This is a genomic window from Flagellimonas beolgyonensis, from assembly GCF_003992615.1.
In the GTDB taxonomy this organism is placed as follows: Bacteria; Bacteroidota; Bacteroidia; order Flavobacteriales; family Flavobacteriaceae; genus Flagellimonas; species Flagellimonas beolgyonensis.
In genome coordinates, this window is sequence record NZ_RZMY01000013.1 from 159909 (window position 1) to 217579 (window position 57671).

Here is a 57671-nt window from a genome sequence, read left to right on the forward strand (position 1 = left end):
GTTACAAAATTTAACACGTAAAAAATTACGGATTTCCGTAACCCTACAAAAAAAGCCCTAAAGGGCTTTCTTCTACTATCCAATACCTCCAAAAAGTAACCGCCAACTACAACGCCACAATCCCCTGCACCCTTTCCAACAATTCTTCTGCCATGGCAGGGTCCAGCCCATAACCCTGTAGGCTGCCCACGGGGTTTTTAAAGCTCAGTTGGGTGGTATGGGCATCCACCTCTTGCAGTACCAGTTTTAAGGGAATGTCGTTGATCGCCATAGGGTCGCCCGCCATGATCTGGGCAATGTATTTGGGCTCAAAAAAGAGCAATTGCCGCAAGGGCGGTATGGTAATCCCATGCTTGGCCACAATGGCCTGGGTATCGATCTCGTGCAGTAGCAGAAAACCGTGGTCGGTGATCCGTTGTTTCAGGGTGTTGTACGCCTGCCCAAAGGGCAGCGGTAGCAGTTGGTGTTCCACATGGGCTTTCATAAGCGGTATGTTTAGGCGGTGGCGCGGGCAAAGCCCACGGTTTCGCGGTAGGTTGTGGGCGAGATCTCGGCGTTGTTCTTAAAAAAGCGGCTAAAGTAGTGCTCATCGTCGTACCCGAGGTCGTAGGCGATCTCCTTTACACTTTTGTTGGTGAGGTACAGCTCTCGCTTGGCCTCTATAATGATCCGCTCGCTGATCAGGTTGGTCATGGTCTTGTTAAAATGGTTCTTGGTGATCTTGGCCAGCGCCTTGGGGCTTATGTTCAGCAGGTCGGCATACTCCCCGGCGGAGTGCTTGGTGCGGTAGTGGGTCTCGATCAGGTTTTTCAGCTTTTGGAGGATAAAGGGCTCCTTTTCGTCGGATAGCCCTTCCAGCACTTCGGGCTGTTGCTTGGCCTTGGCGCGGGAGGTGGTGATCAAAAAGATCTTGAGGTAGGAGACCAACAGCTCGTACTGGGCCATTTCAGCCTTCTGCACCTCTAGGCGCATTTGTTGCAGTACCATGTCCAGCTCGTTGCGGATGTCGTCCGTAACGCAGAGCATGGGCGGGTTGTAAATATTGTTGAAGAGCACCCCGTTGCAGGCCACCTGTTCGTGGTGATGGTGGATGCAGAAAAAATCGGGATGGAAATGCAACACCACGCCTTCCAACGGTTCGTCCTCGGTAAGGGTAAAGGGTTGGTAGGGCGTCATGGCGAACAGGGTGTTTGGCGTAAAGGCGTGTTCCTGAAAATCCACCTGGGCGGTACCCCTCCCCTTTTTGATCCAAATCAGGGAGTAGTAGTTGTGGCGGTTGGTATCGCAGAACTGGCAGCTGTCCTCAAAATGGGAAAGCTTAAAGGCCAAGTTGCCCGTTTGTTCGTCAATTAGCGTGTTGGTGTTGTAGAGGTCCATTTTTTTAGTGGTTAGACTTTAGTGGTTAGTTGTTAGTAATTAGTACTCAGTCATAACGCAATGTCACTTCGAGCGCAGTCGAGAAGTCAACAAGGTCAGTAGCTTAAATGCGGTCTCGACTGCGCTCGACCTGACACTTATTATTGCTTTGATTGATCACGGACAATCCGAGATCACAATCGACGTTCGTTGGCCGCAATGGGCAGGTCGTTGATGCTGGCATATCGCTTTTGCATCAACCCGTACTGGTTGAACTCCCAGTTCTCGTTCCCGTACGCACGGAACCATTGCCCTTGGGCATTTTGGTACTCATATTCAAAACGCACTGCAATACGGTTGTCGGAAAAGGCCCAGAGTTCCTTACGTAGTTTATAGTTTTTTTCCTTTTGCCACTTGTCCGTCAAAAAGGCAACGACCTCCTCACGCCCGTTCACAAACTGGGAGCGGTTGCGCCATTCGGTGTCCACGGTGTAGGCCATGCTTACCTTATTGGGGTCTTGGCTGTTCCAGGCATCTTCTGCCAATTGTACTTTTTCTTTGGCCGTTGCTTCGGTAAAGGGGGGCAACGGATATTTTTTTTCAATGATCATGCTGTGTCTTTTTTAAAATAAAAAAGGGCAGGACCTATGGCAAGCCCTACCCTTTGGAATTAAAACTATTTGCTGTTTTTCACCTTGGCCCATTTGGCGTGTGCCGCCTTTTTAAGCTCTGTGGTGCGTTGGCCCCAATCCAAGGAAGTGTCCAAAGTCTTCCCGTCAAACGGACCATTGTAGAATAGGTACAGTTTACCATCCACTATATCGAAAGTTTCCGGATTGATGGGAAACTTGGTGTCCTTTGCAGCCACACCCCAAGCGCAATAGCCATCGAATTGAGGCAAGTAGTTGCTGGGTGCCTTGGTGAAAGCGTCACGGTTGGCCTTGCTGGCAAAGTAATAGGTTGCCCCATTGTGCTTGGCCATGTAGGATTTGCTTCCTTTTTGGGCCGCTCCGGAGAAATAGGCCACAACATCGTACCCGCCAATGGCAAGTCCGTTCTTGTCAATAGGGTCTATCTGCGCCTGTGCACCGATCATGGCAAACAAGGCTACCCCTAAAAGAAAAATGGATTTAATTGATTTCATCTGTTATTGATTTTATAATTAGAAAAAATGAACACTATACAGTTTCAGCTTCCACTACCGGAAAATCGATATCCGTGTTGGCAGTGTTGTTAAAGTAGTTGGTGAAAACGTTCAAGGCCACGTGTGCCACGATCTCGCCTACGGCACCATCGGTAAAACCGGCATTTTTAACGGTTTCCACGTCGTCTGCGGATACCCTACCTCTTTTTTCCACCAAAGTTTTGGCGAATGTAAGGGCAGCAGCGATCTTGGGATCTTTGTTACGGCCTTCGCGGGCCATGTGCAAGGTGTCGGTATCAATGCTCACCAATTTTTCCCCGATAAAGGAATGGGCGGACAAACAATAGTTGCAAGAGTTGGACTCGGCCACGGCCAAAGCGATCAATTCGCCCAAACGACCACCCAAGGTTCCTTTGCCCAAGGCATCGCTCAAGTTCAAATAGCCTTCCAATACGGCAGATGAGTTGCCCATGGTACGCATCATGTTCGGCACCATGCCCAATTTGCCTTGGATGCCATCAAAAAGTTCTTTGGATCTTCCGGTTGCGTCTTTGGGATCCAATGCTTGTAAACGTGTCATAGTTTTTGTTTTTTAATTCTTTGTCATTATTGACGATACAAAGGTGCAATGGCAATGGCTGGGATAAAATGGACAGATGTCACTTGTTCTTGGACATTTTTCCCTTGATGGATAAAAATGCCCGAAAACCAAGTAACTGGTTACCGTCAACCTGAATTCGCCTGCCTGCCGACTAGGCAGGGTTCAGGTTCTCATCAACAAGATGGGATTCTGAACTGAACCTGTCTGCCGACAGGCAGGTTCAGAATGACGCATCTTACTATTTTGAGAAATCCGTTTTTGAACATTTATATAGCCCCAAAACAAAAAGGGGCCCGACCAAAAGCCGGACCCCTTCACAACCACATCATCACTCACTAAAAATGACGCTCCTCTACTTTTTGTACATTTTGAACTCCTCAACCAATTCTTTGGTGGTGAACACCCTGCTGGAAATCATTTTATAATTGGTCTGTGCAGCTTGGTCGCCATCCAGTCCGGGCAATTTGGCAGAAGCGGTGGCATCGCCGACCACGGCCACCTCAAAACCGTTTTCCACCAATTCCCTCATGTGCGATTCGGCACATAGGTTACCGGACATCCCGGCCAAGATCACCTTGTCGATACCTTGTTTGCGCAACTGAAGGGCCAAGTCGTTGGATTCGGAACCGAACACCTTGTGGGGGCTGGTTACCACTACCCTATCCTTGTTGATGTATTTTTTGTAACGGGGCAACCAGTCGGCACCGGAGCCTTCAAATCCCTCTACGTTCAATTGGTCGCCACGATCGAACATGTTGATGTTGTGCATCAATTTTTCGAGGGTTCCCTCAAACTTCCACACGTGATCGTGCTGGTAATAGTAGTGGGGAGAAATGAACACGGGCATATCGTACTTTTCGCCCAACTTGAAAATGGTTTCCAAGTTCTCGATGGTGTTGTTCTCCTGAACGCTCTGCCCTACGGCACCCCAGGCCACACCATCGGGGCTTAGGAAATCGTTCTGTGGATCGGTGATCACGATGGCGGTACGCTCATCGATGATAAAACCGGGTTCTGGCAATTGGGCAAAAATGCCCGTGATTGTTAACATGAACACTGAAATGGTTCGCATCAAATTTTTCATGATATTTTGTTTATAGGGTTAAACTTTAATTTTGATGGTACAAAGTTGCGGCGGTTTGGAATGGCAAAAAATGGACGTAGTTCGCCAGTCGATGGACGATTTTCGAACCAACGAAAAATCACGTAAGAAAGATTGGACATTCGTCAATTGAAACCCTATATCCGTCAATTCAAAAGGGGTATTTGTCAATTGTATGCGTAAAGATGTTGCATAGCGCGTAGTTTGTAGGAAAATTCGATAATATGAGTACACTGGAAACCATAAATACTTTACAGATCATTGCGCTGGTTCTTTTGGGCTGTATCATTTATATGGCCGGATGGCTGCATGGCGCCCATTGGGGAAAAAGAAATCGGGTGTAACACAATACGCTTTTTTTTGTACCGTTTCTAGTATCCAAGCCAACTTAAACCTACTTAGCCATCTACTGGAGCGACCCTACCATTGAACGAATCCTTTTGTTTTGCGGCAACGGAACATACATTGTCCGCATTGATCTGTTAAAAAACCTGTCCATCCGTTACCTATGCTGGCACACAAACAAGGGGCTGTTGTCCGCACCCTGCTTGGTGCTCGACAATGGACGTATGATCCGCAGTGGGACCAATGATGAAAAAACGGAGTTTTTCTTTGAGCACGAGGATTGGACCTTTTCGGTGGAACGGATCGTTCCGAAAGACCATCCCGTGGTGAGCCACATTTTTTTGGAAGTCTGCGATCAGGACCATAAAAAAAGTACCTGGAAAATGGAACCTTTGTCCCTTCCCAAGTACTTTGATACGTTTAATTGAAGAACTTACCCCTGATAGGTAACGCGATAGATGGCGTCCCCCACATCGTCGGAGATCAACAGCGAACCATCCTGTAAGAACAACAGGTCCACCGGACGACCGAAGGCCTCTTGGCTTTCCTCATCCAACCAACCATCAATAAAAGGTTCGTAGCTGGTAGCATTGCCATTGGCATCCAATTTCACCAACATGATGCGATACCCTATTTTTTTGGAACGGTTCCAAGAGCCGTGTTCGGCAATAAAGGCATGCCCCTTATAACTTTCGGGGAACATGGAGCCTGTATCGAACTTTACGGCCAACGGTGCTACGTGGGGGCCCAGGTTTTGAACGGGTGGCACAAAATCGGAACAGGGACGTTGGTCGCCAAACTCTGGATCGGCAATGGTGCCTCCGTGGCAGAACGGATAGCCAAAGTGTTGACCCATCTCGGTCACTCTGTTCAATTCGCAGGGCGGAACGTCGTCGCCCATCATGTCCCTTCCGTTATCGGTAAAATAGAGTTCTTTGGACTCCGGATGCCATGTAAAGCCTACGGTATTGCGCACTCCACGGGCCACAATCTCACGGTCGGTACCGTCGGCATTCATGCGGGTAATGGTGGCATAGCGTTCGTCCACCATGGTACTGTCACAAATGTTGCAGGGCGCACCTACTGGTACATACAATTTATCATCCGGCCCAAAGGCGATGTATTTCCAGCCATGGTGCAGGGCCTCCGGATAATCGTCGTAGATCAATTCGGGCTCGCTGGGGCCATCCAGTTCGTTTTCGATGTTGTTGTATTTGAGCAAGCGGCTCACATCGGCCAAATACAGACTGCCATCCTTGAAGGCCACGCCATTCGGCAAGGTCATTCCCGAAGCTATGGTCCACATTTTATCGGCCTTATAATCGCCATCGGTATCCTTTACGGCATACACATTGCCTTCCCTACGCGTTCCGACAAAAAGGGTGCCATCGTCACCCATGGCCATGGAACGGGCACCGTCCAAACCTTTGGCATATATTTCTATTTTAAATCCTTCCGGGAGGTTCAATCGGTTCAAGGGGAGCAAGGAATCCTGTTCCACCACGGTTTCTTCGTTGGCTTCTTCGGTCTGCTGTTCCTTTTTTCCGTTACAGGAAAAAATAAGGAGGGAAAAAGCCAGCATCGTTAATGACCTAAAGGTCATAGTATTCATTTTCATGTTGGTTTTCTTTTTGGTTTCAACCCCTAAAGCTAAGACAAAATTGGGGAACAATGGAATTCTCCTAAGGACACTTTTACCGAGATCCGTCCTTTTTTTCATAGAGGTACAGATTGCCTTGGTACCAAATATTGGTACGGTGCGAACTGGCTATGGTGAGCAGGGCATTTTGGTTGGGATACAACTGCGCCATTACCTGAAAGACTTCCGTGCCGTTATTAATATTGAATTTTAGGGTATAACCATCCGATTTTGTCATGGGTTCCGAGATAAATTCCTCGGGCACCCCCTTGAATTTGATGCCAACATCCCTTGTGTTGTACCCACCGCCCATACGTCGTTCCCCATAATAGGGCAAATCGGCCATGACGCTATCGCCCACCATTCGCAAATAGCCCCGGGAACTGGACACATCGATCCTGCTGGCCGTACTGCCCGGCGGTAGCAGGCCGGCATTGGCGATACTGTTCAACCCTTGACTAGCCATAGGTTGGGCCCACAGGACACGAACTTCCATTTGCTTTTCATTGACCATTTTATCGAGTGCCGCCTTTTCTTCAGGGGTTGCCTTGGAACCGGCAGCGCAGGCCGTCATTAAAATTACAGATAGGAACAAGCCCATCTTGATCATTGTTTTCATCGCCTCTTTTTTTAGTATCTACAATTTACGAAAACATCCAACCAATTACTATTTATGCCCTATATTTAAACACCAACTAGACTGACTTTTATGAAGACCACTTTAGGCCAACTGCTGTTTGCTACACTGTGCTGTTGTTGCATTACCGTACATGCCCAATTGAACAACTCCTCCACAGCCAAACCCACCTATCAGGCCACCATGCTGGAACAGGATGTGCAGGTGGATGGCCATGTGATAAACGACCCGATTTGGCAAAACGTCCCTGCCATAACCGACCTGCTTCAGATTCGTCCCAATTATGGGGCCCCTGTTTCAGAAAAAACCGAAGTGCGAATTGCCTACACCGCCACAACCTTTTATGTTTCGGTAGTATGCTACGATACCGATGCGGCCAACATTGTGGTATCGGATTCCAGGCGTGATGCCGATTTGAACGACGAGGACAGTTTTCTGTTCATCATCGATACCTATCACGACCGACAGAACGGGTTTTTGTTCGGGACCAATGCCCAAGGCATGGAATATGATGCCCAAATTGACAACGAGGGCAAGGGCAACAACAACGCCAATCGCCAACAGGGTGGAGTGATCGGGGGAACCAACATCAATTGGGATGCCACTTGGAAAGTAAAATCGCAAATGGGCGATTATGGCTGGAGTGCCGAATTTGCCATTCCCTTTCGGTCTTTGCGCTTTGCCCCTGGTGATGGCAAAACCTGGGGGTTGAATTTTCAACGGAACATCAGCAAAAATACCGAAACGGCCTATTGGACTTCCCTCCCACTGGGTTTTGACATGAAACGGTTGTCCCTGGCAGGCAATTTGGAAGGATTGAACCTTAAAAACCCCGGAAACCTGAAGGTGATTCCCTATGTATTGGGCAGATATGTGAACGACAAATCGGTAGAGCCGAACGAGACCGATACCGAATTTGATGCCGGTATGGATGTAAAATTTAGTGTGACACCAAGCTTGACCTTAGATCTTACCTATAATACGGATTTCGCCCAAGTTGAAGTGGACGACCAACAGGTGAACTTGGATCGCTTCAACTTATTTTTCCCGGAGAAACGTGCTTTTTTCTTGGAAAATGCAGGGCAGTTCAGTGTGGGAAGTCCGGGTGAGGTGGACCTGTTTTTCAGCAGGCGGATCGGGATCAGTGAGGATGGCAGTTTGGTGCCCATTATCGGCGGTGCCCGATTATCCGGTAAAGTGGGGCAAACCAATGTGGGCTTTTTGAGTATGTTCACGGATGATGTAAGCGATACGGGCATTGAAAAAAACAACTTCACTGTGACGCGTGTCAACCATAATGTTTCCGGTACACGATCTTCCGTAGGGGGGATTTTCATCAACCGGGCAGGTTTAGGGGAATTGGAAGATGACTACAACCGTGTTTTTGCCGTGGATGGCAAATGGGGCCTTGGCAACAAAGCCGAAATCATAGGTTTTGTGGCAAAAAGTGTTACCCCGGGAATTGAAGCAAACGACCATGCCTTCAAAATTTTGGGAAATTACGATTGGGATGGCTGGCGATTGACTGCCGGCTATACCGAAGTTGGCGAAGGATTCAATCCCGAAGTGGGTTTCTTGCAGCGCACCGCCTTTAGAAAGCCAGAGTTTTTGGTTTTTAAAACACACCGGTTCAAGAATGCTGGACAATTGTTGGAGATTCGCCCACACGTGTCATACCGCGGCTATTGGAATTTTGACGATCAATTGGTCACTAGTTTTTTACACGTGGACAACCATTGGGTATTCAAGAGCGGGTTGGAAATCCATACAGGGATAAATTTTACCGCAGAGCAGGTTTTTCAAGATTTCACCATCTCCGATGTAACGGTACCCGTGGGTTATTACAACAACGAAGAATTGCAATTGGTGATCACCACCAATCCCAACAATGCCCTGTTCTTTGATACACGAACGATCATCGGGGGCTATTTTAACGGACACCAAATCACCAACAGCGGCACTGTAAAATACAGGGTCGGAGATCGGTTCAACTCCTCCCTTGCATTCAGTCACAGTGACATTCAATTGGATACCGGAAATCTCACCGCGCTTGTGGGCGGGCTTCGATTGTCGTATTCGTTTACGCCGCGCATTTTTGTGCAAAGTTTGATCCAACGCAACAATGTCTCGAACATCACTTCGGTCAATGCTCGGTTCGGATGGCTTCAAAATGCCAATACAGGACTTTTTGTGGTTTTCAATGTGGTGAAGGACGATGATTTGATCGATGCTTTGGACAATCAAACGCTGACCATCAAATACACCCATCGTTTTGACCTCATGCGATAAAAGTTATTTTATCGTTTGAAGCGCTCGAAAATGGCCAAGGTTTTTTTGGTATTGATAAAATAGACACCGGTAAGCAAAATAGTGGCAGCCACAATGGATTGTAGCGTAATGGTCTCGTCCAAAAAGTACCATCCCAGCAGCAAGGCCACGATAGGATTGACATAAGTAGATGTGGCCACCTTTTCGGGAGATACGGCTTTGAGCAAGTAATTGAAGGAAGTAAAGGCGACAATGCTGCCAAACAACACCAACAGAATCATGGACCATTGTACCTTACCGCTCCACTCCAAAGGTGAGGACCATTCCTCGCCAAACGCCAAGCTCATCAATGCCAAAGTGAGTCCCGCAGTGAACATTTGGTAGCCGGTATTCACAAAATAATTGTTCGGCAGGTCGGCACGGGCCACAAACAAACTGCCATACGCCCAACTGAGCATACAAAAGAAAATCATGACCATTCCAACAATGGATTCTTCTTGGGCAATGATCTGTTTCTGGCTCACCAGTAAATAGATACCAATAATTCCCAAGATTACCCCAATCACCGACATGGGCTGTATTTTTTTGCCCTGCAACACCCGCATCAACAATAAAATGATGAGCGGCTGGGCGGAAATTTCCAAAGCGGCAAACCCACTGTCCACATAACGAAGTGCCCACACCACTACCCCGTTGCCAAAACTGAGAAAAAGGATACCCGCAATTATGGCATTCCACAATTGCTTTTTGGTGATGGTCAACGGAATTTTCATGATTTTGGCCAATATGAAGATCAAAAGTCCGGCCGTCGTAAAGCGACAGGAGGCCAACATAAAAGGCTCCAGTTCGAGCACTGCGATCTTATTTAACAGGTAGGTGGATCCCCAAATCACGTAGATGGCAAAAAATGCCAATAGTACCAATGCAGCGTTCGGAGATTTTCCCATATCAAGGCCAATTGTTTGCCCTGCAATATTACGGATGTTTGAAAGAGTAGAAAACTGTTGGTGTTTTTCATTTGCAACAATTAATTTCCAAATGTTGCAAGCCAGTGGTCTATGAAGTGAAATTCAGATCCAAAAGATATTGCGCAATGGCACTTTCCAATTCCTTGTAACGCCTTAAATGTAACCGTATGTCGGCCGCAAGTTGGCTGGAAACCCCTTCGTTTGCCATTTGAATTTGGTCCGTAAGTTGTTTTTGGTGTTTCGCAAAGGTGCGAAAGTCGCGCTTTAGTTTGTTGCATTGCTCGAACCCCGAAAAGCAATGGGGTTCGCTCGTATAGGAGTTTAATTTTTGGGACAATCGTTGGAACATTTTATTGCTTCGTTCAAAACGAATCAACAGTTCAGATTTGGGCAATGCGGCTTTTTTTACAATTGGTTCCATAATCTTGTTCAACTTTTGCATGAAAAAATAATTCCACCTTTAAGATAAGCAATATCCTACAGAATTGTTTGCCAATTAACTTTCATTTAATGGTTTAATGATGCTGCAGCAATAAAAAGCCCGATGCGAAACGCATCGGGCTTGGTATCAAAAATAGTAGGTACCTACTAGTTATCGGTCTTCTCGTAGGCTTCTTGTTTCAATTCTTCACTGGCAACAATGGCCAACTCCACCCTTCTGTTCTGGGCTTTGCCCTCTGCGGTTTCGTTGCTGGCCTTTGGCTGCTCTTCACCATACCATTTGGTAGTGAACCTACCGCTGGAGATGCCCTTGCTCACCAAATAATTGGTCACGGCCTGTGCCCTACGCTGGGACAATCCCATATTGTATTCGGCAGCACCATCGCTATCGGTATGGCCTTCCACCAAAATATTGGTTTTAGGGTATTCCTTAAAGATTCCGGCCAACTTGTCCAACGTATTGGCAGAAGCCCCTTTAATGTCGGATTTGTTGGTCTCAAAATAGACACCGTTCTCTCCACTGAAGGTCACATTGATCCCTTCACCCACACGCTGAACTTCGGCCCCTGGAATCTCTTCCTCGATTCGTTCGGCCTGGCGATCCATTCGGTTACCGATGTAACCACCGGCGGCACCCCCGACCACGGCACCAATAATGGCGCCCAGGGCCGTATTGCCCTTACCTACGTTGTTTCCGATCACTCCACCGATCACAGCGCCACTTCCTGCGCCGATTACGGCTCCTTTTTGTGTGTTGTTGGCATTCTTTACGGCATCACAACTCAATATTAGCGTCAAGGCCAAAAAGGCTGTGGTTCCTTTCAATAGTATTTTTTTCATGTTATAGGCTTTTTGAGAATTGGTAAACTAGGGTCACGGGTTGTCCATCAACCGTAACGTTGGATTTTAAGGTCATGGCTTGGGCCGTTAGGCTCACAATGTTCAAACGATAGCCGAAACCTCCGGAAACGTCCTTACGGTTTTCATCGATAAACTTGAACTGCAATTGGCTGCTGTAGTTTTGCTGGGGCTCCACCACGGACCAACGAAAGAATCGATCACCACCTTGACACAAAGAACTTTGTTTGATGGTGTAGCGTCCTGTACTGTTGTTGTCGCGGAAGAACCATTGGCTGTCTTCGAAGCAGATATCCTCTGCATCGTTAAAAATGACCGATTTAAAGTTACCGGTGTTGTTTTCGTAGTACACGTTGTCCAGATTCCAGGTGCCACTGAGTAGGTTTCTTTGGTCCCTTGCACTTTTGGACACCGAACATGATGAGATCAAAATACCCACCACGACAAATAAAAAGAATGATTTCTTTACCATAAGATTTAAGTTAATGTTCAATAAAATATACGAAAATAGGGGCTGCTTTAGTTGTTTTTTACTTTAAATAATACCTAACTAACTCGTTTTCAATAGGCATGCAATTCCAATAAAACCGTTTCAAAACGCTTTTTGGGCAGATAGTTCTCCTCCAAGGCTTTGGCAAAAGGCACGGGTGTCTCCAAACTTCCCACCCTTTTGATCGGGGCATCCAAATATTCAAAACAATGCTCGGTGACCATGGCCGAAATATCGCTGGCTATACCACCAAACAAGGTGTCTTCCTGCAAAACCAAGAGTTTTCCTGTTTTTTTGACCGATTCATATATAGACTCCGTATCCAAAGGCTGCAACGTGCGCAAATCAATAAGATCGACTTCAATTTCCGGATGTTTATCCAAAATTTCCATGGCCCAATGTACCCCGGCCCCATAGGTGACCACTGTTATGTGATTCCCCTTCCGCATCAGGTTGGCCTTACCAAAAGGCAAGGTGTAGTATTCGGTGGGCACATCGCCATACACACTTCGGTACAGTCCTTTATGTTCAAAAAACAAGACAGGGTTGGGGTCATTGATGGCCGTGTTCAACAATCCTTTGGCATCATACGGTGACGATGGGTACACCACTTTTAGTCCAGGTGTTTTGGTGAACCACGCCTCGTTGGTCTGCGAATGGAAAGGACCGGCCCCCACTCCACCACCACAGGGCATACGAACCACAACATCCGCTTTTTCATTCCAACGGTAATGCACCTTGGCCAAGTAATTGACAATAGGGTTAAAGCCCGAACTCACAAAATCGGCAAACTGCATTTCCACCACCACCTTCATCCCGTTGATGGACAATCCCATGGCTGCGGAAACAATGGCCGATTCACATATCGGGGTATTGCGCACCCTGCTCCTGCCAAACTTAGCAACAAAGCCTTCGGTAATTTTGAACACCCCACCATAATCGGCTATGTCCTGCCCCATGATGATCAGTTCGTTGTGGCGGTACATGGATTGTTCCAATCCTTCCGAAATGGCATCCACAAAACGGATATTCTTTGACTCTGAATTTGGATTTATATCTTGATAATCAAACTTCTGATAAACATCACTTAATTCTTTACTTTCATCAAAAGAAACAGGGGACTCCTCAAAGGCCAAATCCAGATTTTGGTTTATTTCCTCCGAAATGGCAGCCTTCAATTCTTCTATTTTCGCCTCGGTCAAGATGCCTTTTTCCAACAAAAAGTTTTCGTAGTTCGCAATGGGGTCTTTCTTCGCCCATTCCTTCATCAATTTTTCCGGCACGTATTTGGTGCCACTGGCCTCTTCATGGCCCCTCATCCGAAAAGTCTTGAACTCCACCAAAATGGGCCTGGGCCGTCTTCGAATAGCTTTACAAAGTTCGTCCACTTTACAAAAGACCTCCAGGATATTGTTCCCATCAATGATTCGGGATTCGATACCATAGCCTTTGGCCCGATCGGCAAGATCCTCACAATTGTACTGTTCATTTGTCGGTGTGGACAATCCATACCCGTTGTTTTCGATACAAAAGAGCACCGGAAGGTTCCAAACCGAAGCCACATTCAACGCCTCGTGAAAATCACCCTCACTTGTAGCGCCCTCCCCCGTAAAAACTGCCGTGACCCGCTTTTTTCTACGAAGCATATCCGCCAGGGCAATACCATCGGCCACTCCCAATTGTGGACCCAAATGGGAAATCATCCCCACAATTTTATACTCTTGGGTGCCAAAGTGAAAACTTCGGTCCCTGCCTTGGGTAAAACCACTTTGCTTGCCCTGCCATTGGGCAAATAATCGATTCAAGGGAATGTTGCGCGACGTAAAAACACCAAGGTTTCGGTGCATGGGCAATATGTATTCCGATTCCTTTAGGGCCGTGGTGACACCGACTGAAATGGCCTCTTGACCAATGCCACTGAACCACTTGGAAACTTTTCCCTGTCGCAAGAGGATCAACATTTTTTCCTCTATCATTCTGGGCTTTAGCATCCCAGTATACAAATCGAGCAACCTTTCGTTGTCCAGGTCGCCAATATGATACATCATATGGTAAAATTCTACCGGTTAAAAGTAGTAAAAAAGCCATCCATTACGGTCAAATTCATTAAAACCTTCGGCAATATTCCTTACTTTTGACAGGATTACAAATTTGATGATATGAGTGCCATACCCAGTGTAAACCTCGAGGACTTTGTTTCGGGGGATCCAGCCAGAAAAGAAAAGTTTGTTAAGGAAATCGGTTCCGCATTTGAGGATATCGGCTTCGTGGCCCTGAGCGGTCATTTTCTATCTGATAAATTGGTGGACAGCCTATATGAAGAAATCAAAAAATTCTTCCAATTGCCCCAAGAGGTAAAGGAAAAATATGAAATTGAAGGTATTGGTGGCCAACGGGGGTATACTTCCTTTGGAAAGGAACATGCCAAAGGGAAAAAAGAAGGTGACCTGAAGGAGTTTTGGCATTTTGGGCAATACGTGGAGAACAACCCCAAGCTTGAAGCGGAATATCCTGCCAATGTTACCGTGGAAGAGCTTCCGAAATTCAATGAGGTGGGCAAAGAGACCTATAAGATGCTCGAAAAAACAGCCCAATATGTGTTGCGCGCCCTTGCCTTGCACCTTGGTTTGGAAGAAACCTATTTTGACGATTACATCAAGAACGGAAATTCCATTCTGCGCCCCATCCACTACCCTCCGATCACAGAAGAGCCTAAAAATGCGGTTCGGGCAGCGGCCCATGGCGATATCAATTTGATTACTCTTTTGATGGGCGCCCATGGAAAAGGGTTACAGGTCAAGAACCACGAAGGCGAATGGGTAGATGCCATAGCACGACCTGACCAGTTGATGATCAATGTTGGGGATATGCTCTCACGCCTTTCCAACAACAAATTGAAATCGACCATTCACCAAGTGGTAAATCCACCAAGGGAGCTTTGGGGTACCTCACGTTATTCCATTCCGTTTTTTATGCACCCCATAAGCGATATGCCTTTGAACTGTTTGGAAAATTGCATCGACGCCGATCACCCCAAAGGATTTGAGGACATTACGGCAGGCGAATATCTCCACGAGCGTTTAATCGAACTTGGATTGGTTAAAAAATAACCATGGATTTACAGGATCAACTTAAAAATCTTTTTCCTGACCACGAACCGGAGGAATCGACCGACGAAATCGACGCCAAACCCTCGTATTGGCTACAGGACGACCCCATCATCTGCAAATACGAAAAAAGGAAAGGCAAGCCCATAACCATCTTGGAAGGGTACAATGGTGCCGACAGTGACTTGAAAAAATTGGCCAAGGACCTAAAGACCTTTTTAGGGGTCGGTGGCAGTGTTAAAAACGAAACCATCATCATTCAAGGGGATTTCCGAGACAAGATCATGGCCTTTTTAAAAGACAATGGATTTACCGTAAAGCGTGTGGGCGGTTGATTTCCACTGATTGCGTATGGTGTTTTGCTTCATTAAGCGGAATTTAACCATTGTTAAAACTGAGTGGTTGACAATCAATGTTTTGTGAAAAAATTTTTAAGTTCTTGGTATAAATCTTACATTTATTGTTCCTAACCAACGAAAACAAAGCTGAAAATGAAATCACTGTTGCACATTACCAACGGGGACAGTTTCACGTCTAGACTTGAATCTTTACAGCTAAAAGGAGATATTATTACCTGGAGGGAGATGCTTTGCGAAGGCAAAACCCTCTGCACCGTAGGTAGTGAATCCTTTTGGAAGACACGTTTTGAATTTCTGAACAAGAACTACAAGATCACCAAGTCCTGGTTTGTTGAAAAAACCCTAAAGGAGTATCGTTCGCTGTGCAACCATAAACAACAAGATCAGATTGTTTTATGGTTCGAATACGATTTGTTTTGCCAGATCAATATGTTGGCTGTTTTAAGCTGGCTCAAAACCCATAGGCGACATGCCGAAATTTCTTTGGTCTGCAGCGGAAATGAAGATGAAAGTGATAAATTATACGGACTCAACGAGCTTTCCAACGAAAAGTTGATGGAGCTCTACCAAAAAAGGACCGTACTTTCCCAAGATGATATTGAATACGCCGACTATATTTGGCAGCTCTATTGTAGCGACAATCCCATTCGCCTCGAAAACCAGATAGCGAACAACGATTTTCAATTTGAATACCTTTCAGACGCCCTTAAAACCCATCTCAAACGATTCCCGACCATTAAAAACGGTTTGAACGAACTGGAAAACCATGTTCTGGAAATTGCAGTGGAGAAAAAACCCAAGTCCAAAGCAGCACTGATGGGCGAATTGGTCACTAACCAAGGTTTCTATGGATTTGGTGACACGCAATACGAAAGGATTGTCACCACCCTAAAACCCTTGTTCAACTCCTTCAACCCGGTAAAATTGTCCAAAAAGGGTATGGAAGTGTTGCATAGCGAAACAAATTATTATTCGCAAATTCGTGACAATCAAATGTATTTGGGTGGTTCTTTAAAGTACAACTTCTTGTACAATACGGAAACCGACCGTATCCTTAAACTGTAATCCATGCCCACTTTAGGCAGTTCGGAGCTCATTCTTAACCCGGATGGGAGCATCTATCATCTCAATCTGTTGCCAGAGGATATTGCCACTACCATTATCACGGTTGGCGATCAAAATCGGGTAACCGAGGTCTCCAAGTATTTCGATAGCATCGAAATCAAGAAAAGTAAACGTGAATTTGTGACCCACACCGGGTATTACAAAGGAAATCGGATTACGGTCATTTCCACAGGGATTGGAACCGACAATATCGACATCACTTTTAATGAATTGGATGCCTTGGCCAACATTGATTTCCGGACACGCCAGATAAAAGCTGAGAAGAAACGACTCAATTTTATACGGGTTGGTACATCGGGAAGCATCCAACCCGATATACCCATCGATTCCTTTTTAATGAGCACCCATGGCATTGGCTTTGATGGCCTTATGCACTTTTATGCGTCTGGACAAGTCAGAAATTTGGAACTCGAGGAACAGTTGCAGACTTATTTGGGCTGGGGCCAATACAACATACATCCTTATGCAGTGGAAGCCGATAGCGATTTGGTAGAGATTTTTAGCTCAAATCGTATACGATATGGTGCAACCGGAACAAATTCAGGTTTTTATGGACCTCAAGGAAGGTCGCTTCGCCTCCAAACCCAAATAACCGATTTCAATGAGAAACTTGCTGCATTCCGGTTCCAAAATCAACGCATCACCAACCTCGAAATGGAGACGGCCGCTATGTACGGCTTATCCAAAATGCTTGGACATCGTGCCATTTCACTGAATGTGATCTTGGCGAATCGGGCTACCCTCGAGTTTTCCAAAACAGGGCATCAGTCCATAGACTCATTGATTCAATATACTTTGGAAAAAATTCACGAAATGCAATTGGTATAATTTTTCTGAATTGACCTTTAACAATTATACCGAGTGGAAAGCTTATTTTGACCCATTAAATAAACGTTAGTGATGAAGACCGTCAAAATTGTAGGTGTACCCGAACATTTTAACCTCCCTTGGCACTTGGCCATCGAGGATGGTGCCTTTGAAGATCGTGGTATTCGATTGGATTGGACCGATGTTCCTGAAGGGACCGGAAAGATGGCACAAATGCTTCAAGATGGTGAAACGGATTTGGCCATCATCCTAACCGAGGGCATCGTAAAAAGCATTTCCCAAGGAAACCCCAGTAAAATTGTTCAAGTTTTTGTTGCTTCCCCCCTTCTTTGGGGCATTCATATAGCTGCAAACAGTACGCGGAATTCAATTGAGGATCTGAAAGAGGACAAAGTAGCCATCAGCCGAATGGGCAGTGGAAGCCACCTTATGGCCTACATAAATGCACAAAACCAAGGCTGGGATACCGGTAGCCTACAATTTGAAATCATCAACAATTTGGACGGGGCTGTTGAAAGTTTAACTTCTGGTTCCAATGCCTATTTTATGTGGGAACATTTCACTACCAAACCTTTGGTGGACAATGGCACCTTTAAACGTGTGGGCGATTGCCCTACCCCATGGCCCTGTTTTGTGATTGCGGCATCCAACAAATTCCTAGAAACAAAATCTGGATTAGTACCACATATTTTGGAAGTCATCAATACCTACACTTCCGAATTCAAGCAAATTCCTAGTATCGACAGAACGTTGGCCAATCGATACGAACAACAATTGGAGGACATCCAAGAATGGCTGTCCAATACAGACTGGGGACAAGATCAACTACAAATAGAAACCCTCATTGCGGTACAACAACGCTTGTTTGATCTTGATTTGGTTGAAGCCATAAAACCTCCGGAAACTTTTCTTTGGACATAGTTTACCAATTTATCGCAGTTCGTCCCATTTGTCCCAATAAGGCATTGGTCTTGCTAAAATGATTATTGCCAAACCATAAGCCCCGATTGGCACTTAATGGGGAGGGATGCCCGGAGGTGAGAATGTGGTGTTTGGTCTTATCGATCAAAGCGGCCTTCTTTTTGGCAAAACCACCCCAAAGCAAGAATACAACACCTTCCAATTGGACCGAAATGGTTTTTATCACCGCATCCGTAAATTGCTCCCACCCTTTGTTTTGGTGGCTACCAGCTTGGTGCGCGCGTACCGTTAGCGTAGCGTTCAACAAAAGTACCCCTTGATCGGCCCATCGTTCCAAGTTGCCACTTTCAGGATAAGGTCGTTGCATATCGGTCTTGATTTCCTTAAAAATATTGACCAGCGAAGGGGGGTGCGGAATGCCATCTTTTACCGAAAAACACAATCCGTTGGCCTGATCGGGACCATGATAAGGGTCTTGCCCAATAATGACCACCTTGGTTTCCTGAAATGGGCAATGGTCGAAAGCGGCGAAAATATCCTTACCCTTTGGGTAACAGGTATGGTTTTGGTACTCCTGCCTTACAAACTGGGCCAGTGATTTAAAATAGGGTTGCTCAAATTCTTGGTGTAGATGCTGTTTCCAACTGGGCTCAATGTTTACCTCCATGCAATCGGTTCATTTCTTTTTGGTCAATTTGTAGATCAGATAAGCAATGCCCGCAACAAAGTGAAGTAAAATGATACCGGCTATAACATAAATCAGGGTATTATCGTTTCTCATTTTTGGGACTTTTGATTTTGGGCCATCCAATCCATTTCAAATTTACGAATTGCCCATGGTTTTATGGGAAGGTGCCTCACACAAAACACATCAAAATCCTATCTTTGCGCTGCTATTGAACAAAGATGCACAAGATTCAACCCAAAACATTACAAGATCTAGAGTTCCCTACAGTGCTGCAGCAAGTTGCTGCCCGCTGCAATACCGAATTGGGTAAAGAATCCGCATTGACCATCTCTCCTATTCAAAATCTGGAGGAATTAAAAGTGGTTTTGGGGCAAACCTCGGAATACTTGGCTTCCTTCACCAACGACAATCGGATACCCAACCATGGTTTTGACCAAATCAACCCCGAATTGGGACTGCTCAAAATCGAAAACAGCACGCTGGAGGTGGCAGGCTTCCGTAAAATTGGCAGTATCTGCAAAACAGTGGTCATCCATCAAAAGTTTTTAAAGAAATTCAAAGATTACTATCCCTTATTGCATGCAAAAGCGGATAGCCTGGAAACCAACACCAGCATCACCGAAGCCATTGATGACGTAATCGATAAGTTTGGCGAAATCAAGGATTCGGCCTCGGTGGACCTTCGACAAATACGCACACGGATCAACGAGGTTCGTGGCAAAATCAACCAAAGTTTTGGAGCTGCCTTGGGTCGCTACCAATCATTGGACTTTTTGGATGAAATTCGGGAATCGGTCGTGGAAAACCGAAGGGTGCTCGCCGTGAAGGCAATGCACCGCAAAAAGGTAAAGGGCACTGTAATGGGCACCTCCAAAACAGGAAGCATCGTTTATATTGTACCAGAGGCCACCTTAACCTACGCCCGGGAACTGAACAACCTCGAATTTGAGGAAAAAGAAGAAATCCAACGAATCTTACGGGAACTCACCAATCATATTCGTCCTTTTGTCGAACTCCTTCGGGACTACCAATCCTATTTGACGGATGTAGACATCACAGCGGCCAAGGCCAAGTATGCCAAGGATATGAATGCCTTGTTGCCCGAAATCAATACCAAAAGGGAATTGTTCCTTCGGGATGCCTACCATCCCCTCCTCTATTTGTCCAACAAACGGAAAAACGAGAAGACTTGGCCACAGACCATCAAACTGCATCCCGAGAATCGTATCATCGTGATATCCGGACCCAATGCGGGTGGTAAAAGTATCACCTTAAAGACCATTGGATTGTTACAGATAATGCTGCAGAGTGGCCTATTGATTCCGGTGCACGAGCGCAGTTCCGTTTGCCTGTTCGATAAGATTTTGACCGATATTGGAGACAATCAATCCATTGAAAATCATCTAAGTACCTATAGTTACCGTTTAAAGAACATGAACCAATTCTTAAAGCGGTGCAATGATAAGACCTTATTCCTGATTGATGAATTTGGTACCGGTAGTGACCCCGAACTCGGTGGCGCTTTGGCCGAAGCCTTCCTCGAAGTTTTTTATGAACGGGAAGCGTATGGTGTGATTACCACCCATTATGCCAATTTGAAAGCATTGGCCGATGAGTTGCCCCATGCCACCAATGCCAACATGTTGTTCAATTCGGCAACGTTGGAACCCACATTCCAATTGGTACTGGGTGAAGCAGGGAGTTCCTTTACGTTTGAAGTGGCCCAAAAGAACGGGATTCCCTATTCGTTGATCAACAAGGCGAAAAAGAAAATAGAGCGCGGCAAAGTCCGTTTTGATGCCACCATCGCCAAATTGCAAAAAGAGCGGAGCAAGATGGTGCAAACGGGCACCCGTCTGCAAGAGGAAGAAACCAAGGCCCGGGAAGAAGCGGACCGATTGGAACAGCTCAACAGTAAGATTAAATCCAAACTCGAGAGCTACCAAGAAATGTACGACCACAACCAGCGCATGATCCAATTGGGCAATAAGGTGAACACGGTGGCCGAACGTTATTTTATCGATAACAAAAAACGACCGTTGATCTCGGAGTTATTGCGCATTGTGGAAACCGAAAACAGCAAGCGCAAAAAGACCACTGCCAAAAAGACAAAGGAAAAACAGCAGGAACAACAACAGGTGGCCCAGGAATTGGAGCAACAGATCAAGAAGGTAAGGGTCGAGAAAAAGATCAAAAAGAAAAAAGAGATCCAAGCCGAAAAGAACAAACCTAGACCTGTTTTCAAAGTGGGCGATCGTGTCCGTATGATGGACGGAAAGGCCGTGGGCAGCATCGACACGCTGGAAAAAGGTAAAGCCGTGGTCAATTATGGCATGTTCACCACCAATGTGAGCGTGGACCAATTGGAATTGGTGGAAGCCAAGAAATAATTCCCCTTTGCAAAATCTTTTCAATGGGGTACACCTAATTTTTCCAATGCCTTGTTTGCATAGAAGCATTTAAAGATTTTCACTGTTTATTGCAATCGTATTTTTTCTATCTTGTTGGTAAATAAACAACAGCCAACCCCTCCTGATAATGAAAAAAGCAACCTCCACCAGTAGAAGAAACTTTGTAAAGAACACCGCATTGGCCTCCAGCATTTTTATTGTGCCCAGACACGTTTTGGGAGGTCCCGGATTTATCGCACCCAGTGATCGTCTGCATATTGCTGCCATAGGTGCGGGGGGCAAAGGCGCCAGTGATATTGCCAATGCCTCCGTTAACGAAAGGGAACGGGTGGTAGCCCTTTGCGATGTTGATTTTTCAGGTACGGCCAAGCAATCCGTAGAGCGCTTTCCGAAAGCCAAGTTGTTCAGCGATTACCGAAGAATGCTCGATAAAATGAAGGGCATCGATGCGGTTACCATCAGTACGCCCGACCACCTACATGGCCCTGCCGCGGCCTATGCCATGGAACGCGGCAAACACGTCTACGTACAAAAACCCCTTACCCACAACATTCGCGAAGCCCGTATTTTGACCCAAATGGCACGCGATAAACAAGTAGTGACCCAAATGGGCAATCAAGGGGCCTCCAACCCATTGTTGGGCATGGTACAGGATTGGGTGGATTCCGGAAAATTGGGCAAAATAACCAAAGTGGAAGTATGGACCAATCGGCCTGTTTGGCCACAAGGTTATGCCATGCCAGAGCCCGACCCTGCCAGCAAACCAGCAGACTTGGATTGGGACCTTTGGTTGGGCCCTGCCCCCATGCGTCCGTATACACCCAACTTACACCCATTTAACTGGCGTGGTTGGTGGGATTACGGCACAGGTGCCTTGGGCGATGTGGGTTGCCATTTGGTCGATATTCCCTACCGTACCTTGAATTTGGGATATCCCACTTCTGCAGAATGCAGTGTGGGGACGGTATTTTCCCAAATGTGGACACCCGATTACCATCCCGAAGGCTGTCCTGCCTCCTCCTTTATTACATTGACCTACGAAGCCACTGAGAAAACGGGAGCTCCATTGATCATGACCTGGAGTGATGGTGGTATTCGCCCTTCACATCCTGAAATTATCCCAGCAGATAGCGATATTGGTGGGCCGGGAAGTTATAATGGAGTGCTGATCCATGGGGAGAATGGCATCATTTCCACGAACATCAACGACAGTTCCCCATTGACTCCCAAACTATACTTGAATGATGGCACCACGGAGTTCGGTCCGGAAGTGGAAGAAATGCCTGAACCGGAATATGGTCACCAACGCAAATGGGTGGATGCTTGCAAGGCCGGTTTTGGCAGTGCGGAACACTTGGCACTCACCTCTTCCTTCGATTATGCCGGTCCTATGACGGAAACCGTATTGATGGGCAACCTGGCCATCCGAAGTTATATGCTGCGCCGTGCCAATGAAGAAGGTAATATGGAATTCTACGGTCGCAAAAAACTCCTTTGGGATGGGAAAAACATGCAGATAACCAATTTCGAGGATGCCAACCAGTTTGTAACCCGGGCCTATCGGGAGGGCTGGGAAATGTAAACCATCAATCCAGAAAAGTTAAATTGGGCCGCTTAATGCGGTCCTTTTTCATGTGTAAACACTTATATTTCAAACACTTCATGGATTGTTTTGTAAATTAATCCAAAATGTTGGCATACCAATCAAGATTGCCTGCACTAATCGACCTCGATCATGCTGAAGTTCTTTAGAAAAATCAGACGAGATTTACTTTCTGAGGGAAAGACTGGAAAGTACCTCAAATATGCCGTTGGCGAAATCGTTTTGGTCGTCATTGGAATATTAATTGCGCTTCAAATCAATAACTGGAACGAAAACCGAAAAGATGCCCGTATGGAAATCCAAGTGCTCCAAGAAATTTCTGAAAACCTTGGCGAAGACATTCTATCCTTGGAAAATGATGTGTATTTGAATAAAATTTCAATTGATAATGTTCGCTTAATTGAAGAGGTACTTCGTAACAGGAGTTCATTGCCAGATAGCTTATTACGTAAATTTGGTGCGGTCACATTTAGTGCCACCTACACCCTAAAATGGAGTGGCTATAAAAACCTCTCCAATATAGGTTTTCATATTCTTACCAAAGACACGATTCGGGAATCCATCACCAATCTATACGAAACTCATTATTCGTTTATCAAAGAGCGAGAAGCTGCAGCCAAAAAAACCACCTTCGAGTATGTGATACCTAGGTACCTTGACTATTTTGATGACCTTAAAACCATCGGAAACGATGTTGGTACCTCTCCCGTCAAACTTTACACACCTAAAAACTTTGAAGCCCTTAAAGAGGATCCCGACTTTTTAAGACTGTTGCATTACAGTGAACAGATAAAACAGGATAACCTTTATGATCTAGGATTGACACTGAATCAGATTAGGAGAACAAAACGTATGATTGATATTTATTTAGAAAACAAAGATTAGCATGTAAACAAATGCTAAAATTCTTAATAAAACAGCCGGCATCAAATGGTTGAACCCCACTTGAGCGGCCGGCTGCTTTGAAAAATCATAGGGGCTTATAAACAAGTAACCTTCTCAATTTTTAGACAGCACCCAAACAAACCTGTGGTTGCCCGGTGGCAACTATTTCCACTGGTGGTACTGTTACCTATGGCATATTGATATATATCTGCCCCATCTTCGTCCTGAACCCATATGGTGATTTCATAAGCACCATTGGGCGGTTGTATGGTTTTGATGGAACCACTCACATTGCTTGTAACCCATAAACCGGGATTATTATCAAGATCGCTTTTGGTTACACTCCCACCGGAACCCTGAAGCTGATTTTTATAGGAAATGGCAAATTTGAAGGTGCGACCGGTATCATTTATAAAATCAACTGTTCTATGCACCTGTCCTTCACTGGTGCAGGTTTCTGCCTGGTAATCCTCGGTATAACCCATTTTGGCAATGGTGTTGTCCTTCAAAAATCGAACCGTATAGGAAATGGGAGCACCCGGATTATCCCTACTGTATACTGCATTTTCACCTTTGATAATAGGGGAAAGATCTCCAAAATTTCGCGCGGTCACTGCTTCGGCCGCCACCTCGGCATTCCCTCCAATAACTATGGTAGTAATGTTTGAGCTTGCCAAAATTTCCCTGCTGGTCAATTCGGACTCAACACTAATACTGTTTGATTTTCCAGCTGCATAATCCAGAGCAGCTTCCAATTCGATTCCTGTGGCTTCATAGGAGGTTTCCAACCTAAACATAATGATACGTCCGTAGCTTACCGATTTAATATAGCCAGGAGGTGCACTTGAACTGAACATGGATTCAACTTCGGAGGCTGAAACATTGGAGCCGAATACTGCGGAAGGACTGGAAGGCGTCTCCATGGAAACGGTATAAAACACTTGTTTATAAACCATGTTCGCCACTCTTTTCACCGAAGTGCTTTCATAACTGAGCTGCGAACTAAAGTCTGTGGACGCCCACTCGATATTTACCCCAAGATCCATGCTTACTTGTTTGGAACTGTATGAGGTTTTGGAATCCGAGAAGGAACTGGCTTCGTTGACATATCCATCTTGATAGGCATTGGCATTCCACCATTCAAGAGCAACATCGATGCCGGCATCCACAGAGTTGAAATCAGGATTTTCCACCGTAAAATTTCCATTTTCGCCAATTCCGGGCAAGTCGACCCGCAATGACAACGGTGCCCTGCTCGGCGCTACTGGCGTTGGAAGTCCATTTCTTAGATTGGCATCAATTTTAACCAAAGCACCGGGCCATATAATTCCGGCATTGGGTTTTAAAATGGCAACATCCTCATAATTGGTTTTTAAGTTGTAAGCCGTTGTGGAACAATTTGTGGTAACATTGTTCTCCTTAACGGGTGGATCTGCAACCGTTTCTCCTTCGGTGCGCAACGTATTGGAACTTCCGGTATCCACCACACCCAAAAGTTCATTCGGATTATAGGACAGATTTGCAACAATCTCATTGATGCTGGGGTCGGCACCACCATTAATGGGATCAGGGTCTGGGTCGGTTCCACTATCCTTACTACAGGAGTGGATCAAGACCATCAAGACAATTAAGCCCAAGAACGAGATCCTTTTTAAAATTGATTGATTTGTTTTCATAACTAACTGGTTTTAAGGTTCAACGAGGCCGAAAGTAGCTGCAGAATGCTATCAAACCTATTTTTGGGCATGGACAAAGTATGGACAAGATGCTTGGACAAGCCCTAAAATCACCATGGACAGCCTATTTTCCGAAACGATGCCTTTCATCGGTTAAACCCAATAAAATCAATACGTTACAGTGTATTTTTAAATTTTGGAAAGGTCGGGGAGCATGGATTTTTTATGGACAAATAGCTTTAGGGCAATGGAGTTAGGCCTACTTGTACATAGAATTATTGAGTAACTTGTTGTCTCTCAACTAAACCCCTATGAAATATTCAGTCAAAGTCCTTTTGCTATTTTTGATTCATTGCCCTTTAGTTTTTTCACAAAACAAACTGGACATCGACAGCTTGATGTCTGTTTACGAGAAACAACCTTTGGATACCCTCAAGGTAAAAACAACCAATAACATTGTTAACTATTATATGTATCGAGATCCCAACAAAGCAAAGGATTTTGCAAAAAGGGAACTCTCACTTTCAAATCAATTGAATTACAAAACAGGAATTTCATTGGCCTATTATCAATTAGGAATTGTATTCAACAATTTGGACGTTGCAGATTCCGCAAGGCATTACTACAACTCAAGTTTAAAGATTGCAGAAATCATCAACAATAAAATACATATTTCACAAGCACGAAGGGGGTTGGCTATTTTGGAGTTCAGCCAAGGAAATTTAGCAGTTGCGGATAGCATCAATAATTTGGATCTTGAATTCACAATCAAGGAAAATGATACAATGGGAACTGCTCTAGCTTACGATTTTAGAGGTGTAATCAATCAAAATAGAGGCTATTATTCCATTGCCTTGACCAACGTACTAAAAAGTTTAAAGCTTTTTGAAGCGCTCGGAGATTCCATACGAATTGCGGATTGTTACAACCATTTGGCCACTTTGGAACACAACCTTAACAACAATGAGATGGCCATCGATTACAACAAAAAAGCATTGGCCATTTATGAAGATTATGATGACACCTACTATCAAGCTCAGGCACTTAACGATATAGGTGTAATGCACATGTCGCTGAAAAACGAAGAAGAAGCTTTGGCTTATTTTGAAAGAAGTTTGGAAAAATCCAAATTGGCAAAAGTTTCTGCCTTGGAAGCTGCTGCATTGACCAATATCGGGGACAATTATGTACAAATAGGACAACCATCAAGAGCAATTGAATTTTTGAACATGGCCATAGATATAAGTGAGGAAATTAATGCGAACCACAGGGTTGCCCTAGCTCAAAACAAATTGGCTGAAGCATATCTAATGCTTGAATATCCAAAAAAAGCCATTGAACTTTTGAATGAAGTTAAAGTGTATGCCAAAGCATCTGAAAACAAATCTATTCTGAGGGATGCTTTAAGATTAGAGAGCGTTGCTAACGAAAATTTAGGCGAATTTGGCCAATCCCTTGAATTACATAAGCAATACATGCAACTAAGCGATTCACTGGTCAATATTGAAAAACTAAAAAAAATTGAAGAACTACGCATCATGTTCCAGACTGAAAAAAAGGAAGCCGAAATAGCCCTGCAACAGGAAGAAATCAATACCCTGAACGCACAGGCCAAAGTGGACCAACTTACCAAAGGTTTGTACGCCGGAGGTATGGCCTCTGCCCTAGCCTTGTCAGGTTTGATGGTCTTCGGATTCCGGCAACGGATAAAGAAAAACAAGATTGCACGGGAAAAACAAGAAGAAATCTATCGTCAGGAAATTGCCCACAAGAAAAAGGAACTCGCCACCCAAACCCTGCACTTGGTTCAAAAAAACACCTTTTTAGATGAATTGAAGGAAAACCTGGAAAATCTGAAGAATTCACCCGAAAAGTTCAAAATGGAATTTAGGCGTATAGTGATGCTCCTAAAAAAAGAAAAGGCATCGGACAAGGACTGGGAAGTGTTCAAGACCTACTTTGCCGAAGTACACAACGATTTTGATCAAAAACTCAAGACGATCTATCCAGATATCTCCGAAAAGGAAATCCGGTTGGCGGCCTTTTTGCGCATGAACCTCACCACCAAAGAAATTGCGGCTACCATGAATGTGTTGCCTGATAGCATCCTGAAATCCAAGTACCGTTTAAAGAAGAAGTTGGATTTGGATAAAGAGACCGATTTGGCATCGTTTCTCAGTTCCTTGTAAGTGAAGCATTCAGATGTCAAATTCATCCTCTACCCCTTCAGCTGTTGCTTTTGAACCCTATTTAAGCGAACTTAGAGACCAACTAAATAACAACTTTTGAAAATAACCACCATCAGCCTCGCATTTCTGACCATGATCTTTATCGGTTGTCAAACTGAAAAGAAAAACGGTCCAGAAGAAAATCAGACCCAAACAAAAAATTTCACCTCCAACGATTATAGGGACTTGGTCGCCTTGTTCAAAGCGTGGCGAGCGTTCGAAAATCCTCCACTGTTGGATGGCGCTCCCGATTATACCACCGAAACCTTCGAGAAACGTTGGCCAAGGTTCAAAGAATTACAGGCAAGCTTAAAAGCAATCGACACCACCAACTGGTCCGTGGAAAACCAAGTGGATTGGATGATCGTTTGGGCCGAAATGAACGGCTACGATTTTAACCATCGAATTTTAAAACCTTGGGTGCGCGATCCCGCTTTCTACAAAGTAGTTTGGACCGCAAAAAGCGATGTGCCCGCCCACGAGGGGCCCACCAACCATGGCACAACGGAACTGTGGACCTACAACTTCCCCCTATCAACAGAGGAACGGTTCAGACTTATGTCCAATTTAAAAGTAATTGCGCCGTTTTATACCCAAGCCAAGAAAAACTTGACCGGAAATGCCCGGGATTTATGGATAGCAGGTATTCGGGACATCCAAAACCAGCGTGTGGTGCTCACTGAGTTAAAAGCGAACGAAGCCGTTACAGAAGATGCCGAACTCGTTGCCGTAATCGATGAGGCTATTGCCTCCACCAACGACCTTGCTGCTTGGTTGCAGACCGAATCGGAATCCAAAACAGGACCCTCAGGAATTGGCAAGGAGAACTATACGTGGTATTTACAAAACGTACACTTGGTGCCCCTTACTTGGGAAGACGAAGTAATGATCCTAAAACGGGAACTTGCCCGTGCATGGGCCTCGTTAAAATTGGAAGAGCATAGAAATAGAAATCTACCCGAATTAGTGGATGCAGATTCCCCAGAATCTTATGATACAATGGCCGATGCCTCCGCTAAAAGTTTGATTGATTTTCTGGACCAACAGGACATCGTCACCGTAAAACCCTATTTTGAAACTGCCCTACGCGAGCACTTGGGGGAATTTATACCCAAGGAGCAACGTAATTTTTTCACCATAGGTGAACATTACGACCCCAGACCTTTATACTCCCATTTTTACCATTGGTTCGAATTGGCACGAATGGACAATGAACCGCACAAGAGCGAAATACGAAAAGGACCGTTGCTCTATAATATTTTCGATTCGAGAAACGAAGGTACCGCCACCGCTGTGGAAGAAATGTTTATGCAGGCCGGTCTGTACGATGATAGCCCACAGACCAAAGAGATCGTTTACATTATGATCGCACAGCGTGCGGCCAGAGGTTTGGGCTCCTTATATGCGCACGCCAACGAAATGACCATGGAAGAAGCTGGGGGCATCCACAGCGAATACACCCCACGCGGATGGATGAAGACCGAAAAGGAACTGCTCCTATTTGAGCAACACCTGTATTTGCGCCAACCCGGGTACGGCTCCAGTTACATAACCGGTAAATATTTATTGGAAGCTGCCTTAGCCGATTATACCCGACAAAAAGAGCTACAGGGTGAACCCTTTGCCCCGAAAGACTTTTTTGATACGCTGAACAGTATCGGCAACATCCCTATTTCGTTGGGGCATTGGCAAATGACGGGCTCCAAGGAGCATTTAAAGTCGATTACTGAGTAAACACAGCATAAAACAAAGGGAACGAGGGCCGCAAAGGCCCTCCCACCCTTCACCTTTTACAATTTTCCAATGAACAATTAGCACTGATCATTAGCCATTGGAGCCATCCGTGAAATGAATTCCAATCTGCTTTAATTTGAGTCTTGTTTCTTGGCTCCTGACTCCATTTTCAACTTTCCATCTCCCCACAACCTTCAACCTTCAACCATCAACCATCAACCATTAACCATCAACCATTAACCATTAACCATCAACCATTAACCATCAACCATCAACCATTAACCATTAACCATTAACCATTAACTATTAACCATCAACCCTTCACCTTTTACCCAATAACCCGTTCGATACACTCCCACAGCCCTTTTATAAGGTAGAGGGCATCCTTTTCTTCCTCATCAATAGGTTCGGTGGAGTGGTACACGGCAATATCGTGCAGCAGTTTTAGGGATTTTACCAGATGGGGACCATCCAGCGCATCGGTATAGTCCAACAATTGTACCTGGGCCGGACTGAGGATGTGGGGGATTTTGGGAACGCTTTGCGCATCCGCATTACTGCCGTGGGGGCAGCATTCTTGACCATCTTGTGTTGACATAAGTAAGTAGGTTATTAATGAAACAAAAAGGGAAGGTCACCGTCAACACATTCCAAGCAATGCTCAGATAGGTCTTGGGACTTACACCCATATGCCTTCCCCGTTTTTTCTGTTTAAACCGATTTTGAAATTTTCGCATTGCGAGATTATTAAAATGTGTTGACGACTCAAATATACATTTTATCTAGATACAGCAAACAGGGATGCGTTGATAACTTCTTACAACTGGGGAGATTACACTATTGCTTTTGAGGGAAATTTCGGTGAAATTAGTATCCGATGATCAAATACATCGGTATAGGCCCTATTGGGGTATAGGGATTTTTTTATACTTATATAAACAAGTTGGGCACAATTAAAAAATGGCAACACTAACTTCCATATGGGCAATAGCTGAACCGCTACTTTTTCTATTTCAGTTGCTTGCAGGGTTACGTTTCAAGTTCCATACAAAAGTTTCTGAGAGGCAATTTGACGCTTTGTCAAAAGAAGCCTTTAGGGAATTAAATAACCATTTAACCTACTTCGGAGCAGTCGACTCTATTAAAGGGCCTGAGGAGATGTATTGCAGACACCTTAAGAATGACATAAAACAGAGTGGTGGAAAATATGTGTTCCTTGAAGGCGAACTACACCTAAAACTACTTAAGAAGTTTCACTTACCCCGAGAAAATAATATAGATGGGTTTCTAACTAAATCCTTCTTTTTTATTCATGGGTACAGTCATACTTTTAATTACCTGTTGTTCATAGATAGGGTAAAAAGAAGGTTTGGAACTAAAAACACAATACTTCATTATTTATCAATTCCTGATTGGCGTAAGAAGAAATCAAATAAGTTATTAAAGGAGGTAACTGAAGTAAAAAAAATAACAGACAAGCATTGGAATGACAGATACCTTATACCCAAGAATCAAGATCTATCAGATTCTAAACCGACAATTGCTAGGGCAATTGACAAAGTGCTAGCGAATGGAGTAATTTCAGAGAAATCGGTTTTCAATCTTGCTTCAAGTGAAAAGCTAGTTTTTGTACATAAATACGCAGAAGGTTGGAATTTTTACAATAGATATATAGAAGGACTTAACGCTGCAAAAGCAGATGTTAAAAAGTGGAAAAAATCTAATGCAGCTAATGCAAATAGCAAGCTTGAAAAAGCCAAGGAAAAACTCAGTGAAGTTGAAAGTAGTTGGCTTCAAGCTCCTATCGCTTATTCTCTAGAAAAATATGGATTTCAGAAATTGTTTAACAGAATGGACGGAGTATATGTTCTTCCACTCTCTATGATTCCAGAAAAATATCATAACCAACTAGACTCCTTTTTTGGAGAAATTACAGACACCGCAAAACAATACACCATTTCTGCAATAGAAAATGGTAATCCCTACATAATAGAGGAAAACCGAAACCTAAAGTATTTAATTCTGAGTCATGTAATTCCTGTTAATGAAATATTGACCTTGTCTGAAGAACGTACCATTGAAATTTCTTCTCCAGCACTTTCGAGAATGCTTTTTACCAGCTACTTGTCAAAAGACAATTCAAATGTTTCTAATATGTATATTAATGATGTAGTTAGAAATGTAGATTTTCTCTCACTGTTAGGTGATACACAGTCAGACAATCTTATCCGAAACCATTTTGACGATTTGAAAAGAATACTTTGGGATTTATATAAGATTGATATAATGAAACCAGTAACACTTTCATTGCTAGATAATAACAAGTTAGATAACGTAATTCAAAGACTTAATGCTGTAAATAATGAATTCGGCAGATTAAGTCGATTCATTAAAAAAAGGATGATAGGATTGAATGAGTTTTACTCTGACTTGAATAGAGAATTGAATGAAATAAAAAAATAACTGTGCCTAACAATGGCTATAAGCAATAGCTCCCTGCGGGGCACTGCGCATAGCCAGACCGTTAGCTGCAATTACTAAATGGGAAAAAAAGCAGAAATAAAAAAAGAAATTTGGGAAATTTGGAAAATAGCAATTAATGCCAAAAGACCATTAAAATACTCAATTTATTTGCATAAACCAGAAACCCCTGCAGAAGCTGATTACATTAGATATTCTCAAGATTTTCAATTCATTAGACATTCCTTATGGCGATTAGCGGTTATTGAACTATCAAAGCTGTTCAATTCGAAACAAAGTTTAGATAAATTCAACATTTTTCATTTTATTAAAAAACTTGAAAATGACGGGTATTATAGAAGTTTAAAAATAAAGGAGTCAAAAATAGATGAATGGAAAAAAATGTTGTCTGATAACGATGATGTAATAAAAATTGTGCTCAAACTTCGCAACAAAGTCTATGCTCATTCTGATGGACCTGAAGTAATAAGTGACCTTGATACCCCCACATTCGAACAGACGGAAAAATTAATAGATATAATAGAAAATGTAATTCAAGAGATTTACTTTTCTATTTTCAATTCGTTTGCCAATGTTGAAAGTCCTGATATTGACTTAAATCCTTCTAGTATTATTAAAACGTTAGCCCAAGAAAAACAAAGAAGAATTAACGAACTTTAAAAGTAATTAAAAACAAAAACAGCCAACAATAGCAATAATTCATCGTCCCCTCCTCCCCCGCTACCGCAAGATTGTATCTTGTGGGGCACTTGGTTTACACTGTCCATTGTCATTTCGACATGAGGAGCACGGCGATGATTGAGAAATCTCCTGTACCCATTTAGATTTCTCACACTCCCTTCGGTCGGTTCGAAATGACAACGATTTTTTTCCATTTAGGGAGTGTTACAACCGATGACCATAATTTATTGTTCCCCTCTTCCCTAAACCAAATTCCCTACTTTTAAAAAAACAACCAAAGGGCTAAGTCACAGCCAGAATGGTGTTTCACATTCTTTCGGCATCCAATCCATTAAAAATCATATCTTTAGAGAAACCAACCTCTAATGATCAAATTCTTCCGTAGCATCCGTCAGCGATTGCTTTCCGAAAATAAGTTCAGCAAGTACCTACTCTATGCCATTGGTGAAATAATCCTTGTGGTTATTGGGATTTTGATTGCATTGCAGATCAATAACAATAATCAGGACAGAATCAATAGAGATTATGAACTAACCATGCTGAGGGAAGTTAAAGAGGCCCTGGATAATGACATCTACAACCTCGAGGGCGGACTTAAAGCTCTTGAAGATTTAAAACAAAGCGTTATTGTTTTGACAACTGTTCGAAATGGATCAACTTACCCTCAGGATTCACTGGCCTACCATTTTAATAATGTAAGACAAGGAGGTATTGCGCTCGTAATCAATTATAGTCCGTATGAGTCCATCAAGTCTACAGGATTGGATAAAATTTCAAATTCCGAACTTAGAAACAGCATTACAAATTTATACGAGGTAAAATTAAAAGCAGTTGAGTTTTGGGTCAATGAATTTATTAGAAGAAAACTGTATGAAAAAAATGATTTGGTCGCTGCCATATTTGAGAAAAAAATTATCCCCGATACAACAGATGGTATAAAAGTGGAATATATCATAAATCACGAGTTGATCCGTACCAACGATCAATTCGATAACTTTCTAGTTGTTTCGGGTGGTTATATACCCATTGCCATTAGAAATTACAGTTACGCTATAGAAGTAATGAAATCCCAGGTAAAAGAAATAGTATCAGAACTGGAAAAAAACTAAGAATATGCTAGAAACATTGGAAGAATACCTCCGCTACCGCAAGATTGTATCTTATAAAAAACTTAATTTACACCGTCCATTGTCATTTCGACATGAGGAGCACGGCGACGATTGAGAAATCTCCTGTACCCACTCAGATTTCTCACACTCCCTTCGGTCGGTTCGAAATGACAAGGATTTTTTTCCATTTAGGGAGTGTTACAACCAATGACCATAATTCGTTGTTCCCTTCACCACTTAACTAAATTCCCCGCTACCGCAAGATTGTATCTTATAAAAAACTTAATTTACACCGTCCATTGTCATTTCGACATAAGGAGCACGGCGACGATTGAGAAATCTCCTGTACCCACTCCGGTTTCTCACACTCCCACCCCCACTACCGCAAGATTGTATCTTGTGGGGCACTTGGTTTACACTCCATTTTCTTTTTGATGTAACATTTTTGGTGTTTGGGAGTCTCCAAAGCAAACAAACATGTATAATGAAGTCAATTAAAATTCTCTTAGTTTTATGTAGTGTAGTTGTAATTAGCAACTGCAAAAAATCTCCCGAAACGGCTGAATCCACCAGTACAGCCATAACCTTTAAAGAAGATTCCACCTCATTTACGGCCGAGCAAAAAACCCTGATCCAAGAAACTATCTTGGCATCGGAAAAAGAAATTCGCGGTTTGTTGCCCACCCTACCGGACAGTATTGAAGTTGCCGTTGAAATTGTGGATTGGAACCTAGATGTGGTCGGTGGCGTTACCGGACGAACCGATACGAACTCCCCACCCTTTGTGGCCATTCAAATCTCCGAAAAGTATCCCGGCGGTGTCAAGGCAGCAGTCCAAACAGCACTAAAGCATACCATTTTTCATGAATTCCACCATCTGTCCCGAGGTTGGGCCATACAGGACAACAAGTACGGTCCTGGAATTTCCACTGCCGCAGTCAACGAAGGCCTGGCCGTGGTTTTTTCTGAAGTCTATACCAACCAAACCATGGAAGCCGATAGTCCACCGGAACCGGAAATAGCCCATCAATGGATGCTGGAAATTTTGGATCTGCCCGTAACGGCCAATTACCAACATTGGATGTTCGAACATCCCGATGGTCGCATGTCCATCGGTTATCGAACCGGCAATTACCTCATCCGAAAAGCAATGGATAAATCAGGAAAGGATATTCTTGAGCTTAGTAAAGAAACCCCAAGCAACATTTTAATGCTGGCAGGGTATTGAGCCTAAACAAGACACAAAAATCCAACATAGAAAACGTTTAAGAAATCAATGAAAAAAATATTTTTCATTCTCCTTGTATTGCTACTTACGAACCATAACACTTGGGCAAAGAATGTTAAACCCGATTTTGTGGTCACCAAAATTACTGACAATGTGTATAGCATTGTTTCCCCATCCATTGGATTGCCCACCCCAGAAAACAAGGGCTGGAATTCCAATGTTCATTTTGTGATTACCAAAACAGGTGTTCTGCTTTTTGATTCTGGATCATCGGAATCCATTGGCAACAACATCAAAAAAGCGATTAAAACAGTTACCGACTTGCCTGTCCGATGGTTGGTCAATTCACATAGCCATGCAGATCATTGGTTGGGGAATGCTGCTTTTTCCGATACCGTAATTGAACTAATTGCCAGTGAACAGACAGTTTCGACCATGAAAAAGTATGGCGAAGATGATGTGAAATTTTATGCCAAGGTGACCAATGGCACTATTGGATCCACGCAACTGGGGTATCCCAATGTCATTTTGAAACAAGGGCAGAAACGTAATTTCGGCGGAGTGGATGTGGAATTCATATTTGGCGATAGTGGACATTCACCAGGAGATCTCTTGATGTGGTTACCCAAACAGAAAATCATTTTTGGAGGAGATGTATTGAGTTCCGATTGGATGCCCATGATCACCGATCACGGCAATATTCCCAATTTAATTGATTCCCTTCATGAATTTGCGGAGCTAAGCCCCGAAATTGTTTTAACGGGACATGGAAATGCCACTACCGGAAAATCAGTCATTCGTGATGCGGAATTTTTGGCAAATGTTTGGAAGCAGGTTGGTTTGGATCATAAAAAAGGTTTGGAGCCAAATGAAATCTTAATGCAAGTCAAAGCCAAACTAGGTCCAAAATACCAGCCCTTATATAAAAATTTCGAATCTGAAATTGAGCGCTATGTGGAGCTGATGTATCGTTTGCAACAATGACTCATTTCCAAACAAAGTACTGCATAACAGGCTATTAAATCAATTTTCATTAAATCAATACTTTAAATAATAATGTTGAAATTTTCATGCGTTTAGATTTTCTAACTTAGCATCGCAACCAACATCACCGTTCTTGTTCAAGGCGGTTATCCATCATAAAAATCCAAGAATGAACAAAATCATTATTGCATCACTATTTATTTTCATAGGAATTGGCCAGGTTAAATCCCAGGAGACCGAATCAATACTACTTGGTACAAAACATAGACTCCACTCCAAAATCTTGAATGAAGACCGAGAATATTGGATTAGTCTACCGGATTCTTACGACGATACCAAATCGGCTGATAAAAACTATCCAATGCTTATAATTCTTGATGGCAACATACATTTTAAGAGTATCGCGGGAATGGTAAATTATTTGAGTTCCGATGCGTACCGAAGCTGGAAAATACCCGAGATGATCGTAGTAGGTATTCACAATGTGGATCGAAGAAGAGACTACACCCCTGACAAAATAATTACCGTTAGGGAAAACAATTCTGGTGGTGGTGAAAAATTTCTAAGCTTTTTGGAAGAGGAACTGATTCCCGAACTGGAACAAAAGTATAGAACCGAGCCCTATCGAATTCTATTTGGACATTCGTTGAGTGCGCTGTTGGCCACACATAACTATATGAAGGAAAAATCACTTTTCAATGCCTTTATAGCCGCGGATCCCAGCATGGGCACTTGGGATTCGGCAACCATGGATCAAAAATTGGAGGCCGTAACCAATGAATCCTTTAAAAGGTTCTTTTATATGGCTACAGCAAACTGGGGAAAGCGAAATATTAGAAATCGAGATCGTCATGTAAGGTTATACGAGGGATTGAACAGTAAATGTGAAGGAACATTTCCTGCCAAATTGGAATATTTCGAAAATGAAAACCATGCTTCAGTACCGCCAATTGCTTTTTATAATGGAATCTCTACCATTTTTGAAGGCTATGGCATTTCTTATCGTGATGTGCAAAGCAAAGATCAATTGATTCAGCATTTTAAGACCATTTCCCAGAGATTGTCGTGGGATTTCAGGCCACCAGAAAACTTGGTCAACCAACTCGGCTATGGAATGCTCCGGAGCAGAACTGAAGGTGACAAGGCAAAGGCCTTGGCCTATTTTATCTTGAATACGGAGAATTTCCCAAGATCTTACAATGCCTTTGATAGTTTGGGCGAAGCCTATGAAACTTTAGGGGATACTAAAAACGCCCTCATCAATTACAAAAAATCCCTTGAACTGAATTCAGCTAATTCAAATGCCCGAATGAAAATAGAAGACTTGGAAAGGGGTAACTAATTAGAGTTACCAAATAACCTATTCATCATTGTGTACAAATTCACAGCGTAATCTTATATCTTTAGTGTTCCGTTTATCCATTGAATTCGAAACACTTGCAGTATGATAGATCAATTGAAAAAACTCCTCAAAAACAGGGAAGAAGACAACATCATCAATCTGATCATCGAACATCCAGAAGTTTTGGATGAACAGGACGAAAGTGGAAGCTCGGGAATCCTATTGTTGGCTTATAACGGATTGGCCACAGCCTTTGAAAAGGCGAAAGATCTAAAATCGAAATTCACCTTTCATGAAGCCATTGTCTGTGGCAAAATGGATAGGGTTAAAGCGAATATTTCTGCAGACGAAACTCTAGTAAACGTGTATTCCAACGACGGGTTTACACCTCTGTCCTTGGCCGCTTTCTTTGATCAAACGGCAATTGCCAAAGTTTTGCTCGAACAGGGGGCAAATCCCGCATTACAGGCCACCAATCCTTCCAAAGTGAATGCCCTGCATTCCGCTGTGGCCAAGGGAAATTATGAATTGTGTGAGTTATTGGTCGCCACCGGCATGGACCTCAACCTGGGGCAAACCCAACAAGTGACCGCATTGCATTCCGCAGCCCATCGGGGCAACTTGAAAATGGTGCAATTATTGGTGGAAAATGGAGCGGACATCCATGCCCGAATGGAAAATGGTTCGACCCCTTTGGATCTGGCCAAAAAAGATGGACACCATGAGGTAATCAATTATTTGGATGGAAGGACCGACTAAATAGTTTTATCCATCGCAACCTACGTATCTTTGCTCTGTGGAAAACGGTAAAAAAATTATTCTTTTTGATGGGGTTTGCAATCTCTGTAACTCCAGTGTCCAGTTTGTGATCAAACGGGATAATAAGGACCGTTTCCGCTATGCTGCCCTACAAAGTGACATTGGACAACGCTTGGTTCGAGAACGCCATATCGATACCCATAACATCGATTCTATCATCTTGATTGAGCCTGGGGTTGCCTATTATACCAAATCGGATGCTGCCCTGGAAATCGCCAAGGACCTGGGTGGGTTTTGGAGCTTACTGGGGGTGTTTCAATGGGTGCCCACCTCCATCCGAAATGCAGTTTATGATTTTGTGGCACGTAACCGCTATAAGTGGTTCGGCAAAAAAGAGGCCTGTATGGTTCCTACCCCGGAGTTAAAAGCAAAGTTTTTGGAATGACTCACCCAAACGGGCGCTTGCCTAAACCAAAAGTACCGTTCACTATAATGGGGATTGCTTCTACTCTTGTTTCGACATAGGTTTGGATAACATTAAAATCCAACCGTTATGAAAAATATTGCTTTACTACTGTTCCTTGCCCCTATTTTACTATTCGCCAATGAGGAAAAGGTACCTTCCAAAATAAAGGAGGTCACTGTTTATTTAAGTGGGGCACAAATAACGCGGACGGCTATTTGCCAACTTCAAGAAGGGTCCAATAAGGTGGTTTTTTCTGGACTTTCGCACAAAATTGATGAAAGTAGCATCCAAATTTCGGGTCTGGGGGCCGTCTCCATTCTTTCCATTGTGTATAACATCAATTACCTTGAAAAATCGGAAAGCAATCCAAAGGTTAAGGAATGGAAAAATGAAGTCGATCGTTTGGAGCATGAGATATCCTTGCTTAAAAACACCATCGCTGGATTGGAAGAGGAAGAAAAAGTCATTACTTCCAACCGTGTGGTCAATGGCAATGACCAAGCGCTTGATCTGGAACGTATCAAACAAATTGGTGCCTATTATCGGGAACGCATTACCGCAATCAAGAACGAAATCTTTAAAACAATACTCAAAATCAACCAGCTAAATTTGGAAATGGGTGATTTAAAAAAGCAATTGGCTGAAGTAAAAAATGCCCCTGAAGTACCACAAGGTGAGATCACCATAACCTTTAATGCTCCTGTAGCCACCCAACTCAATGCAAGGTTGACCTATTTGGTGGAAGATGCCGGTTGGGTGCCCAATTACGATATCAAATCCTCTGGTTTGAACGCGCCCATCAACTTGGCCTATAAGGCAAACGTGTACCAAAAAACTGGGCAAGATTGGCAAAATGTTAAGGTGGTCCTTTCCACAGGAAATCCAAATTTCAACATTGCCAAACCCACTTTGGAAACCAAATACCTCAACTTTGTGTCCTCCTACCAAAAAAGGTACAGTCCAGCAGCTAAGAAAAAAGGATACGCCTACAATCCGAACGTAAAAAAAGTAGTGGGCACGATCACCGATGAATCCGGAGCGCCCCTCCCCGGCGCCAATGTCATAATTAAGGGAACTACTACCGGTACACAAACCGATTTTGATGGCAATTACAGTTTGGATATCCCCTTTGGACAAGAATTGACCTTCTCTTATATCGGTATGCATACACAAGAGTTGCCCATCTATGCTTCAATCATGAATTTAAGTTTGGAAGAAGATGTGCAAATGCTCGAAGAAGTTGTTACAGTTGGTTACACAACAGGTGCCGTTACTTCTGTTTCCCCAGAACGAATTTTGAATGGACGAACGGCAGGAATTTCTGTTCGAGGCAACTCGAATTCCTACAATCTTGAACCACTTTACATCATTGATGGCATTCCAGTGGCCGGATTTGTGGAAGGAGATCTGGATGCCAATGAAATTCAAGACATTGAAGTATTGAAAGGAGCCAATGCTACGGCCATTTATGGGAATCAAGGGCAAAATGGCGTTGTTGTGATCACCACCAAAAAGAGCCATGCCCAGGAAGGAGCGACCAAAACCGAATTTACCATTAAAAAGCCCTATACCATTTCTTCGGACGGCGATATCACTGCTATTGAAGTCAACACTTTTAAAATTGATGCCACCTATGAATACTTTGCAGCCCCGCTGATCAACGAAAATGTGTTCCTGACCGCGAGTTTTACCGATTGGGAAAAACACCAGCTTTTGCCTGGAGAAGCCAACATTTATTTTGAAGGCACCTATGCGGGAAAAACCGTTCTTGACCCCTATACCACCAAAAAAGAGATGGTCCTTTCTTTGGGTATCGATAACAACGTTACCGTTAAACGGGAACAAGAACGTAATTTTAAGAGCAAGTCCTTTTCCGGGAGCAATCGGACTGTAGATCGCACCTATAATTTGGAGGTAAAAAACAACAAGAATGTCCCCATCCAATTGAAATTGATGGACCGGATACCCATTTCCCAGAACAAAGAAATAAAAGTGGATGATATTAGCACCAATAACGCAGTTTTTGATGATCAAAAAGGACTTCTGACCTGGCGTTTGGAACTACCCTCCCAAAAGACCCAAACGGAACAGTTCTCTTTTAAGGTAAAATACCCCAAAGGAAGGTATATCTCGTTATAAATGAAACAAAAGGACCGATGAACTCGGTCCTTTTTTATTTCAAATTATTCAGAATAAAATCCAAGGTTTTGTTGGTGTTCAGTTTTTGGTCAAAACTGAAACTTTTGTGGGTAATGGGCTGTGCCAACCCCAGGCTTTTAAGATATTTTATGGTCTCTTCATTATCAAGATTGACCTTCCCCGTCAACATAAGGTCCATGCTCTCCTCATTTTTGTACCGCTTGTAGATCTTGCGAAGTCCACTGAGGTACAAACGGTCTTTGGTAAACCCACCTCCGCGATGCGCGCGTAGGGTAATGGTGAAGGCTTCATCGCGGTTCAATTTGTACTGCCCATGGATCAAATCAAAAGTGTCCGCAAAGGAATACCCCTTGATCAAGCTGTCTGCGGCCAAAACCCGATAAGCCAATTCCTTCAAGCGCTTTAAGGTCAGTGCCCCGCCCATATATTCACTGAATACCGCCAGTCCTTCTTGGGTTTCCACATTTTTGGGCAATCCGTTGGAGAAAATTTTCAACGGCTGTTGCAGTCCGTTGTAGGTAGTTACCAAATGCACCCCAATTTCATGGTTGGCCAAGGTTAGCAACTGGTTTTTACCGAATTTGGTGTTCTTTTTGATCAACAGGGACTGGGAACTGTTGCTGACCATTGCCTCGGCCGCAATATGGGTGGAGAATTTGATGTTCAACGGAAAATCGTACTGCCTTACAAACTCCTCAAAATAAGCTCTGGCCTCCTCTGCCGTATATACCTTTTCCATATCGGCAGCCATGGGTTCATCCGCAAAATGGAGGATGAATCGGGCGTTTTGTACATCCTTCTCCGTGGGCGTGCCATAAACCCGAAGGGAGTTGTAATAAAAATTCTTTCCTTTTCCTATGGTCTCAATGCACTGTACCATATTGGAATAGTAATAAATCACATCTTGGTACAATTTCCGAATGCGGTCATCGGCTATGCGCTCAAGACGTTGTGAAAAAAACAGGCGGTGCAGTTTATAGGGGTCAAATTTGAGCTTGGGATATTTGAATTCAGGCTCCACCGTATATTTCGAAGTGAAAAACCGGTGTTTTTCCTTTTCAATGTTCATGGGGTTGATGTAGCTCAACAATTCTATCTTCCCCACCAAGCGGTCCAAATTGGCATCAATTTCGAACAAGTCGGCATAGGCCTTGGCCAATTCCTGATTCTCCTTTTCCCCAATCATACGTTTTCTATTTCAAAGGCACGGACCATTTTTGGGATCATCACTTTCAGTTGCTCCTCCACGGAACGAACCACTTCGGGAAAGATAATGCCCGTTTGCTCGTCACAATACACTTTTGAGATTTCCGTGGCCAAAACTAAGGTATTGTCGAAATTGTTGGTAATAAATTTCAAGAAATGTCCGTTCCCCTGAAAGGTATCGTTCACATGGGCCAAAGTCTTGATTCCGTTTGGCAGCACCATGTTCCCTAGCATAAACCTCCAAAATTCGACCAGTTCACCAAAGCGGGCATTATCGATATTGGTCGTACCCAGATTCCAAAGGGGCACTTCCCTATCCCAGCGTTTCCAGTTGTAACTGTGCATATCAAAAACAATCACCTTTGGGAATTTGGCTTCCAATTTCTGTATCAAAGCAGCAACAACTCGATAAAAATTATGATGTTTTTGGCGGCTGAGCTCCCTTTCTTTAATGGGCAACGGTTCTTTCCAGAGTTCCTTGCCCCAGGCATCCTTGTAAATGGCAGTTTCGGGTGGGCGGTTCAAATCGTATTCAAAACGACTGTCGCAACCAGCAATAACAATGGGATGACTTTGCACCATTTCCTTGGTGCAGGGGTCTTCTTCATACCAGCGTTCATGTTCGGTATGGGTGCAATTGTCCCAAAGGGATTTTCGGAACTGATGGCCATCATGCACCGCACCACATACATAGGGAACGTAGGCATCAATTTTTAGGGTAAAGGAGTAATCTTCGGACACCGCCTCGAAAAGTTCCTCGTTTTGAATGCGTTGAATGATGTCGTCAACGGAACACTTAAGCATTTTCAACTTCGTTTCGCAATCTTGACCTTCGGTCGAAAGCCTTCAATTTATCCAAAACCTTGCTCTCGATAAAATCGATTACTTTGGTCTGTATCTTGGTTTTGTATACTTTGTTCATGTAGGTAATACCACCTGGAGACATCACATTGACTTCGACCAATTTGCCGCCTATTACATCAATCCCGACAAAATACAGTCCGTCTTTGACCAATTTGGGACCAATTTGCTTGCAAAGAGCCTTTTCTTGCTTGGTTAAGGTGTGTTTGGCGACCGAGCCTCCAGCAGAAACGTTGGAGCGATGATCGTCCGAACCTGGAATACGACGCATTGCACCAATGGGCTCCCCATTCAATAGTAAAATCCGGATATCGCCTTGGTCGGCACCTTCAATATATTCCTGGAGGATCACATAATTGGAAGATCCATCCGAGTTGGTCACATAAAAATCCAATAGGGAATTGATATTGGACATGGCTGATTTTTCAATCAAAATCACGCCTGAGCCACCATAACCATTCAACGGTTTCAATATCATTTTATCCGCAGGTGAGTTTTTGATCTGCTGGATCAAATATTTCTTGTTTTTCGACACGTGGGTCACCGGGATGATATTACTATGCGAATCCCCAAAAGCAGCAGTGTACAATTTATTGTTGGCCTCGCGAAGTCCTTGCAAGGAATTGACAATGAACACATCATCCTTAACAGAATCCAAAAAATTGAGCATTAAGGGATCTAGTGGTGGGTTGGCCCGCATGAATATAACATCAAAACCGGCCAAGGGCAACATCTCTTCGCGAGTGGTTGCCTGTTTGTAAAATGTCTTCTGACTGCTTGACACCTTGTCCATTCGATTGATTACCGTACAAAAAGCACTGGTAACACTGTTTCTAATGGTCAAGTTGGCCGGACTGCAAATGGCGACGCCATGGTTGCGCCGTACACATTCGTGGATCAAGGCCAGTGAAGTATCGTTCTCTGGATTGATCTCATCCCATGGGTACATCAGAAAGCAAATGTTCATACGAATTGGTTTTATTGGGCCGATGCGTCCTTATGATAATTGTCGTCCCAGTTTCTCACTTTGGGTTCCCCCAATTTCCCAACGGATTTGGCCACCAACATGGATACGGTTGCATCCCCCGAAACGTTAACTACCGTTCGGCACATGTCCAAAGGCCTATCCACGGCAAATATCAAGGCCAAGCCTGCTTCTGGAATCCCTGCTTGGGCCAGTACGATCACCAACATGACCATCCCTGCTCCCGGTACCGCTGCGCTTCCTATCGAAGCCAACGTAGCTGTTACAATGATGCCCAATTGTGCGGACAAGCTCAAATCCATCCCAAAGGCCTGGGCAATAAATACGGCTGCAACGGCTTGGTACAAACTGGTCCCGTCCATATTGATGGTAGCACCAATGGGCAACACAAAACTGGTGACTTCCTCTTCCACACCCAAATGTTCTTCCACTCGTTCCATGGTCACCGGTAAGGTTGCTGCACTGGAACTGGTGGAAAATGCCAACAACTGGGCAGGCGACATCCCCTTCATGAAAAAGGCAGGGCTTTTTTTGGTGAATATCCACACGATCAACAAATAAACGCAAAGCATCAAAGCCAAACCGAGCACCACACAGAAGGCGTACCAGGCCAAGGCTTTAAATAAATCTACACTGGGTGATTCCACCACCAAGGCAGCCAAAAGGGCAAACACACCATAGGGTGCCGCCAACATAATGATATCGATGAGTTTCAGGATGACTTCATTAAAGCCATCAAAGAATTTTTTGACCGGACTCGCTTGCTCTTCAGGAATCAAAATAAGGCCGATGCCAAAAAAGATGGCAAAGAAAATGACCTGTAGCATATTACCGTTGTCACTCGCTGCATTAAATATGTTGCTGGGCACCAAATCTTCCAAAGCCTGCAAAGGTCCTGCTTCTTTCTGTTTGTCCGCCTTCGATTTGATGGAATCCGCATCACCCTTATAACTTTCAACAAGTTCGTTTCGGGTATCTTCGGTAATGGAACCACCTGGTTTGACCACATTCACTACCAACAAACCGATCGATACGGCAATGACCGTAGTGATGATATAGGTTGCGATGGTTCGACCACCCATTTTGGAGAGTTTGGAAATATCCTTAAGATCGGAGACTCCTTTGATCAAAGAAGCCAAAATAAGGGGTACGGCAATTAATTTAAGTGCATTGATGAAAATGTTTCCAAAGGGTTTGATCCAATCGGCGACCAGCTTAGGGCCCCATTCCAATTGTACCATGATCAGCGCAAAAATAACACCAAGGGCCATCCCAATAAGGATACGCCAGTGTAATTCCAATTTCTTCATAAGATGGTTTTAATGGCAGTAAGATACTTTTTTGAACGGAAACGTCCTAACGCCTTTCAGATTTTGTTGGTGCGTGCCAACAGGGTATAGTCCGCCAAGACTAGGGCTGCCATGGCCTCCACAATGGGCACGGCCCTTGGCACCACACACGGATCGTGCCTGCCCTTACCTTGAGTGGTCACTTTTTCGCCGTCCTTGTTAATGGTTTCATAGGATTGCAGTACCGTGGCCACCGGTTTAAAGGCCACATTGAAATAAATGTCCATGCCATTGCTGATCCCTCCTTGCACTCCACCACTTCGATTGGTCTTGGTGGTTCCATCAGGATTGTAGGCATCGTTGTGCTCGCTGCCCTTCATGGTAACGCCGGCAAACCCACTGCCATATTCAAATCCCTTTACGGCATTGATGGAAAGCATGGCCTCGCCCAATTTGGCGTGCAATTTGTCAAAAACGGGCTCCCCCAAACCGATAGGTACATTTTGGATCACACAGGTGATCACACCCCCAATGGTGTCCCCTTCTTTTTTGATGGCCTTGATGTACTCCTCCATTTGTTGGGCCATACCGGGATCTGGGCAGCGAACGGCATTGGCCTCAATTTGGTTAAAATCCAACTCTTGGTAGGCTTTTTCCAATTTAAGATCCCCAACCTGAGATACAAATGCGTTGATTTTCACCTCTTTCAATAACTGTTTGGCAATGGCGCCTGCCACAACCCTGCTTGCCGTTTCACGCGCAGAACTCCGACCCCCGCCACGATAATCGCGGAAACCATATTTCTGATCGTACACATAATCGGCATGCGATGGGCGGTAGGAATCTTGGATATGGGAATAATCCTTGGATTTTTGGTTTGTATTGTGAATGGCAAAACCAATGGGTGTTCCCGTGGTCTTTCCTTCGAAAAGTCCCGAATAGAATTCAACCGTGTCCGGTTCTTTCCGTTGGGTTACAATGGCCGATTGGCCCGGCTTTCTTCGGTCCAGTTCATTTTGAATGGCATCAAGGTCCAATTCCAGCCCAGCTGGGCAACCATCCAACACACCACCCAATGCTTTTCCATGCGATTCACCAAAAGTGGTGAGCCTGAACAATTGACCAAAAGAATTTCCTGCCATTCGGTATAAAATTAAGAGAAACCCAAAGGTAGACCATATCCCCTTAAATCAAAAACCAAGGCACCACTTAATGTTATTGTAACATATTGAATCCGTGGATGATGATTTTTTAACGATAATGTTATGTATTGATGATTTGAATTTGATTTTCAGTTTATCCTGACCAGTTTATTTTGCATATAAATCCCAATAGCTTGAAAAAAAGGAAGATAGAACTCGCTGTAATTTCAGATGTCCACCTAGGAACCTACGGCTGTCATGCCGATGAATTGTTGGCCTACCTCAATAGCATACAACCCAAAAAGCTGGTGCTGAACGGGGACATTATCGATATTTGGCAATTCAGCAAACGCTACTTCCCCCCTTCCCATTTAAAGGTGCTTCGCAAAATCATTGGAATGGCATCCAAGGGCACTGAAGTTTTCTATATCACTGGAAATCACGATGAAATGCTGCGTAAGTTCAGTGATACTTCAATGGGAAATTTTAAGATTGCCAACAAATTGGTGCTGGAACTAGACGGAAAAAAAGCATGGATCTTTCATGGCGATGTTTTCGATGTGTCCATCCAAAATGCCAAATGGTTGGCCAAATTGGGCGGTTACGGGTATGACATTCTTATTTTGATCAATAGTTTTGTAAACTGGTGCCTGGCCAAATTGGGGCGTGAAAAATATTCATTGTCCAAACGCATCAAAAACAGCGTGAAAAGCGCTGTGAAGTACATCAATAATTTTGAACGTACTGCTGCCGATCTGGCTATTGAGAACGGCTATGATTATGTGATCTGTGGACACATCCATCAACCCAAAAAAGAAGTTTACGAAAACAGGCATGGTAGCTGTATCTATCTTAATTCAGGGGATTGGGTAGAAAACCTTACCGCTTTGGAATATTCGTTCAAAAGATGGAAAATATACCATTACAACCACGACCGGTTGTCCCCTTTCTTTGCGGATGAAGACCTCAAGGAAATGGATATGAACGAACTCATCGCCTCCATTACCCAAAAAGAAGTGGAAATCGAGGAAATGAAAATCGACCCCGAGACCGAAAAACAAAAGTCTTTAGACGACCAAGGCCTCTCTCAAGATTGAGACGGGGTGTTTGGCCTCTCTTTTCGTCCCATCCTTAATCTGATGCCTGCAACTCGTCCCGTTGGCCGCAATAATGGTTGACGCATCGCTCTTATTGATCGCAGGAAACAATTTTAAATTGCCCACTTGCATACTGGTCTCGTAATGTTCCTTTTCGTAACCGAAAGATCCGGCCATGCCACAACAACCTGAAGGAATAATGGTCACCTTGTAGTTTTTGGGCAGGTTCAGCATATCAAAGGTGACCTTTTGATTGCTCAACGCTTTCTGGTGGCAATGCCCATGTATTTTGATGTGTCGTTCTTTCTCGGTAAAGAAATCCGAAGAAATATGGCCTCCTTTGATTTCCGCAGCCAAAAATTCCTCGATCAAATAAGAGTTGGTAGCCAATTTGGCCAATAACTCCTTATCATCGTGCAATCGCTGGTATTCGTCCCGAAACGAAAGGATGGCCGAGGGCTCCAATCCCACTATTGGAATGTTCTCCTCCAAAATAGGCTTCAGTTTTTCCAAATTTTGGTCCACCAACTTTTTGGCCTGTTTCAAAAATCCTTTGGAAAGATAGGTGCGGCCACTTTCTGCATAAAACAACTCCACCTCGTAACCCAACTTGCATAATAGTTCGATGGCATCTTTCCCCACCTCAATATCCAGGTACTTCACAAACTCGTCCACATAGAGCACCACCCTTTTTTTGGATAGGTCGGTGCGCTCCGCTTTGAACTTTTCCAGGTGTTTGTCAAAATCAAATTTGAACACGGGCGGCATGCTTCGCTGGATGGCCACGCCTGCCATTTTCTTCATTAAGCCGCTTACGGTTCGGGATTTGTACATAGCGTTGGTTAAACCTGCCATTTTACTACTAAATGCATTCAATCGGGTGTTGTAAGCAAACAATTTACTGCGCATCGAATACCCATTGGACTCCTGATACTGGTATAAAAACTCTGCTTTGAGTGTGGCAATGTCCACATTGCTGGGGCATTCACTGGCACAGGCCTTGCAACTCAAACAAAGGTCAAAAACCTGCTTGAGTTCGGCATGGTCAAACCGATTGGTTTTTTCTGAGTTGGTCAAAAACTCCCGTAAGGCATTGGCCCTTCCGCGGGTAGTGTCCTTTTCATTTTTGGTCGCTTGGTAACTGGGGCACATGGCCCCACTCATGTGATGGCTTTTGCGGCAATCCCCACTTCCATTGCATTTTTCGGTGGCACGGAGAATGCCTTCACTATCCGAAAAATCCATCACGGTTTCAATAAAAGGCTCCTTCCGATCTACTTCATACCGAAGGGATTCGTCCATGGGAAATGCATCTACAATTTTCCCGGGATTGAATATGGTGTTCGGGTCGAACAATGCTTTTACGCGCTTCAACAACGCGTAGTTGTTGTCGCCAATCATTAGAGGGATGAATTCGGCACGAACAATACCATCTCCATGTTCCCCACTAAAACTGCCGTTATATTTTTTGGTCAATTTGGCCACTTCCGTGGTAATGGATCGGAACAGGACCACATCCTCCGATTTTTTCAGGTTCAATATGGGGCGAAGGTGCAATTCTCCTGCTCCGGCATGGGCGTAATACACGGCTTCCTGCCCGTACTCCTCCATTATTTTGGAAAACTCACCGATAAAATCCTTCAGGTCTTCCAAGGCCACCGCGGTATCCTCAATACAGGCCACCGCCTTTCGGTCTCCCACCATATTGCCCAAAAGCCCCAATCCGGCCTTCCTGAGCTCTACGGCTTTGTTAATGTCATCCCCATATAAAACAGGGCTGGCATAGCTTAACCTTGAATCAGAAATGGTCTTTAAAAGTTCCTTCAATTGAACCTCAAGGTCGGCTTCATTATCTGCACGCACCTCCAACATCAGGATGGCTGCAGGATCTCCTTCCACAAAAAATCGGTTCGCCAATTGTGCCCGGTTGTTTTTGGTGCAATCCAGAATCACCTTGTCCATCATCTCACAAGTATGCAATCGGTGCTGCATCACTGGCGCTACATCTTTCAAACTATCGGCAAGGGTACGGTAATGGGTGGCGACCATGGCCGAAAAGCTGGGCGGCAGGTCATCCAACTGAAGGGTTATTTCCGTGGTAAATGCCAACGTGCCTTCGCTGCCCGATAACAATTTACAAAGATTGAATTCCCGTTCATCGTTTTCGCTAAAAATCGAATTGTGCAGCAACTCATCCACCGCATACCCTGTATTTCTTCTATGGATGCTGGGTTTGGGAAATTCTTTTCGTATTTCTTCCTGGGTCTCTGGGTTGGAGAGTTCCTTATATAATTCGTTGTAAATTTTGGCCTCCAATGATGATCCTTCCCTTTTTTGATGGAATTCCTGGGGTGATAGGCTGGAAAAAACCGACTCGCTCCCATCGGAAAGAATGCATTGCATGGCTACGACCTTATCTCTGGTTACCCCATATTGAATGGATGTGGTTCCCGACGAGTTATTGCCTACCATTCCCCCAATCATACAGCGATTGGAAGTGGAGGTGTTGGGGCCAAAAAACAGTCCGAAGGGTTTCAAATATTGGTTCAGTTCGTCCCGCACTACCCCGGGCTGAACGGTTACCTGCTTTTTTTCCTTGTCCAGTTCGACAATCTTGGTAAAATACCGGCTGACATCAACCACAATGCCCTCGCCCACACACTGTCCTGCCAAGGAAGTTCCTGCCGTTCTTGGGATCAACCCTACCTTGTTTTCATTGGCAAAAGCAATCAAATGTTTAATATCTTCCGCGTTTTTGGGGTAAGCCACTGCCAAGGGTGTTTTCCGGTATACAGAAGCGTCAGTGGCATAAAGGGCGCGGCTTAATTCATCGGCGAGCAGGTCCCCTTGCAGCTGATCGGCAAGGTGATTTAACAACTTTTTTTCCAATTTGGAATACTTTTTGGGAACTAAAACAGTTTTCTGAACGTAAATCTATAACAAAACTATCTCTAATTTTTAACTTAAAAGAGAAACACATGAAGATTACCACATTATTTACCGCTCTGTTGGTTTTTGCAACAGTATCGATGAGTGCGCAACAAATTTCCGACCATGCCCTAGGTCTCCGTTTGGGCGACAGCGATGGCTTTGGTGCAGAAATTTCATATCAAAAGGCCCTTGGCCAGTACCACAGGCTCGAATTTGATTTGGGCTGGCGCGATAGCCGCAACTTTGATGCCTTCAAGTTGGCCGGATTGTACCAATGGGTGCATCAATTGGATGGCAACTTTAACTGGTACTACGGTGTTGGTGGCGGATTGGGAAGCGTGGATTTTGCCGATCCCATTTTAGATGAGGATGATGGATTGTTCGTTTTTGGTGCCGGTGATATCGGGATTGAATACAATTTCGATATTCCATTATTGATTTCTTTGGATTTTAGACCTGAAATCGGTCTGATCGGATACGATGGGTTTGATAATGATTTTGATTTTGACATTGCCCTCGGTATTCGGTACCAGTTTTAACGAATATTTATAGGAATTTTAAAGACTTGGCCCTCAATATTAAGGGCCAAGTTTTTTTATTGCCAGATGTAATGAATACCTTAGCGTTCTAAAATTTTTTAAATGAAAAGAGTATTTACAGGTATCCTTGGATTGGTGTTATTGGCATCATGTAATTCAGAACCCAAAGGGTATACCATTAGTGGAACAATAAGTGGTGAACCCGATAACGGGTTGAAGGTTTTCCTAAAGACCACCGATTCCCTTAACCAATTGATTGATATCGATACCACGACCATAGAAAATGGGCTGTTTGCCTTCGCGGGCAACCAAGCAGAACCCAAATTGCACTACATTTTTATAGAACAGACCAGAGGCAATGTGCCATTGGTAGTGGAAAATGGGGATATAGAAATTTCCTTTCCAAAGGACAGCATAAGCTTTGCAAAAATATCTGGAACTGCACAGAACGACATGTTCATGAATTTCTTGACGGAATCCAGAAAACTATCGGATAGGGCCCTATCCATGCAAAACGATATGCGTATGGCTGCACAGCAAATGGACACGGCAACCGTAACAGCCTTGCGTGAAGAATTCATCGAGTTTCAGGAAGAAGCGAAGAATTTTAACGTGGATTATGTAAAGAACAATCCCAATGCCTTGATTTCCGTGTTGATCATTGGCAATATGATGGCTTCCAAAGCCCTACCCTTGGATGAAGTAAAAACCTTGTTCGATGGCTTGACCCCGGAAATGAAGGCAACTGAACCCGGTAAAAAACTGGAAGAGCAGTTGGAAAACATGAAATCCACAGATATCGGAGCCATTGCCCCTGATTTTTCAGCGCCAACACCCGATGGCAATGTATTGGCATTGAGCGATGTAACTGGTAAATCCAAATTGACCTTGGTCGATTTCTGGGCCGCTTGGTGTAGACCTTGCCGTGCTGAAAACCCCAATATTGTATCTGTTTATAACAAATACAAAGACAAAGGCTTCAACGTTTTGGGCGTTTCCTTGGACACACAAGCGGAACTTTGGAAAAATGCCATCGAATCTGACGGATTGGCATGGAGCCACATCTCCAACCTACAACGATTTAACGACCCTGTCGCTAGATTATACAACATCGATGCGATTCCCGCTGCTTTTTTATTGGATGAAAACGGAGTGATCGTTGCAAAAAATTTGAGAGGTCCAGCCTTGGAAGAAAAAGTCGCCGAGTTGCTGAACTAGAAAAGCATTAACAGTATAAAGCCTCCCAAATGTGGAGGCTTTTTTATGCGGCTATATTTTTCCCATTTTCTCCAGAACAAACAGGATAATGATCGGAATGGCCAAGACAATCACAATAAACGTGTCGGTCACAAAAAGCTCCGGTTTAAACAATAATGTCGTGGCATATCCACCAACCGCTCCCCCAAAATGGGCGGTATGACCAATATTGCCCAAACGGCTCTTCATGCCATAAATGGAATACAGAAGGTAGGCAATACCCAATACATATGCCGGTAGCGGAATGGGAATGAACATAATGCCCAATTGCATGTCGGGGTTCAGCAAAATGGCGGCATAAAGTATCCCGGTAACGGCACCACTGGCCCCCACGGCACTATAGTACGGCTCATCTTTATGAAAAAAGAGGGCCAATAGGCTACCCCCCAACAAACTGACCAGGTATATGATCAAAAACTTTCCTGGACCGAACCAACTGATCACCACATCGGCAAAAAAGTACAGCGTGAACATGTTGAAAAATAAATGGGAAATATCCACATGAAGGAAACCAGATGTGAACATACGATCCTTTTGTCCGGCCTGAATGGCATTGATACTGAACTTATATCGGTCAAAAAAGGCAGAATTGCCAAAGCCTCGAATGGAAACCAAAATATTGGCTGCAATAATGGCAATGGTAGCGATGTGTAAATTCATCATGGGGATAAGTTTGGCTCAAATATAGCTATATTTGCACACAAGAAAAGTCTATGCAGCTAGTAGTTTATTTGTTGGTTTACCCCCTACTTTGGTTGGTTTCCAGACTTCCGTTCCGAGCGCTTTACTTCCTATCAGATGGCATTTATATTTTGCTGTACCACGTTATCGGATATCGAAAAAAAGTAGTTCGTGACAATTTAGAACTTGTATTTCCTGAAAAATCTGAAGAAGAACGTCTCCGACTGGAAAAAAAGTTTTTTCGACATATGTGCGACATCTTTTTAGAGATGATAAAAACCTTGGGGATCAGTAAGGAAGAAATCCAAAAACGATTCAGCTACACCAATATCGATCTATTGTTAAATCTGGAAAAAGAGCATAAAAATACCATGCTCATGTTACCGCATTATGCGAGTTGGGAATGGGTCCTGTCCCTAAATATCCGAATCGCTTCAAAAGGCTATGGTATTTATCAAAAAATTCAGAATAAATATTTTGACAAACTGGTCAGACGTATAAGGGGAAAATATAACACTACTTTGATTTCCACCAGAGAATCCCGAAAAATTCTGCAATTGGCAAAGGAAAGCAACGAATTGCTGATGGTTGGAATAATCAGTGACCAATCGCCAATGGTAAGCAGGGCAAAATACTGGACAGATTTTATGGGAATTGTTGTACCAGTGCATGTTGGCGGTGAAGAAATTTGCAAAACGAACGATATTATCCCCGTTTATTTGAAAGTGGAAAAAAAGAAAAGGGGATATTATGAAGGAACCTTTAAAATTCTTTCCGAAAACCCTACCGAAGTCGAAGATTATAAAATAACCGATGCTTTTTTAAGGGAAACGGAAAAATCCATCCGCGAAGCCCCGGAGTACTATTTCTGGACCCATAAACGCTGGAAACACCGGAATAAAGTACCTTCAAACTTATAATCAATTCTGTTCAAAGATTTGATTAATAGAGATGTTCTATCTTTTTTCTTGTTTTAAATCAATATAAACGAACAAATTGTTTGATAATATTGCGATAGTCAATCAAGATAAAATGAAACAATCCATCACCTTTCTACTACTTCTATTTTTTAGTGTAACATTTGGGCAAGATCCAGCCAAGTCTGTTTCATCTGAAATCATGGAATCCATCAAATCAGATGTTTGGGTTCCTTTTATGGAATCCTATGACGAATTGGACAGTCAAAAAATAAAAACCATTCATTCCCAAGATATTGTTAGAGTCCTAGTACACCAAAATCAGGTTGAAACAGGCTCAACATATCTGGACAATTTTGCAGGTTTCATTGAATCTGTAAAGGATAAGGGTGATAGGATTGGGATTTCCTTTGCTATTTTAACCACAGCAGTTGACCATACCGGTACCATCGCATACCAAACTGGGTATTATCGCTTCAGATCATACGGTAACGGAGCTAAAAATCCCATATTTCAAGGATATGGCTATTTCCATGTGGGATTGCGAAAAGAAAACGGGACATGGAAAATTTGGTTGGATTCAGACAATCACACCGATATTACGGATGAAGATTTCAACAATTGTGAAATCATTTATGAGCTTTAAGCATTTTTTGCTTAGTCCAATCCAGCTATATTCTTAATTTCATTTATAATCCGGTCTGCCAGGGCATCTGCTTCGTTTTGGGATTTTGCCTCTGTGTAGATTCGAATAATGGGTTCCGTGTTGGATTTGCGCAGGTGCACCCAATTTTCAGGAAAATCAATCTTTACGCCGTCGATGGTAGAAACCTCTTCATGTTGGTATTTATTATGCATTGCTTCCAAGAGGGCATCCACATCCAAATCCGGGGTCAATTCAATTTTCTTTTTGCTCATAAAATAGCTGGGATAGCTGGCTCGAAGTTCCGCTACGGTTCCGCCGCGTTCTGCCATCAACATTAAGAACAGGGCTGTGCCCACCAAGGCATCACGACCGTAATGGCTTTCAGGATAAATGATGCCGCCATTGCCCTCTCCACCGATAATGGCGTTGTTGGCTTTCATTTTTGCGACCACATTCACCTCTCCAACAGCAGCCGCTTCATAACTGCCGCCATGCTTCTCGGTAATGTCGCGCAGTGCCCTCGATGAAGACAAATTGGAAACCGTATTGCCTTTGGTCTTGCCCAACACGTAATCGGCACACGCCACCAAGGTATATTCTTCGCCGAACATTTCACCGTCATTGCTGATAAAGGCCAAGCGGTCCACATCGGGATCCACCACAATACCAAAATCGGCTTTTTCCTCCACCACTTTCTTGCAGATATCTCCCAAATGCTCCTTTAGCGGTTCTGGGTTATGGGGAAAATGGCCTGTAGGGTCGCAATACAACTTTACAACTTCCACCCCAAGTTCCTGTAACAATTTAGGTATGGCAATTCCCCCAGTGGAATTTACGCCGTCCACAACCACCTTAAAACCTGCTTTTTTGATAGTGTCCGCATCTACCAATGGCAATTCCAGGACTTCATCAATATGGATGTCGATATACGAATCGTTTTTTATGATCTCGCCTAGGTCGTCAACCGCTGCAAATTCAAAATCTTCATTCTCGGCCAGGGCCAAAATCTTGGCGCCTTGTTCCGCATCCAAAAATTCCCCGCGTTCGTTCAATAATTTTAAGGCATTCCACTGTTTGGGGTTATGACTGGCGGTGAGGATGATGCCTCCATCCGCCTTTTCCAAAGGAACGGCAATTTCCACAGTGGGTGTAGTTGAAAGCCCCAAATCAATGACATCAATCCCCAAACCGACCAAAGTCGACACTACCAAATTCTGAATCATCTCACCTGATAGTCGGGCATCCCTTCCAATTACAACGGTCAATTTCTCCTTTTGGGAATAATCCTTTAACCAGGTGCCGTAAGCAGCAGCGAATTTTACAGCATCCACAGGGGTTAAATTGTCATTGGTTTTGCCTCCAATGGTACCTCGTATTCCAGAAATTGATTTGATCAGTGTCATAATTGTTAAAAAAGTTTTTGCAAATATAACCGCACCTACCCAATTGCATGTGTCTAAATCCTTAATTTCGACGGAAACGTTTTTTGCCCCGATGAATTTCTTGGCACATATTTATCTCTCCTTCGATGATGACCAGATTACTTTGGGCAATTTCTTTGCAGACCACATCCGTGGGAACAAATACAAGCATTTTCCCGAAAAAATCCAGAAGGGCATCATTTTGCACCGGGAAATAGACACCTTTACCGATGCCCACCCCATTGCCAAACAAAGCAGCAAGCGGTTGCACAAAAATTATAGCCATTACAGCCGGGTGATCGTGGATATCTATTATGATCATTTTTTGGCCAAGAACTGGGACAACTATTCCAACGTTCCACTTAAAGAATATGTGCACGGGTTTTATGATCTTTTGGAGGAAAACTATGAAACCCTGCCCTTGCCCACCAAACGGATGATGCCCTACATGATTGCCGATAATTGGTTGCTCAATTATGCCAATTTGGCCGGTATCGACCGCGTATTGAACGGCATGAACCGACGCACCCAGAATAAATCCAAGATGAATTTTGCCATTTTGGACCTTGAAGAACACTACAAAGAATTCGAAAATGAATTCACCGCTTTTTTTGAAGAATTGATTACCTTTTCCCGACAAAAATTCAATGTTTTATGCGAAGACTGATACTCCTTCTCCCCCTACTCCTTTTTATCAATTGTAAACAACAACCTGCATCACCAACCGGACTGGTCACCGAAAAAGCAATGGTGGTGTCCGCACGTGAGGAAGCATCCCGGATTGGGGTGGAAATCATGCAAAAGGGAGGCAATGTATTTGATGCCATGGTAGCGACCGAACTGGCCTTGGCAGTGGCCTATCCCTTTGCCGGCAATTTGGGCGGTGGCGGATTTATGGTCTATCGTAAAAACAATGGCGAAGTTGGAGGCATCGATTATCGCGAAAAAGCCCCCTTGGCTGCCCACAAAGATATGTACCTTGATTCGTTGGGGAACGTGATTCCGAACATGAGCACTTCGGGGGCCACCTCGGCCGGAGTGCCCGGTACAGTGGCCGGAGTAATGGCCGTTCATAAAAAATTTGGCTCCTTGCCTCTATCCGAAATCATGGAACCCATCATTGCATTGGCAAAACGAGGTGTTGTGGTCACGGAAAAACAAGCAGATCGTTTGGAAAGTTACCGCGACCGTTTCATAGAAGCCAATGGTGACAGTACAAAATTCGCAGGTCCTTTTAAGGCGGGTGATACCATAAAATATCCCGAATTGGCCCAAACACTGCAAATCATCATGGAACAGGGCCACGATGGTTTCTATAAAGGAGAAGTGGCCCAAAAATTAGCGGCTTTTGTACAGGAAAAAGACGGTTTTATTACTGAGGAGGATTTGGCCAGATACCAAGCAAAATGGCGTGATCCCATCGAATTCGATTATAAGGACCTTCATGTGATATCCATGAGCCCCCCGAGTAGCGGAGGCGTTACCATCAACCAAATTTTTAAGATGATGGAACCCTACAATATTTCCAAACTTGGACACAATTCGACCAAAAGCATTCAATTGTTCACGGAAGCATCCCGAAGGGCCTATGCGGACCGGAATTACTTCCTGGGCGACCCCGATTTTGTTGATATTCCGTATGATATGCTCTTAAATGATGGTTACTTACAAGATAGAATGGCCAATTTCTCCTTCGACAAGGCCACATTGTCCTCGGATGTGAGCCACGGCGAAGTGGAAATCATCGAAAGTGACGAAACCACCCATTATTCCATTGTGGATAGTGAAGGGAATGCCATTTCTGCCACTACCACCTTAAATGGCGGCTACGGTTCCAAACTCTATTGTGATGAACTGGGCTTCTTTTTAAACAACGAAATGGATGATTTCAGCTCCAAACCGGGGGTCCCGAACATGTTTGGCCTTGTGGGCGCTGAAGCAAACAGTATTGCCCCGGAAAAACGGATGCTGAGCAGTATGACACCAACCATCGTGGAAAAAGATGGCAAATTATATATGGTGGTGGGCACCCCTGGAGGTTCTACGATCATCACGGCAGTGGCGCAGACCATTCT

52 protein-coding genes (1 of these 52 only partly in view) are annotated in these 57671 nt (G+C 43.9%); 28 read left to right on the forward strand and 24 right to left on the reverse strand.

What is annotated here, in order from left to right; translation table 11 throughout:
- Window positions 1-106: 106 nt before the first annotated feature.
- The 6 genes from EO131_RS07465 to EO131_RS07490 form a co-directional block, all read right to left on the reverse strand.
- On the reverse strand, window positions 107-484 hold the full coding sequence (locus EO131_RS07465; RefSeq protein WP_127020461.1) for a DUF302 domain-containing protein: 378 nt from the start codon (window positions 482-484) through the stop codon (window positions 107-109).
- A gap of 11 nt (window positions 485-495) precedes the next feature.
- A complete protein-coding gene (locus EO131_RS07470) occupies window positions 496-1377 on the reverse strand; it encodes a helix-turn-helix domain-containing protein (protein WP_127020463.1) in 882 nt (293 codons plus the stop codon).
- Between the two features lie 173 nt (window positions 1378-1550).
- Window positions 1551-1967, reverse strand: coding sequence for a nuclear transport factor 2 family protein (locus EO131_RS07475; protein ID WP_206512865.1), 417 nt, complete (start codon window positions 1965-1967; stop codon window positions 1551-1553).
- Between the two features lie 65 nt (window positions 1968-2032).
- Entirely contained in the window at window positions 2033-2500 is a 468-nt protein-coding gene (locus EO131_RS07480; protein WP_206512866.1) for a YHS domain-containing (seleno)protein, read from the reverse strand.
- 34 nt (window positions 2501-2534) lie between these two features.
- A complete protein-coding gene (locus tag EO131_RS07485; protein ID WP_127020465.1) occupies window positions 2535-3080 on the reverse strand; it encodes a carboxymuconolactone decarboxylase family protein in 546 nt (181 codons plus the stop codon).
- 373 nt (window positions 3081-3453) lie between these two features.
- Window positions 3454-4185, reverse strand: coding sequence for a cysteine hydrolase family protein (locus EO131_RS07490; protein ID WP_127020467.1), 732 nt, complete (start codon window positions 4183-4185; stop codon window positions 3454-3456).
- Between the two features lie 551 nt (window positions 4186-4736).
- Here EO131_RS07490 and EO131_RS07495 point away from each other — a divergent pair.
- A complete protein-coding gene (locus tag EO131_RS07495; protein ID WP_127020469.1) occupies window positions 4737-4976 on the forward strand; it encodes a hypothetical protein in 240 nt (79 codons plus the stop codon).
- 5 nt (window positions 4977-4981) lie between these two features.
- On the opposite strand, the gene EO131_RS07500 is transcribed toward EO131_RS07495, so the two are convergent.
- Both EO131_RS07500 and EO131_RS07505 read right to left on the reverse strand, forming a co-directional pair.
- Window positions 4982-6166, reverse strand: a complete 1185-nt coding sequence (locus tag EO131_RS07500) for a PQQ-dependent sugar dehydrogenase (protein WP_127020471.1) — start codon at window positions 6164-6166, stop codon at window positions 4982-4984.
- 76 nt (window positions 6167-6242) lie between these two features.
- Window positions 6243-6806, reverse strand: a complete 564-nt coding sequence (locus tag EO131_RS07505) for a DUF4251 domain-containing protein (protein ID WP_127020473.1) — start codon at window positions 6804-6806, stop codon at window positions 6243-6245.
- A 90-nt stretch (window positions 6807-6896) separates the two neighbouring features.
- On the opposite strand from EO131_RS07505, the gene EO131_RS07510 reads away from it, so the two are divergent.
- Window positions 6897-9113, forward strand: a complete 2217-nt coding sequence (locus tag EO131_RS07510) for a carbohydrate binding family 9 domain-containing protein (protein WP_206512867.1) — start codon at window positions 6897-6899, stop codon at window positions 9111-9113.
- 8 nt (window positions 9114-9121) lie between these two features.
- On the opposite strand, the gene EO131_RS07515 is transcribed toward EO131_RS07510, so the two are convergent.
- From EO131_RS07515 to EO131_RS07535, 5 genes are all read right to left on the reverse strand, one after another.
- Window positions 9122-10039: an EamA family transporter gene (locus EO131_RS07515; RefSeq protein ID WP_127020475.1), complete on the reverse strand. Its 918-nt coding sequence runs from the start codon at window positions 10037-10039 to the stop codon at window positions 9122-9124.
- A 109-nt stretch (window positions 10040-10148) separates the two neighbouring features.
- Window positions 10149-10481: a hypothetical protein gene (locus EO131_RS07520; protein ID WP_127020477.1), complete on the reverse strand. Its 333-nt coding sequence runs from the start codon at window positions 10479-10481 to the stop codon at window positions 10149-10151.
- A gap of 167 nt (window positions 10482-10648) precedes the next feature.
- Window positions 10649-11341 (reverse strand): YiaD family glycine zipper/OmpA-like lipoprotein, encoded by a 693-nt coding sequence (locus EO131_RS07525; protein ID WP_127020479.1) that lies wholly within the window; start codon window positions 11339-11341, stop codon window positions 10649-10651.
- A 1-nt stretch (window position 11342) separates the two neighbouring features.
- Window positions 11343-11831, reverse strand: coding sequence for a lipocalin-like domain-containing protein (locus EO131_RS07530; RefSeq protein ID WP_127020481.1), 489 nt, complete (start codon window positions 11829-11831; stop codon window positions 11343-11345).
- An 89-nt stretch (window positions 11832-11920) separates the two neighbouring features.
- Window positions 11921-13897: an alpha-ketoacid dehydrogenase subunit alpha/beta gene (locus EO131_RS07535; protein WP_127020483.1), complete on the reverse strand. Its 1977-nt coding sequence runs from the start codon at window positions 13895-13897 to the stop codon at window positions 11921-11923.
- Window positions 13898-14008: 111 nt separating this feature from the next.
- Here EO131_RS07535 and EO131_RS07540 point away from each other — a divergent pair, with 111 nt between their 5' ends.
- The 5 genes from EO131_RS07540 to EO131_RS07560 all read left to right on the forward strand — a co-directional run bounded on the left by EO131_RS07540 (window position 14009) and on the right by EO131_RS07560 (window position 18189).
- Window positions 14009-14959 carry an isopenicillin N synthase family dioxygenase gene (locus EO131_RS07540; protein ID WP_127020485.1) on the forward strand — a complete coding sequence of 317 codons (951 nt, stop codon included), beginning with the start codon at window positions 14009-14011 and terminating at the stop codon, window positions 14957-14959.
- A 2-nt stretch (window positions 14960-14961) separates the two neighbouring features.
- Complete coding sequence (locus EO131_RS07545; RefSeq protein ID WP_127020487.1) at window positions 14962-15291, forward strand: translation initiation factor; 330 nt, start codon at window positions 14962-14964, stop codon at window positions 15289-15291.
- A 156-nt stretch (window positions 15292-15447) separates the two neighbouring features.
- On the forward strand, window positions 15448-16380 hold the full coding sequence (locus EO131_RS07550; protein ID WP_127020489.1) for a DUF1835 domain-containing protein: 933 nt from the start codon (window positions 15448-15450) through the stop codon (window positions 16378-16380).
- A gap of 3 nt (window positions 16381-16383) precedes the next feature.
- A complete protein-coding gene (locus EO131_RS07555; protein WP_127020490.1) occupies window positions 16384-17268 on the forward strand; it encodes a nucleoside phosphorylase in 885 nt (294 codons plus the stop codon).
- 72 nt (window positions 17269-17340) lie between these two features.
- The gene (locus EO131_RS07560) at window positions 17341-18189 is read left to right on the forward strand and encodes a substrate-binding domain-containing protein (RefSeq protein WP_127020492.1); all 849 of its coding nucleotides are present in this window, start codon (window positions 17341-17343) and stop codon (window positions 18187-18189) included.
- A 1-nt stretch (window position 18190) separates the two neighbouring features.
- Here the strand turns inward: EO131_RS07560 and EO131_RS07565 are convergent, their stop codons facing one another.
- Window positions 18191-18856, reverse strand: coding sequence for a uracil-DNA glycosylase (locus EO131_RS07565; RefSeq protein WP_127020494.1), 666 nt, complete (start codon window positions 18854-18856; stop codon window positions 18191-18193).
- Between the two features lie 239 nt (window positions 18857-19095).
- Here EO131_RS07565 and EO131_RS07570 point away from each other — a divergent pair, with 239 nt between their 5' ends.
- From EO131_RS07570 to EO131_RS07580, 3 genes are all read left to right on the forward strand, one after another.
- Window positions 19096-21267, forward strand: coding sequence for an endonuclease MutS2 (locus EO131_RS07570; RefSeq protein ID WP_127020496.1), 2172 nt, complete (start codon window positions 19096-19098; stop codon window positions 21265-21267).
- Window positions 21268-21415: 148 nt separating this feature from the next.
- The gene (locus EO131_RS07575; protein WP_127020498.1) at window positions 21416-22870 is read left to right on the forward strand and encodes a Gfo/Idh/MocA family protein; all 1455 of its coding nucleotides are present in this window, start codon (window positions 21416-21418) and stop codon (window positions 22868-22870) included.
- Between the two features lie 153 nt (window positions 22871-23023).
- Entirely contained in the window at window positions 23024-23776 is a 753-nt protein-coding gene (locus tag EO131_RS07580) for a DUF6090 family protein (protein WP_127020500.1), read from the forward strand.
- A gap of 95 nt (window positions 23777-23871) precedes the next feature.
- Here the strand turns inward: EO131_RS07580 and EO131_RS07585 are convergent, their stop codons facing one another.
- Window positions 23872-25452: a thiol-activated cytolysin family protein gene (locus EO131_RS07585; protein WP_127020502.1), complete on the reverse strand. Its 1581-nt coding sequence runs from the start codon at window positions 25450-25452 to the stop codon at window positions 23872-23874.
- Window positions 25453-25763: 311 nt separating this feature from the next.
- On the opposite strand from EO131_RS07585, the gene EO131_RS07590 reads away from it, so the two are divergent.
- A complete protein-coding gene (locus EO131_RS07590; protein ID WP_127020504.1) occupies window positions 25764-27641 on the forward strand; it encodes a tetratricopeptide repeat protein in 1878 nt (625 codons plus the stop codon).
- A gap of 96 nt (window positions 27642-27737) precedes the next feature.
- Window positions 27738-29414: a hypothetical protein gene (locus tag EO131_RS07595; protein ID WP_241243810.1), complete on the forward strand. Its 1677-nt coding sequence runs from the start codon at window positions 27738-27740 to the stop codon at window positions 29412-29414.
- A gap of 328 nt (window positions 29415-29742) precedes the next feature.
- Here EO131_RS07595 and EO131_RS07600 read toward each other — a convergent pair whose 3' ends face one another.
- On the reverse strand, window positions 29743-30012 hold the full coding sequence (locus tag EO131_RS07600; RefSeq protein WP_127020506.1) for a hypothetical protein: 270 nt from the start codon (window positions 30010-30012) through the stop codon (window positions 29743-29745).
- Between the two features lie 362 nt (window positions 30013-30374).
- Between EO131_RS07600 and EO131_RS07605 the strand changes: the two genes are divergently transcribed.
- The 9 genes from EO131_RS07605 (at window position 30375) to EO131_RS07645 (ending at window position 40603) form a co-directional block, all read left to right on the forward strand.
- Window positions 30375-31877 (forward strand): hypothetical protein, encoded by a 1503-nt coding sequence (locus EO131_RS07605; protein ID WP_127020508.1) that lies wholly within the window; start codon window positions 30375-30377, stop codon window positions 31875-31877.
- 78 nt (window positions 31878-31955) lie between these two features.
- Window positions 31956-32555 (forward strand): AbiU2 domain-containing protein, encoded by a 600-nt coding sequence (locus tag EO131_RS07610; RefSeq protein WP_127020510.1) that lies wholly within the window; start codon window positions 31956-31958, stop codon window positions 32553-32555.
- A gap of 386 nt (window positions 32556-32941) precedes the next feature.
- Window positions 32942-33685: a DUF6090 family protein gene (locus EO131_RS07615; RefSeq protein ID WP_127020512.1), complete on the forward strand. Its 744-nt coding sequence runs from the start codon at window positions 32942-32944 to the stop codon at window positions 33683-33685.
- A 484-nt stretch (window positions 33686-34169) separates the two neighbouring features.
- The gene (locus tag EO131_RS07620; RefSeq protein ID WP_127020514.1) at window positions 34170-34913 is read left to right on the forward strand and encodes a DUF2268 domain-containing putative Zn-dependent protease; all 744 of its coding nucleotides are present in this window, start codon (window positions 34170-34172) and stop codon (window positions 34911-34913) included.
- A 48-nt stretch (window positions 34914-34961) separates the two neighbouring features.
- Entirely contained in the window at window positions 34962-35897 is a 936-nt protein-coding gene (locus EO131_RS07625; RefSeq protein WP_127020516.1) for an MBL fold metallo-hydrolase, read from the forward strand.
- A gap of 169 nt (window positions 35898-36066) precedes the next feature.
- The gene (locus EO131_RS07630) at window positions 36067-37239 is read left to right on the forward strand and encodes an alpha/beta hydrolase-fold protein (RefSeq protein ID WP_127020518.1); all 1173 of its coding nucleotides are present in this window, start codon (window positions 36067-36069) and stop codon (window positions 37237-37239) included.
- Between the two features lie 102 nt (window positions 37240-37341).
- On the forward strand, window positions 37342-37998 hold the full coding sequence (locus tag EO131_RS07635; RefSeq protein WP_127020520.1) for an ankyrin repeat domain-containing protein: 657 nt from the start codon (window positions 37342-37344) through the stop codon (window positions 37996-37998).
- Between the two features lie 37 nt (window positions 37999-38035).
- Window positions 38036-38443: a thiol-disulfide oxidoreductase DCC family protein gene (locus EO131_RS07640; RefSeq protein ID WP_127020522.1), complete on the forward strand. Its 408-nt coding sequence runs from the start codon at window positions 38036-38038 to the stop codon at window positions 38441-38443.
- A 108-nt stretch (window positions 38444-38551) separates the two neighbouring features.
- A complete protein-coding gene (locus EO131_RS07645) occupies window positions 38552-40603 on the forward strand; it encodes a DUF4139 domain-containing protein (RefSeq protein ID WP_127020524.1) in 2052 nt (683 codons plus the stop codon).
- Between the two features lie 34 nt (window positions 40604-40637).
- Here EO131_RS07645 and EO131_RS07650 read toward each other — a convergent pair whose 3' ends face one another.
- From EO131_RS07650 to aroC, 5 genes are read right to left on the reverse strand one after another with little or no spacing between them, the layout of a single operon-like run.
- Complete coding sequence (locus EO131_RS07650; RefSeq protein ID WP_127020526.1) at window positions 40638-41810, reverse strand: flavohemoglobin expression-modulating QEGLA motif protein; 1173 nt, start codon at window positions 41808-41810, stop codon at window positions 40638-40640.
- Window positions 41807-42634: an N-formylglutamate amidohydrolase gene (locus EO131_RS07655; RefSeq protein WP_127020528.1), complete on the reverse strand. Its 828-nt coding sequence runs from the start codon at window positions 42632-42634 to the stop codon at window positions 41807-41809. The genes EO131_RS07650 and EO131_RS07655 overlap by 4 nt, the downstream gene beginning before the upstream one ends.
- Window positions 42627-43658, reverse strand: coding sequence for a glutathione synthase (gene gshB / locus EO131_RS07660; RefSeq protein ID WP_127020530.1), 1032 nt, complete (start codon window positions 43656-43658; stop codon window positions 42627-42629). Before gshB ends, EO131_RS07655 begins: the two co-directional genes overlap by 8 nt.
- An 11-nt stretch (window positions 43659-43669) precedes the next feature.
- A complete protein-coding gene (locus tag EO131_RS07665) occupies window positions 43670-44986 on the reverse strand; it encodes a dicarboxylate/amino acid:cation symporter (RefSeq protein WP_127020532.1) in 1317 nt (438 codons plus the stop codon).
- Window positions 44987-45042: 56 nt separating this feature from the next.
- On the reverse strand, window positions 45043-46107 hold the full coding sequence (gene aroC / locus EO131_RS07670; protein ID WP_127020534.1) for a chorismate synthase: 1065 nt from the start codon (window positions 46105-46107) through the stop codon (window positions 45043-45045).
- Between the two features lie 194 nt (window positions 46108-46301).
- On the opposite strand from aroC, the gene EO131_RS07675 reads away from it, so the two are divergent.
- Entirely contained in the window at window positions 46302-47204 is a 903-nt protein-coding gene (locus tag EO131_RS07675) for a UDP-2,3-diacylglucosamine diphosphatase (protein ID WP_127020536.1), read from the forward strand.
- On the opposite strand, the gene EO131_RS07680 is transcribed toward EO131_RS07675, so the two are convergent.
- Entirely contained in the window at window positions 47175-50093 is a 2919-nt protein-coding gene (locus EO131_RS07680; protein ID WP_127020538.1) for an FAD-binding and (Fe-S)-binding domain-containing protein, read from the reverse strand. The genes EO131_RS07675 and EO131_RS07680 overlap by 30 nt on opposite strands.
- An 89-nt stretch (window positions 50094-50182) precedes the next feature.
- Between EO131_RS07680 and EO131_RS07685 the strand changes: the two genes are divergently transcribed.
- Both EO131_RS07685 and EO131_RS07690 read left to right on the forward strand, forming a co-directional pair.
- Window positions 50183-50674, forward strand: a complete 492-nt coding sequence (locus EO131_RS07685; protein WP_127020540.1) for a hypothetical protein — start codon at window positions 50183-50185, stop codon at window positions 50672-50674.
- 102 nt (window positions 50675-50776) lie between these two features.
- Entirely contained in the window at window positions 50777-51892 is a 1116-nt protein-coding gene (locus tag EO131_RS07690; protein ID WP_127020542.1) for a TlpA disulfide reductase family protein, read from the forward strand.
- Window positions 51893-51943: 51 nt separating this feature from the next.
- Here the strand turns inward: EO131_RS07690 and EO131_RS07695 are convergent, their stop codons facing one another.
- Entirely contained in the window at window positions 51944-52591 is a 648-nt protein-coding gene (locus EO131_RS07695) for a rhomboid family intramembrane serine protease (protein WP_164731664.1), read from the reverse strand.
- A gap of 53 nt (window positions 52592-52644) precedes the next feature.
- Here EO131_RS07695 and EO131_RS07700 point away from each other — a divergent pair, with 53 nt between their 5' ends.
- Together EO131_RS07700 and EO131_RS07705 are read left to right on the forward strand one after the other, a co-directional pair.
- Window positions 52645-53532: a lysophospholipid acyltransferase family protein gene (locus EO131_RS07700; RefSeq protein ID WP_127020546.1), complete on the forward strand. Its 888-nt coding sequence runs from the start codon at window positions 52645-52647 to the stop codon at window positions 53530-53532.
- A 112-nt stretch (window positions 53533-53644) separates the two neighbouring features.
- On the forward strand, window positions 53645-54175 hold the full coding sequence (locus EO131_RS07705; protein ID WP_127020548.1) for a DUF4440 domain-containing protein: 531 nt from the start codon (window positions 53645-53647) through the stop codon (window positions 54173-54175).
- A gap of 11 nt (window positions 54176-54186) precedes the next feature.
- Here EO131_RS07705 and glmM read toward each other — a convergent pair whose 3' ends face one another.
- A complete protein-coding gene (glmM, locus tag EO131_RS07710) occupies window positions 54187-55578 on the reverse strand; it encodes a phosphoglucosamine mutase (RefSeq protein WP_127020550.1) in 1392 nt (463 codons plus the stop codon).
- 91 nt (window positions 55579-55669) lie between these two features.
- On the opposite strand from glmM, the gene EO131_RS07715 reads away from it, so the two are divergent.
- The gene (locus EO131_RS07715) at window positions 55670-56263 is read left to right on the forward strand and encodes an acyl carrier protein phosphodiesterase (RefSeq protein ID WP_127020552.1); all 594 of its coding nucleotides are present in this window, start codon (window positions 55670-55672) and stop codon (window positions 56261-56263) included.
- On the forward strand, window positions 56251-57671 hold the 5' portion of the coding sequence (gene ggt, locus EO131_RS07720; RefSeq protein WP_127020554.1) for a gamma-glutamyltransferase. Its footprint extends 262 nt past the window's final position; only the first 1421 of its 1683 coding nucleotides appear in the window; its start codon is at window positions 56251-56253; its stop codon lies beyond the right edge, outside the window. Before EO131_RS07715 ends, ggt begins: the two co-directional genes overlap by 13 nt.

Excerpts from the sequence above, each read along its gene's own strand:
- EO131_RS07665 (WP_127020532.1), bottom strand. The coding sequence starts at position 44,986 with ATGAAGAAATTGGAATTACACTGGCGTATCCTTATTGGGATGGCCCTT.
- EO131_RS07500 (WP_127020471.1), bottom strand. The coding sequence starts at position 6,166 with ATGAAAATGAATACTATGACCTTTAGGTCATTAACGATGCTGGCTTTT.
- EO131_RS07515 (WP_127020475.1), bottom strand. The coding sequence starts at position 10,039 with ATGGGAAAATCTCCGAACGCTGCATTGGTACTATTGGCATTTTTTGCC.
- EO131_RS07685 (WP_127020540.1), top strand. The coding sequence starts at position 50,183 with ATGAAGATTACCACATTATTTACCGCTCTGTTGGTTTTTGCAACAGTA.
- EO131_RS07530 (WP_127020481.1), bottom strand. The coding sequence starts at position 11,831 with ATGGTAAAGAAATCATTCTTTTTATTTGTCGTGGTGGGTATTTTGATC.
- EO131_RS07690 (WP_127020542.1), top strand. The coding sequence starts at position 50,777 with ATGAAAAGAGTATTTACAGGTATCCTTGGATTGGTGTTATTGGCATCA.
- EO131_RS07590 (WP_127020504.1), top strand. The coding sequence starts at position 25,764 with ATGAAATATTCAGTCAAAGTCCTTTTGCTATTTTTGATTCATTGCCCT.
- EO131_RS07520 (WP_127020477.1), bottom strand. The coding sequence starts at position 10,481 with ATGGAACCAATTGTAAAAAAAGCCGCATTGCCCAAATCTGAACTGTTG.
- EO131_RS07575 (WP_127020498.1), top strand. The coding sequence starts at position 21,416 with ATGAAAAAAGCAACCTCCACCAGTAGAAGAAACTTTGTAAAGAACACC.
- EO131_RS07525 (WP_127020479.1), bottom strand. The coding sequence starts at position 11,341 with ATGAAAAAAATACTATTGAAAGGAACCACAGCCTTTTTGGCCTTGACG.
- EO131_RS07480 (WP_206512866.1), bottom strand. The coding sequence starts at position 2,500 with ATGAAATCAATTAAATCCATTTTTCTTTTAGGGGTAGCCTTGTTTGCC.
- EO131_RS07650 (WP_127020526.1), bottom strand. The coding sequence starts at position 41,810 with ATGATTGGGGAAAAGGAGAATCAGGAATTGGCCAAGGCCTATGCCGAC.
- EO131_RS07655 (WP_127020528.1), bottom strand. The coding sequence starts at position 42,634 with ATGCTTAAGTGTTCCGTTGACGACATCATTCAACGCATTCAAAACGAG.
- EO131_RS07485 (WP_127020465.1), bottom strand. The coding sequence starts at position 3,080 with ATGACACGTTTACAAGCATTGGATCCCAAAGACGCAACCGGAAGATCC.
- gshB (WP_127020530.1), bottom strand. The coding sequence starts at position 43,658 with ATGAACATTTGCTTTCTGATGTACCCATGGGATGAGATCAATCCAGAG.
- glmM (WP_127020550.1), bottom strand. The coding sequence starts at position 55,578 with ATGACACTGATCAAATCAATTTCTGGAATACGAGGTACCATTGGAGGC.
- EO131_RS07620 (WP_127020514.1), top strand. The coding sequence starts at position 34,170 with ATGAAGTCAATTAAAATTCTCTTAGTTTTATGTAGTGTAGTTGTAATT.
- EO131_RS07545 (WP_127020487.1), top strand. The coding sequence starts at position 14,962 with ATGGATTTACAGGATCAACTTAAAAATCTTTTTCCTGACCACGAACCG.
- EO131_RS07580 (WP_127020500.1), top strand. The coding sequence starts at position 23,024 with ATGCTGAAGTTCTTTAGAAAAATCAGACGAGATTTACTTTCTGAGGGA.
- EO131_RS07645 (WP_127020524.1), top strand. The coding sequence starts at position 38,552 with ATGAAAAATATTGCTTTACTACTGTTCCTTGCCCCTATTTTACTATTC.
- EO131_RS07550 (WP_127020489.1), top strand. The coding sequence starts at position 15,448 with ATGAAATCACTGTTGCACATTACCAACGGGGACAGTTTCACGTCTAGA.
- EO131_RS07610 (WP_127020510.1), top strand. The coding sequence starts at position 31,956 with ATGGGAAAAAAAGCAGAAATAAAAAAAGAAATTTGGGAAATTTGGAAA.
- EO131_RS07705 (WP_127020548.1), top strand. The coding sequence starts at position 53,645 with ATGAAACAATCCATCACCTTTCTACTACTTCTATTTTTTAGTGTAACA.
- EO131_RS07490 (WP_127020467.1), bottom strand. The coding sequence starts at position 4,185 with ATGAAAAATTTGATGCGAACCATTTCAGTGTTCATGTTAACAATCACG.
- EO131_RS07560 (WP_127020492.1), top strand. The coding sequence starts at position 17,341 with ATGAAGACCGTCAAAATTGTAGGTGTACCCGAACATTTTAACCTCCCT.
- EO131_RS07540 (WP_127020485.1), top strand. The coding sequence starts at position 14,009 with ATGAGTGCCATACCCAGTGTAAACCTCGAGGACTTTGTTTCGGGGGAT.
- EO131_RS07605 (WP_127020508.1), top strand. The coding sequence starts at position 30,375 with ATGGCAACACTAACTTCCATATGGGCAATAGCTGAACCGCTACTTTTT.
- EO131_RS07570 (WP_127020496.1), top strand. The coding sequence starts at position 19,096 with ATGCACAAGATTCAACCCAAAACATTACAAGATCTAGAGTTCCCTACA.
- EO131_RS07470 (WP_127020463.1), bottom strand. The coding sequence starts at position 1,377 with ATGGACCTCTACAACACCAACACGCTAATTGACGAACAAACGGGCAAC.
- EO131_RS07615 (WP_127020512.1), top strand. The coding sequence starts at position 32,942 with ATGATCAAATTCTTCCGTAGCATCCGTCAGCGATTGCTTTCCGAAAAT.
- EO131_RS07585 (WP_127020502.1), bottom strand. The coding sequence starts at position 25,452 with ATGAAAACAAATCAATCAATTTTAAAAAGGATCTCGTTCTTGGGCTTA.
- aroC (WP_127020534.1), bottom strand. The coding sequence starts at position 46,107 with ATGGCAGGAAATTCTTTTGGTCAATTGTTCAGGCTCACCACTTTTGGT.
- EO131_RS07510 (WP_206512867.1), top strand. The coding sequence starts at position 6,897 with ATGAAGACCACTTTAGGCCAACTGCTGTTTGCTACACTGTGCTGTTGT.
- EO131_RS07600 (WP_127020506.1), bottom strand. The coding sequence starts at position 30,012 with ATGTCAACACAAGATGGTCAAGAATGCTGCCCCCACGGCAGTAATGCG.
- EO131_RS07555 (WP_127020490.1), top strand. The coding sequence starts at position 16,384 with ATGCCCACTTTAGGCAGTTCGGAGCTCATTCTTAACCCGGATGGGAGC.
- EO131_RS07505 (WP_127020473.1), bottom strand. The coding sequence starts at position 6,806 with ATGAAAACAATGATCAAGATGGGCTTGTTCCTATCTGTAATTTTAATG.
- EO131_RS07630 (WP_127020518.1), top strand. The coding sequence starts at position 36,067 with ATGAACAAAATCATTATTGCATCACTATTTATTTTCATAGGAATTGGC.
- EO131_RS07715 (WP_127020552.1), top strand. The coding sequence starts at position 55,670 with ATGAATTTCTTGGCACATATTTATCTCTCCTTCGATGATGACCAGATT.
- EO131_RS07475 (WP_206512865.1), bottom strand. The coding sequence starts at position 1,967 with ATGATCATTGAAAAAAAATATCCGTTGCCCCCCTTTACCGAAGCAACG.
- EO131_RS07700 (WP_127020546.1), top strand. The coding sequence starts at position 52,645 with ATGCAGCTAGTAGTTTATTTGTTGGTTTACCCCCTACTTTGGTTGGTT.
- EO131_RS07625 (WP_127020516.1), top strand. The coding sequence starts at position 34,962 with ATGAAAAAAATATTTTTCATTCTCCTTGTATTGCTACTTACGAACCAT.
- EO131_RS07695 (WP_164731664.1), bottom strand. The coding sequence starts at position 52,591 with ATGAATTTACACATCGCTACCATTGCCATTATTGCAGCCAATATTTTG.
- EO131_RS07565 (WP_127020494.1), bottom strand. The coding sequence starts at position 18,856 with ATGGAGGTAAACATTGAGCCCAGTTGGAAACAGCATCTACACCAAGAA.
- EO131_RS07465 (WP_127020461.1), bottom strand. The coding sequence starts at position 484 with ATGAAAGCCCATGTGGAACACCAACTGCTACCGCTGCCCTTTGGGCAG.
- EO131_RS07535 (WP_127020483.1), bottom strand. The coding sequence starts at position 13,897 with ATGATGTATCATATTGGCGACCTGGACAACGAAAGGTTGCTCGATTTG.
- EO131_RS07635 (WP_127020520.1), top strand. The coding sequence starts at position 37,342 with ATGATAGATCAATTGAAAAAACTCCTCAAAAACAGGGAAGAAGACAAC.